The following is a 57124-nucleotide window of genomic DNA, read 5'->3' on the forward strand; positions in this document are numbered from 1 at the left end:
CCAGTATTACGGTGCGAGTCCTTGGAAGGATGCAAGTGCGGGCCGGGTTACTTTCTACGCTGCGCCGGGGTGGCGGGTTATGGAGAAAAATTGTGCCTGGTGCGGAAAGAGCCGGTTGGAAGCACTTGCATCTTTGGTGGAATTGATGTAAATTGGAATACACAACATTGCGATTGCGCGAATGTATGAAGCGAAAAGCAACGATCAAGGACATGGAACGTGCGACCGGTTGCGCCAGAGAGGGCGTCCGAGGCTGAAAGACCCCCAACCGCCGTATGCTTCACCCCACCTTGTAGCTGCAGCGGGGAACTAAGCTGGACGTATCCGCTGCCGGGCCTCCCCCGTTATCCGAATGAAGGACCGTGCGCGCCTGCAATCCGAGGCACATGCGGTTGAACCAAGGGTGGTACCACGACACGTTTTCGTCCCTGACGAAGACGTGTTTATTTTTTTATATCCGAACTTGGAGGGATTTCCATGCGACAACAAAATCTGCTCATGCCTACTCTGCGGGAAGTCCCGTCGGATGCCGAGGCGGCCAGCCACCGGCTGATGCTGCGGGCCGGCTTGATCCGGCCGCTTGCGGCGGGGGTGTACACGTATTTGCCGCTCGGCCGCCGTGCGCTTCGCAAGGCTGAGGCGATCGTCCGGGAGGAGATGGACCGGATCGGCGCACAGGAGGTGCTGCTGCCGGCCATGCAGCCTGCCGAGCTGTGGCGGGAGTCCGGCCGGTACGACGTATACGGACCGGAGCTCGTCCGGCTGCGCGACCGGCATGACCGGGAATTCGCGCTTGGACCGACGCACGAGGAGGTCGTTACGGCGCTCGTGCGGGACGAGATCAGCTCATACCGCAAGCTGCCGCTGACGGTATACCAGATTCAGACGAAGTTCCGCGACGAGCGGCGTCCGAGGTACGGTCTGCTGCGCGGGCGGGAATTTCTGATGAAGGACGCGTATTCGTTCGATACGGACTGGGAAGGGCTGGATGTGACCTACCGGGCGATGTACGAGGCGTATCACCGGATTTTCACCCGCTGCGGGCTGAATTACCGGGCGGTGGAAGCGGATGCGGGCGCGATCGGCGGCGAGGGCGAGACGCACGAATTCATGGCGCTGGCGGAGATCGGGGAGGACACGGTCGTCGCCTGCGGCGGCTGCGGCTACGCGGCCAATCTGGAGAAGGCGGAAGCGGCCGCCGTGCGAGCTGCGGTAGTTGAGGAAGCTGCGCCGCCGCTGGAGCGCTGGCATACGCCGGACATCCGCACGATTGCGCAGCTGACGGAGCAGCTCGGGCCGGAGGCCTCGCGGCTGATGAAGACGCTGTTGTATTTGGCGGACGGGAAGCCGGTGGCCGTTGTGGTCCGGGGCGCCGACGAAGTGAACGAATTAAAGGTACAGCGAGTTTTGGGTGCGATTCAGCTTGAGCTGGCCGATGCGGATACGGTGCAGTCCGTTACCGGCGCGCCGGTCGGTTTTGCCGGACCGGTCGGGCTGAACGTGCCTCTGTTGGTCGACCGTGAGGTCGCCGCCTTGAGCGAAGGCATCACCGGCGCGAACGAGCGGGACTACCACTACCGCCATGTCCGGCCGGGCCGGGATTTCCCGCTGGCGCACACGGGAGATTTCCGCGAGGTACGGCTCGGCGACCGTTGCGTCCGCTGCGGCGAGCCGTTGACGCTGCACCGGGGAATCGAGGTCGGGCACGTGTTCAAGCTCGGCATGAAATACAGCACAGCGCTGGGTGCGAGGGTGACAGGCGTCTCCGGCACGGAGCAGGACATCATTATGGGCTGCTACGGCATCGGCGTCTCCCGCCTGTTGTCCGCGGTGCTGGAGCAGCACCACGACGAGCAGGGCATCGTCTGGCCGCTGTCCCTGGCGCCGTTTCACGTGCATATCATTCCGGTAGCCGTGGCGGACGACGCCCAGCGGGAGCTGGCGGAGGAGCTGTACGAGCGGTTGCACGTGCTGGGTGTGGAGGTGCTGCTGGACGACCGCGAGGAGCGGCCGGGCGTCAAGTTCAAGGACGCCGATCTGATCGGCCTCCCGGTCCGCCTCGTCGTCGGCAAGCGAGCAGGCGAGCGGGTGATCGAGTACAAGGAGCGCCGAGCCCCGGAGGCGGAGCAGCTTACCGTGGAGGAAGCGGTACGTCGGGTGCTGGAGCTGGTGAAGCCTGTGGCTTCCGAAGGCGCGTAGCAGAAGTAATGGGTCGCTTGAAATAGCTGTACGCAAATCAGGAATGCCGAGGAGGAATTCCAATGCAAACCGTTTCGGACTATTTGTTTATCGCCTCATTGCTGACGCTTATTTTGAGTTTTGTGTTCGTGGGCGGAGGGGGGCGCGGATTTACTAACGGCGTCTCCGCGTACACCACGGATTTGCAGATGCAGCAGGACCCTGGTAAAGAATTCGAACGACAGGATAACGTGATAAAAAGATTCTTCAAATCGAAGCTGTTCTGGATCGCTGCGGCAGGCATCGTCATTTCGGTGATATTGTCGGAAATGGGGTAAGCCATACGGCGCAGCAAGGCAAGGCGGCACACGTTCATGATCCGAATCGGCGTGTTTAGTCCACGCGGCTTTTCGAATCACGACCCCAGAAATTGAAACAGCGACAGCCGTGGACGAGAAAATAAAGTCCTGGTCTGTCGCTGTTTCATTAAACTTTAATAGAAGAGCAGCCTATTTGCTTTTTTATGGGAATATCTGTAAATCTATTTTATTCGGCGGCCATTGCGTCTGCTTTCGTTTGATGAACCGTACCAAATGGATGCTGAGGCGGAGCATAGATACTATAAAGTTTAAGCGGGGTATTGCCCGTATTTATTATATTGTGCCATTTACCAGCAGGGACCATGATTGCATAACCAGCATAAACCCTTTTTTCAAAGTTGATGTTATTTTTAGTATCCCCCATGCGAACTACACCTTGCCCCTGTTCAATACGCAAGAACTGGTCAACGGTAGGATGAACTTCCAAACCGATGTCTTCCCCAACATGGATACTCATCAAAGTGACTTGTAAGTGCTCTCCTGTCCATATGGCAGTGCGAAACGTATTGTTTCGCTTTGCAGCCTCGTTAATATCTACAACAAATGGTGTTCTTCCATAATCTTTTAACTCAATTTTGCCATGCATGCTTGATAATTGCTGATGACCCAATCGGTTGGAATGGTCTATTTCTTGTGGACTTGCCCAGTACACAGGCTGTCTTACATAGTTGTATATGGGTGCGTTAACGTAGTATGGATATGGAAACCTATACCTAGCGTAATACATTTTATTTAATCATTCCCTTCGGAGAGTATAAAGTATGTTATTCGCTACGGCCCGGGAATGATTCTGTAGTGTGAAATCAGTTCTTATAGCAACATTGGTATCCTCCAAGTAACTACCTCACGGCAAAGTGCCTACTTCCTAAAATGAAATGAAGGCTCTACAATGGGCTGTGTTGAACAACAACAATCATTTTGAAGGAGAGATCATCCTATGGAACTTCAATTGGCACTGGATCTTGTAGACATTCCCGGAGCAAAACAAGTGGTTGCGGAAGTGGCGGAGCATATAGATATCGTGGAAATCGGCACGCCGGTTGTCATTAACGAAGGGTTGAGAGCGGTAAAGGAAATCAAAGAGGCATTTCCGTCACTGCGCGTTTTGGCTGACCTGAAAATTATGGACGCGGGCGGATACGAGGTCATGAAGGCATCCGAAGCGGGAGCGGATATTATTACCGTTCTGGGTGCATCGGACGATTCGACAATTCGCGGCGCCGTTGAGGAAGCCAGAAAACAAAACAAAAAAATTATGGTCGACATGATCAACGTGAAGGACATTGAAGGCAGGGCCAAAGAAATCGACGCGCTTGGTGTTGATTACATCTGCGTCCACTCCGGTTACGACCATCAGGCGGCAGGCAAAAACTCCTTTGAGGAGCTTACGGCCATCAAACGTGTCGTCAAGCATGCAAAAACGGCGATCGCAGGCGGCATCAAGCTGAATACGCTGCCGGAAGTCATCAAGGCCAAACCGGACCTGGTTATTGTCGGCGGCGGCATTACCAGTCAGGAGGACAAGAAGGCAACGGCGGCTGAAATGAAAAGATTGGTGAATCAGGCCTAACCTCATGGAAACGATAAAATATGCCGCTGAGATCGTCAAAGAGCTCCATCGTTCGGTGGAACAGATCGCTGATACAGAAGCCGAAACATTGGCAGATATCATTTCACGCTCTAACAAGGTGTTTGTAGCTGGCGCAGGAAGATCGGGTCTGATGGGGCGGGCTTTCGCCATGCGGCTGATGCATATCGGGATAAACGCCTATGTGGTCGGGGAAACGGTAACTCCCGGCATCGACAAGGACGACGTCCTGATCATCGGGACGGGCTCGGGGGAAACAAGAAGCTTGATCCCGATGGCCCAAAAAGCGAAAAGTTTGGGGGCGTCCGTTGTAGCGGTCACGATTACTCCCGAGTCGACGATCGGAAGTTTGGCGGATGCTCTGGTAAAGCTGCCGGGATCGCCTAAGGATCAAGCGACGATCCAGCCGATGGCTTCTATGTTCGAACAGACATTATTGGTATTTTACGACGCTGTCATTCTCCGGCTGATGGATAAAACGGGACTGGACTCCGACCGGATGTACGGCAGACATGCCAACCTGGAGTAAGTCGATCGCAAGCAATTTACCTGAACGTCCTCGCTGCTCTTGGCTGATGGAGTTGACGGAACGCGTTTTTTCGAAGGATGCAAGATTGGATGAGATCAAGGGGGTCATGCACTCTTCCGGGGAAGGGAAGTGGACGGCGGAGGAAGCTATGGAGCTGCAGTTGACGCATTCGAATCATGTATACACTCGTCAATTCCTTAAGTTTCCAAATCGAATGTATATCCTTTTACCTATTGTAGATGCTTATGGTATACTACCGGGAGGAGGGGATGGATGATGGCGAACGAAGTAAAAGATCGCATCGATTTGATGACGATTAACTGCGAGAAGGAATTGACGCTGGCCGTGATCGGAGGTAAATGGAAATTAATCATTTTGTGGCATCTCGGTTTGGAAGGAACGAAACGGTTTAGCGAGCTGAAAAAGCTGATCCCCCACATTACTCAAAAAATGTTAACCAACCAGCTGCGCGAATTGGAAGAGGATCAGTTGATCTTCCGTAAAGTGTATCCCGTAGTCCCGCCCCGGGTAGAGTATTCTTTGACGGAACACGGCGAAAGTCTCATGCCTGTCTTGAAAATGATGTACAATTGGGGGAAAAATTACGGGGAACAAGTCATATGGAAAGACGGGCGGACTTGCCAGGAGACCGCATTATAGTCGACCCTCGACACGTTGGCCTACTTGAAATTTATAGGATCAAGTTCTTGTCATTTCACAAGCGACAAGGGCTTGATTCTTTTGTTTTTCATGTGGATTTAAAAAACGTTGTTGACATGACACCAAATGGTGACCTATAGTTAAAGAGACACTAAATGGTGTCCTATTAGAAGTCAGTCATTTGGATAGTTTGGAGCCTGAATAAGTTTCACTTGAATCAACAAAATATTTAGGAGAAGGTATTGTGAGCGAGAACAACCAGTTGCGGGATGTGTATGACGCGATTGCAGATCCAACTAGGCGCCGACTGATTCGTCTGTTGGCAGAGGCGGAGGAGATACCGCTTCATGAATTAACCGCACAGTTTCAAATGGGCCGTACAGCGGTATCCAAGCATTTGACAATTCTTAAAGAGGTCGGACTTGTCCTTGATCGAAAAGTCGGCAGAGAAACGCGATTTAGGCTAAACGCCTCTCCACTCCAAGAAATTCAAGACTGGGTGGCTTTCTACAGCAAGTTCTGGAGTACGAACATGTTGCGCTTGAACCAACTATTAGAGGAGGAAGAGGAATGAGTTTAACATTAACCTTGGATTTTCAGTACACGACATCGATCGAGAAGCTTTGGTCTGCCTTAACCGATTCAAGCAAGCTTGCCAAGTGGGTGGTCAACATCCACACCGGTCAGGCAATGGAAAATAATTTTAAGCCCGTCGTAGGACACCATTTTCAGTTCCGCACTCAGCCGACCGAATGGTGGGATGGAATTGTTGACGGCGAAGTGCTTATCGTGGACGCACCAAACCGGTTGTCCTATACTTGGGCCAGCGGAGGAGAGAAGCACACGGTCACCTGGACGCTGCAGGATTTAGGGGACGGAAAGGTTAACCTTCATCTCAAACAAACCGGAATCTCCAATGATCCAGCACTCAATGGAGCTAAGTATGGCTGGAGTAAATGGTGCGGCGAGCTTGAAAAGGTATTGGAACAATGATCGCATTTCATGAGAAGGGCTGGGATCCCCAGCTCCTTACTCTATTATTATCCATAGCACGAATTTAAATCATCTATTCAATAAAGCAATCATTCGCGTTACTTCATCGCATAAGGATCAAAAATACGAGTAAAGGAAGGTATTATGTCCCAAGAATATATAGAAATCCGCGGTGCCCGGGAAAATAACCTTAAAGATGTATCTTTGCGCATTCCCAAGCGCAAAATCACCATTTTTACCGGCGTATCCGGTTCCGGCAAATCGTCGATCGTTTTTGATACCATCGCCGCCGAATCCCAGCGTCTGCTTAACGAAAACTTCAGCATGTTCGTCCGCACCTTTCTGCCGCGTTTTCCGCAACCGGATGCAGACGCGATCGAAAATCTTAGCATGGCGGTCATCGTCGACCAGAAACGATTGGGTGGCGGCGCTCATTCGACCGTAGGCACGATTACCGATATTGCACCGATACTGCGGCTGTTGTACTCACGTGTAGGTCAGCCTTACGCCGGTAAAGCCAATGCCTTTTCCTTCAACGACCAACAAGGCATGTGCCCGGAATGCAACGGCGTCGGCCGCAAGCTTGGAGTTGACTTGGAGAGAGCATTGGATCTATCCAAATCACTCAATGAAGGTGCCCTCTTGCTTCCGGAGTGTGGTGTTGATGGTTGGGATTGGAATATTTTAACCCAGTCGGGTTTGTTTGATAACGACAAAAAGCTTGCCGATTATACCGAGGCAGAAATGGAACAGCTTCTGTACGGCAAACCGCATAAGGTTGAAATGCAAGTTGGAGGGAAACCTGTAAAATTCACCTTAGAGGGAATTATTGAGAAGTTCAGCGGCAAGTACATCAAGCGAGATGTCAAAACGAAGTCGGAACGCACCCAGAAAATGGTGGAGCCGTTTATAACCGATGGCCCATGCCACCTTTGCCGCGGCGCTCGTCTGAGCCAAGCGGCTCTCAGCTGTAAAATTAACGGCAACCATATTGCCGAACTATCTTCCATGGAGGTAGGTCGGCTGATCGAGGTCATCAAGGAAATAAAAGATCCGATAGCGGCACCAATGATTAAAGCATTAACGGAAAGATTGCAGCATCTGGTTGATATTGGCCTGGAATATCTCAGTCTCGACCGCGAAACCGACACTTTATCCGGCGGAGAATCACAGCGTGTCAAAATGGTCAAACACCTGAGCGGCAGTCTCGTGGATGTGGTATACATTTTTGATGAGCCGAGCGTTGGTTTGCATCCCCGCGATGTGCACCGGCTCAATGACTTACTGCAAAAACTGCGCGATAAAGGCAATACGGTCATTGTCGTCGAACACGACCCCGATGTGATTCAAGTAGCCGATCATATAGTCGATGTCGGACCTTTTGCCGGCAGCCGCGGCGGTACCATTGTTTACGAAGGCAGCTTCCCCGGTCTGCTGCAGGCAGATACTCTGACGGGCAATCATATGAAACAGTCGATGCCGCTTAAGGACCATTTTCGTTCTGCCACGGGCAAACTATCTGTCGTGGACGCCAGTCTGCACAACTTGAACAATGTGAGTGTCGATCTTCCAACGGGTGTATTAACCGTAGTGACAGGCGTTGCCGGCTCCGGCAAAAGCACATTGATCAACGAGGTGTTTTTGCAGCAGCATCCCGATGCGATAGTGATCGACCAGACGGCTGTCGGTGTCTCCACCCGTTCGAATCCGGCCACCTACACGGGCATCATGGACGACGTGCGCAAGGCCTTTGCATCAGCCAACAAAGTGAACGCCGGTTTGTTCAGCTTTAATTCCAAGGGTGCCTGTGAAAACTGCCAAGGCCTTGGTGTTGTTTATACCGACGTGGCATTTTTGGACAACGTTAAAACAACCTGCGAAATATGCGGCGGCAAACGTTTCAAAGAAGAGGTACTGGCCTACAAGCTGGGCGATAAATCGATCGCCGATGTTCTGGAGATGACCGTTGAACAAGCTTTCTCTTTCTTTGATATCAAAGAAGTTGTGCGCAGGCTGCAGGCCATGAGTGACGTGGGACTGGATTATCTGACACTCGGCCAGCCGCTCAGCACACTGTCAGGCGGTGAGTGCCAACGCATCAAGCTGGCCAGCGAACTGCATAAAAAGGGAAGTATTTACGTCATGGACGAGCCGACGACCGGACTGCACATGTCGGATATCGCCCATCTGCTGGCTATCATGAATCGTCTTGTAGATGCCGGAAATACTGTCATTGTGATCGAACATAACCTAGATGTCATTAGAAACGCCGATTGGATCATAGATATGGGTCCCGAAGGCGGCAGCAATGGCGGTAAAGTCATATTCGAAGGCACCCCGAAACAGCTTTTAAACGCAAAGCATTCACTTACAAGCAAGTATTTGAGCAGGTGATTGTTCGCCCCCTTTTTTTGGACCTGCATGGGACAATCCAGAAGTCTAATGTCAAGAATAATCCGCTCATCGAATTCTCATTAACTTCTAATATTCGTGGATATTCCTAGGAGCTGCTTGTTCCAGGAACCCATATGGTAAATTCCTCCAACTTAAATCTATGGTACAGTAGCTCTGGTGGCCGAGCTGGCTAACCAATGGATCCATAAGGAGGATGTCCGAACATGTCACAAGTGAAGAAAAATCGCCTTAGTAAATCGTTATTGGGCATAGCTCTAAGTCTTTCCGTATTCGGTTCGGCGAGCCTGCTGCTGCCTACACCGTCGGCGCAGGCCGCAACAGCGAGCGCCTCAAAGGCAGATCAAATCGTGAATACGGCTCTATCTTACCAAGGTAAAGTAAAATACAGCTTTGGTACAAAAGATCCGCAACATCTGATTTTCGACTGCTCCTCGTTCACCCAATTTGTATTCAGTAAAAACGGCATTTCGATCCCATGGGGCTCCAGTGCCCAGACTCGCGTCGGATCGCCGGTAAAGGACAAAGCGCATCTGCAGAAGGGCGATCTTGTCATGTTCAGCGTCAATACACCGGGCAAAATCAACCACGTCGGTATTTATCTGGGTAACGGCAAATTCGTCGGCAACTCTCCAAGCCGGGGTGTTGCCATCTATGATATGAACTCGGGCTATTGGAAGAACCGTTATATCACCGGACGTCATCTGTAAACTTGTGAATACCATCAATACTTAAATCATTTTGACTCCAGGTTCCCTACGACCATCCGGTTGTAGGGATTCTTTTTTATATTAAAATATGAAACAGGTCTTCTATTTCTGTACCCATACAGATAGGGAAATGGTCGATATACATAAAATATTGTACCTAATATAATGCAAAATATCATACAAAAGTGTGTTTTTCATTTCTCCGCACCTTGTTATCTCAATGTGTCGGTGCATTTTTGTATAAAAGATACATTTGAGGTGATTGTAATGAACAAAACGACAAGCGGCTGGATCAATGGTTTCCTAGGCGTGCTCATCTTCAGCGGCTCGCTACCGGCAACACGGTTGGCTGTGATGGATTTTGATCCGTTGTTCCTCACCGTGTGCCGTGCCGCAATTGCCGGGGTGCTGGCGGGAGTGCTGCTCCTCGTCTTCAGGCAGCAACGGCCTGTCCGAAGCGACATCGTTCCGCTATTGTTAGTAGCGCTCTGCGTGGTAGTGGGGTTCCCACTGCTGACAGCCTTGGCGCTTCAGTATGTCACATCCGCGCATGCCATTATCTACATTGGGCTTCTGCCGCTTTCGACAGCGATCTTCGGCGTACTGCGGGGCGGTGAACGCCCGCGGCCAGCCTTTTGGATCTTATCGGCTCTTGGCAGCTCCCTTGTAGCAGGGTTCGCCCTAACACAAGGGGCTGCATCTTCGCCGGTAGGCGATGGGTTAATGCTGGCTTCTATTATCGTATGCGGTTACGGTTATGCAGAAGGGGCACGACTCTCACGGAGGCTAGGGGGCTGGCAGGTGATCTCTTGGGCGCTGGTTCTGTCGCTTCCCGTTATGTCACTGCTCTCGTTTTATTACATGCCGGTTTCGTGGGCTAGTATCCGTGGCGCGGCACTCTTAAGCCTTGCTTACGTCTCCCTGTTCAGCATGCTCATCGGCTTTGTGTTCTGGTATCGTGGTCTTGCCCTGGGAGGCATAGCAGCGGTCGGGCAGTTACAACTCCTCCAGCCTTTCTTTGGCCTGTTACTTTCAGCTCTCGTTCTGCACGAGTCAATGGGTTGGCCTATCTTTATTGTAAATATTGGTGTCGTGCTGTGCGTGGCGATCGCACGGCGATTTGCATCGAAATAGGTTTGAGATTACAGGTCTATACCGATAAAATGTAGTATAAGCTTTAAACTTGTTCAAAAGTGGTGGGTAAATGATATCAATCGGGCTTGCTGGATGGGGAGATCATGACGAGTTATATAAGACTGGAATCAGGCCGCAGGATAAGCTAAAAGAATACAATAGATATTTTAAATTGGTTGAAGTAGATAGTTCCTATTACGCGATTCATAAAGAGGATTTGTATAGCAGATGGGCATCAGACACTTCGAAGGATTTCTCATTCTTGGTGAAAGCTTACCAAGGTATGACAGGGCATACCCGGCAAAATTATTCTGAAGTGGATATGGAGGGGATGTTCCAAAGTTTTAGCGAGTCGATAAAACCTATTTTAGATGCGGGCAAGTTAAAGGCAGTTCTATTCCAATATCCACCGTGGTTTGATTGTAACCGTAATAATGTACACTTGCTACGAACAGCTAAGGAACGAATGAAGAATATTCCGGTGGCTCTTGAATTTCGTCATCAAAGCTGGTTTAGTACGGAAATGAGAGAAAAGACGTTATTATTTATGCGCGAGGAAGGCTGGATTCATAGTATTTGTGATGAGCCTCAAGTTTTTCCCGGTTCAGTTCCGATCGTCTTAAAACCAACCAACGACGCTTTAACCATTGTCAGGTTTCATGGGAGAAATACGGTTGGCTGGACTTCGGGTGGGGCTAAAGACTGGCGAGAAGTAAGGTATCTCTATCGTTACAATCATGAAGAGTTACTTGAATGGAAGGAAAACCTCTTGAAGTTGGAAAAAGAAACCCGGGAGGTTTGTGTGATATTCAACAATAATTCAGGCGGGGATGCTGCTTCTAACGCTTTGCAGCTTATAGAGCTTCTAGGCCAAGAGTCAACGCAACTTCCTCCCAAGCAGATGGACATGTTCGATTAAGGGAATAGGGTTCCGGTATAATGCGGACGAGCTCGCCGAATGCGATGCAGATGCTGGAGCTGCTGAAGCTGTTCGCCCCGCGGCAATTGGATTTATTTTAAAAACAGGCTCAAGCCCGGAAATTCCGGGCTCGGGGCCTGTTTTTTTTGTGTCCAACAGCTAGTTGACATAACGGGAGTAGGCGGTGCGGAATCGCCGCCCTAATTTGCGCCATGCATTCGGTTAACTGCCGGAGAATCCTTTGGGCTGCCCAGTCTTCGGGGAGCAGCTCCTCCGGCAGCATCGGATCGATCAAGTACAGCTCGTTGATCTGTTCGCCAAGCTCCAGATACAGGGTAAAGATAGTACAGCTAAAGCAATTCTACCAATATTAAATCTGTAATGAAAGGGGGCGGCACGCTTTAAAGATCAGAGTTAAACTAATGACCATTAATCGGGATATAAAAGCTGCATTTGTTGCTTATTTCATATTCAAAATGAAAAGCCAAAAAATTCTGTTCAAGGGATTGGAGGAAGCAAGTATGCAAGATGTCGTAGAAACCTATCAACAAGAGGAGATTCATTTATTAGGAATGATTCAAGTGTGTGAAACGTGCAGAGATATTATTTTGAACTTTGTGCGGCAGCAAAACGGTAAAATTAACGGGATCGTAATGGAAAATTTGCTGATATCCCTTTTTAGAGTAGAGATGGAACAGCGTGAGAATTTGCTTCATATGCAATTAGCCAAAGCAAGAATAAGCAGCGTCACGTAGACCAGCTATCATCTATCATTGCCCAAAATTTAGTATATAATGTTATTGTAAGAAATTATGGTATAAAAGAGAATTCCCCAGCAAAGGAGGCCGAAAATTCCATGCAATAAAATCTTTTCCCTACATACAAAGGTTCCACACAAGCTATCATTTATCGAGGAGGGTCCCTTCATGAAATTACGTTCCGTCTCTATTACCGTCTTGTTTACTATGATATTCTCCCTATTCGCTCTGGCAGGATTCAACCCTCAACCGTCCTATGCAACAAGCACGAATTTATTATTGGGTAAAGCTTATACCTCCAGTTCCGCGGCTGATGCCGGATATCCGGACACAAACAATAAAGAGCTGACCGATGGCATAGAGGCTTCCTATCTGCTCGCGGATACGGCTTGGCAGGGAAGATTTAATGACACAAGCTATAGTTTTACAGTTGATTTGGGTAAGCTCCAAACATTTAAAAATTTCAAAACGAACTTTTACAAATACACGGGAGCCGGCATTCAGACTCCAATCCAAGTTGAATTCAGCTCATCTACCGATAATTCCACTTGGATAACAGCCTGCTCGGTTTCCCAGCAAGGAGACGCTGTAGACATAGCTCCCGTTCCATATAGCTGCTCAGCGGCTTCTGATATAACTGCCAGATATGTGAAGATGACAGTTATAAGTGCACCCAGCACCTATTCTTTTGTTGACGAATGGGAGGTCACTCCTGCGCAAGTATCATCCTCAATCGCTTTAAGCGGGACGTTCCTCCAACCTTATTTGGCCAATCAATGGACCGACGCGGAGTGGAATACCGAATTTCAGAAAATGAAGGATGTTGGGATCAACAAGTTGATTCTGAATTGGACGGCCGACAGCAAAAATAAAACCACGGTATACCCGACAACCGCTCTTTCCGGCTATACGCAAAATACATCTGCCGATCTCATTGCAAAAGCTTTAAGCAAAGGCAATATTTACGGAGTTGATATTTATTTAGGTTTACAGATCAATCAGGACTGGTTCGTCAAGTACGCGAATGATGCAACCTGGCTATCTAACGAAGCGAATATTTCCAAGACACTGGCTGGAGATTTGTGGACAAAATATGGGACGAACCCTTCCTTAAAGGGCTTTTACCTTCCGTTCGAGGTCGATAACTGGAACTTACCTTCGACTACAGAATGGGATCGGTTAATTTCCTTTTATCAAACCGTAGGCAGCTATATCAAGCAGCAATCTTCCTCCATGACCGTGATGATTTCTCCCTTCTTCAATCCGAGCGGTCAAACAACTGCTCGTTGGCAAACGATGTGGGAGTATATTCTCTCGAAGAGTCCCTTGGATATTTTTGCCCTTCAAGACGGTGTCGGTGCCGGACATGCCGAGACAAGCCAGTTGGGTGCATGGTTCTCCGCAACAAAAACAGCCATCAATAACGCCCGGCCGTCCATGCAGTTCTGGGATAATGCGGAAACCTTCACTGCCGACTTCAAGACTTTGGATATCAAAACAGTAGTTGCCGATCTAAATGCCGTCCGTCCTTATGTTTCGGACTATATAAGCTTTAGCTTCAACCATTATATAAGCCCGCAGCAAGTCAATCCGTTATATTACGCAACGTATAAAGACTATGTTTTATCCGGTTCCCTCGATGCCGCTGCACCAACGACTCCAACCAATCTTTCAGGCCGCTCTGTCAACTCGGATACCAATTTGCTGAATTGGACTCCTTCGACAGATAATTTCGGCATAGTGGGTTACAAAATTTATCGTAACAATGAACTGGTCTGGACGGCTTATACGAATGCGACCAGCTTTACTGACAGCCAGCTTAACTCCAGCACTTCCTATAGGTACACAGTACAGGCATTTGATGCGGCAGGCAATTATTCTGCGCAGTCTTTACCCGTTACCGTTACAACTTATGCGGAAACAAATTATCCTACCAATCTCGCATCCGGCAAAAAGTATACCTCAACGCTACCTGCTCATCCTTCCTATCCGGATAGCGGAGGCGAGCTAACCGACGGAGCTTTCGGAACCACATCCTCCTGGGATGGAGCTTGGCAAGGCAGTAATGCCGCCAGCCCTTATTCGTTCACGATCGATTTAGGTTCTTCCAAGAGCATCAAAGAAGTGAACGCCAATTTCTTGCAAGCCATATCAGCCGGTGTGCTACTGCCCGAAACCGTTACGTTCTCCAGCTCCAGCGATAGTATCTCTTTTAAGCAAATCGGTGTTGTCCATAAACCAGCCGTCAGTTCCAGCGATCAAACGAAAACCTACAGGCTGACTGATTTATCCGGTATCACGGACCGCTATGTCAAAGTAACCATAGAGCCTGCAAGTATCGCGTGGACATTGATCGATGAAATACAGGTAAAACAATAACGAAGAATCTCTAAACGTCTTTCTTCCAGTATCCTCGGAAAAAATCTATCCTGCACAAAAAGCTCCTGAAGCCTGAATAATAAGGCGCCGGGAGCTTTTTGAAAGAGGGCGAAGGAGATACGCTGATTTTAGCTGCAAGTCCAAGTCATTTGGGTCAACACGAATTTTAAGCTTCGTCTAAGCGAACCTACCCTTAAGGACCGATTGGACGTCGAAGAACGTGAACGGATGCGACAAATTCAAAACGATGAAGCTTGTAACATGGTTCAATAAAAATGACCAATGGTCAATTAATGCCATTACATAAATTAGCGTGGAAGATGTTTTCGAGCCTTCATCGGGCGGCCCTTGATTTGCAAGCCGAATGGCTGTATATCCAGTTAGAAAAGGCACTGTGCCTCGTCAAAACACGAGACCGGGTTGGCCTGAGACCCAGGAGATACACAACTTTACCGGGAGGTTAAATGAAATAATGACAACGTTAACTTCAAAAATTTGTAACATTTGGATAAAAAGTTCGTATAAATTAATTGAAAAATATTCCAAATTAAGGGTTGTTATGGTATTAATTGATTGAGGGAACTGGCCAGACCTCAAAACTATTTTTTGCACGGTGTTATTCGGAGGAGGATAAAGAAATGAAAAAAATGACAACTGCTTTAACGATTGCCGTGGTTGGAGCAAGTCTTGTATCAAGCCCCGGCTTTGCAGCGGAGGGAAACCCGGTTCAGCAAGTGCCTCAACAGCAGATTATTGTCGCGCCGCCGGAAGGCGAGGTTACGTATCATTTGGAGCCTGGTGCCGTAGCGGCCGCCGGTCCTTATGTACTCCAGCCGAACGAAGGCATTCGCATCACCTCGATTATCGCCGACGAATACGATTGGTGGCTTGTGGATCTTAGGAATAACAACCAGGTGATCCGGAAAGAGCAAGCGGAAAACAATACGATCTATGTGAAACAGAGCAGCCAGTATATGCTTTTCATCAAAAACAAAAAGCAATGCACCAACTTGATGAAGGTAAATATTCGGGTGGTTCGCTAGCTTCATTCCAAGCAAAGTACAGTTCCTTCACGCATTTATTCTCGATCTGAGAAATATTATAGAGCAGTAAGGTCATAAAGACTCCCCACCGGGAGTCTTTTTTCCATTTACCCGGAATAGTTCCAATGTACGAAACGTGCAGAGAAATTCGTTTGAACTTTAGATAAACGTTAAAGGTTAATGATTTTAAAAGTAATCGTAAAAAAGCTCCCCGCCTTGAGCAAGCAGAGGAACTTTTTACGCTATTGATGATTCGGCATGTTAAATTTTAGTTCAAGTACGCTTCGGTGATTTTAATCCGTATCAGTTTTTTATGTTCGGGAGTTTAAATTCAAGAATATCAGCCATCCCATCGCTTCCCACTACAAAGAAATCTGGGCAGATTGAAGGTATACTCCATCCATAAGAAATAGCCTGTTGAGGGTTTCTCAACAGGCTGACCAGCCCCCAGTTAGGGGAACTAGCGTTCTTAGAAGTCAAAATTGTCAGGGTCGGGTCCAACCCGCAGGTTCTGGTTCAGAGCATCGATGCGGGCCATCTCTTCACTCGTCAGCTCGAAGTCGAATACCGAGGCGTTTTCGATAATCCGGTGAGCCTTCGTCGACTTGGGAATCGTTACGATGCCGTGCTGCAGATCCCAGCGCAGAATGACTTGGGCGACCGACTTGCCGTGACGGGCGCTGATTTCCTGCAGCACCGGGTTGTCCAGCAGCTGGCCCTGCATCAGAGGCGACCATGCTTCGATCTGAATGTCATGCCGGGCGCAGAAGTCGCGCAGCGCTTGCTGGCTAAGCCGCGGATGGAGCTCGACCTGGTTCACCATCGGCTTGATCTCGGCATCTTTCATCAGGTCCTCCAGGTGATGAATCTGGAAGTTGCTGACGCCGATCGCTTTGACGCGTCCGGCCTTGTACAGCGCTTCGAGCGCACGCCAAGCGTCCTTGTACTTGCCGGCCACCGGCCAGTGAATCAGGTACAGATCGAGATAATCCAGCCCCAGCTTCTCCAAGCTGGTCTCATAGGCGGCGAGCGTCGTTTCATAGCCAAGATCGGCGTTCCATACCTTGGAAGTGACAAACAGGTCTTCGCGGGAGAGTCCCGTTTCTTGGAGGGCTTCGCGGATAGCCTGGCCTACGCTGCGCTCGTTGTCATAGATGGCCGCCGTGTCGATGCTGCGGTAGCCATGGGCGACAGCCGCTTTGACCGCGTCCACGAGCTCGGGACCGTCCTCGACTTTGAATACGCCGATGCCGAACCAAGGCATAGCCTTTCCGTTATTTAGAGTCGTAGTTGCTTGCAGATGCGTTGTCATAGATAAAACCTCCAGTAGGGTAATTGGTATATTTGGATACATGATGTCTTGTTGGAGCTGGTAATGGCCCTAGCCATTTTGCGTGTGGCTGCTTGGATGATACCCAGATTTTCGGAAACAGAGCTCGACAGTCAAGACCGGGCCGGCCCCATCCGCACGGCACGAACCGGCTCGCCCTTGCGTTCCAGTGCTATGCTCCAGCCGGTCAGCAAAACCGCGGCCAAGACCATAACAGCGCCGATCCAGGTGGTATGAATCAATCCCATCGAATCGGTGACCACACCACCCAGATAGGCCCCAATGGCAATGCCCGCATTGAACGCGGCGATGTTGACGGCGGAAGCGACATCCTTAGCTCCCGGCGCGAAGCGCTCGGCCAGCATGACGACATAAATCTGCAGCCCGGGCACGTTCATGAAGGCCAGCAGGCCCATGAAGAAGATCGTGATCAACCCGGCTACCTTGAATGGCGCGGTCACCATCAACACCAGCAGCACGATCGCCTGCAGGATGAACATAAGGAACAGAGCCTTGAGCGGCCGGCGGTTGGCCACCTTTCCCCCGATGACATTGCCGATCGCAATCGCAACGCCGTAAAGCAGCAGGATGACCGCTACCGTGCTTTCGGCAAATCCGGTTATCTCATGCAGCAATGGGGATAAATAAGTAAATACGACAAAGGTGCCCCCATACCCGAGAGCCGTGATGGCGAACGCAAGCAGCAGCCTGCCATTCGTCACCAGCTTCACCTGCTCACGCACCGGGGTCGGAACGCCCTTACGCAGCGAGGCGGGGATCAAGATCAGGTTGGCGATCAGCGCGACCAGGCCGATGACGGCGATGGTGACGAAGGCCGCCCGCCAGCCCATCTGTTGGCCGATCCAGGTACCGAGCGGCACGCCGGTCACGATGGCGACCGTCAGGCCCGAGAACATCATGGAGATCGCACTCGCCCGTTTGTTCTCCGGCACAAGGTCGGCGGCAATGGTCGATGCGATCGACATAAATACGCCGTGCGACAAAGCGGATAGCACGCGGGCGATCAACAGGACGCCGATGCTTCCGGAAGCCGCCGCCAGACTGTTGCCGGCGATAAAAACGACCATGATGGCGATCAGCAGCAACTTGCGGGACATTCCCGTGGTGAGTGAGGTCAGCACGGGTGCCCCGAAGGTGACACCAAGCGCGTACAGCGTCACGGTCAGTCCTGCCGTTGTGACCGATATGTGAAGGTTTTCGGCGATTAGGGGCAGCAGCCCCACGCTGATAAACTCGGTAGTTCCGATCGCATAGGCGCTGATGGCCAGAGCCAGAAGCGCGAACATACTTCGTTTTTGATCCAATTGCAAGTTTTCTCACCTCGAATCGTGGTAATATCGTGGTAGTCATCGGCCGATATATGCTATTATGAGAGGAGCAAGCATTTTTGGCTAGTACGTACTTTAAAGTACGATAGGTACTAAAAAGTGCCTATAGAAATTGGAGGACTCCGCATGAGCACAGGAACCAATAAGAAGTATAATATTTCGGTGGAAGCGACCTTGGAAGTCATCGGAGGAAAATGGAAGTGTGTGATTCTCTGTCACTTGACGCGCGGAAAGAAGCGGACGAGTGATCTCAAGCGTATTATGCCCAGCATTACGCAAAAGATGCTGACCCAGCAACTGCGGGAACTGGAGGCGGACGGGATCGTCAACCGGATTACGTATCATCAAGTGCCGCCCAAGGTTGAATACGAGCTGAGCGAATACGGGTGGAGCCTCAAGCCGATTCTGGATGCGCTTTGCTCCTGGGGAGAGCGCCATATTATTAAAGAATACGGCGATAAGTTCACCGTATTGGAGGACAATATTTTAAATCATTGAGACGTGAACATGGATTTTTCCACGATTCCTTTGGACGATAAAAAAAAGGAATACTTAAGCTAAGGCTTCAAGTATTCCCGAGAGAGTACCGCGTTGAGGTACTCTCTTTCTTTTTCTCTTGACTTAACTTTTCTCCTCACGACTAACATCGTGGCTCTATTTCAGTAACAAGGTGGTTCTCACTCATTACTCAATTGTTCAAGCGTGGGGAAATGGATGAAAAAACAAATGCTTACTTATCGGCGGACCCTTTGGTTCCCTTGGGCACGCCGTCCAGGCCGTAATATTGGTCGTACGCGTCGAAAATTTTTGCGGGCGATCGGGGCGGCGCCCCATGCGCCGAATCCGCCCTCCGGGACGACGACGGCTACGGCGAGCGTCGGATGATCCAGAGGCGCGAAAGCGATGAAGACGGCGTTGTCGACCAGCTTTTTGCCGACGGATTGCGTAGAGGTGCCGGTTTTTCTGGCAAAAGGGTACGGGAAGCCGTCGAAGCCTTGTACCTTGACATTGGCCATGCCTTGCAGAACCGCGTTCCACTCAGCCGCGGCAAATTCCGTTTCGTCCAGTACGACCGGCTCGTCGAACCTTTGGATCAGCTGGCCTCTGTCGTAGCTTTCAATCTTGTCCACCAGCAAAGGCTTAAGCCGTTTTCCCCGTGTGGCGAGGGTGGTGGCGAATTGGGCTAATTGCAGCGTCGTGTAACGTTCGTTCTGACCCCAGGAAGCAAATACCATCCGCGACTGGAACGATTCGCCCTTGTTCGTTTTAAACTCGTTGGCGCCTTTATACTCTCGCGGCAGGCCGCTTTGCGTGGAAACCCCCAGCCCGAACTTGGCCAAATAATCCTGCCAGACGTCTACGGCTTTCTCGCCGTATTTCGAATGCAGCGGATTGCCGATTTTGGCCGACATAAACGTATTAGACGAATGTGTGATGGCCGTGGCCGGCGTCAGCCAACCGTAAGCGGCCCGGTCGGAGTTGGTTAAGCGCGAGTTGTCTTTGCCGTAGGTAAATTCGCCGGTATCGTAATAATCGGTTCCGGGATGGATGATGCCTTCCTTAAAGCCGATCAATACGGACAACGGCTTGATCGTTGAGCCCATATAGACGATTGAGGTGGGATGCTTGTTCCTTTCATCCTCCGGAAAATTGCCGTAGGCGGTCGTAATGGTGCCATTATTGACAAAAGGCTGGATGCTGTCGTAATTGCTTTTCGAGATTCCGCCGATCCATAGATTCGGATCGTAATCCGGCATGCTGGCCATGGCGGCCACTTTGTCCGTCTTCACCTCCATCGCAACCGCATACCCCGCCCGGGCATTCGGAGCGTATGCGAACCGATTGCTGGACGATTGCAGCGTCGCCAGATGGTCCATGATGGCTTGTTCGGTGATAAGCTGGACATCTTTATCGATCGTTAAATACAGGTGGTTGCCTTTCTTCGAAGCTTGCAGCGTCACCTCGGGGCCGACAATTTTATTGGCCGCATTGACCGGGAATGCTTTGTATCCGCTTTCGCCCCGCAGCTCCTTCTGGTACATCAGCTCGATGCCATCGAATCCGACATCCTCCGTATCGACGTAGCCCTCCGTATTTTCTTTCGTTTTATAAAAGGGAAGTCCGTTCTTCGGTTCCCGGGCGGCGGGGAACGGCTTCAGATAACCGACCAATTGAACGGCAACCGTATTGTCCCGGTCGTAGGTCCGCGTGCTTTCCTCGATGACTTGAACCCACTTCAGTTCATCGCGCCACTCCCCGATTTACGCGATTTCGTCGCGGGTCAGATCCGTCTTGATCCGGCGGGGGACGAAGTAGAAGGAGGGCTTCTTGGTTTCCTGTTTCGTTAGGTCGTAGCCGACATCCACCAGCCTGATGATGTCTTCGGCGGACAGCTTTTTGGGAGACGGGGCTCCGCGCTCCGAGAAAATTCGTTCCAGCTCGCGCGCGAGAGCGATGATCTCATCCTGCGTTTGCCCCTGCTCGATACGAAAATAAAGCGATTGGGTAGGCGTGGTATAGGCGACCGGAGCGCCTTTGCGATCGAAAATATTGCCCCGGGTGGGCGGTATGGGCGTGTTTTTATGGTTGGCTTCTTCATCCTTCAAATGTTGGCTTTCCACAAATTGAAGCATGGCAAGCCGAAGAATCAAGATCGAGAACAAACAAAACGTAATAAAGAAAAAGACATTGATTCTGGATGCAATGGGAAGTCCGCTACTTGGCGGACGCATCCGTTCGGCTAACTTTTTCAACATGGTGCCCCTGGCGGAAAAAAAGGAAGAAATTTCTGCTATTGTACAGACGATCCAATATGGAAAAAAGGTGCATCAGCCGAGTAAAAAAGGGACTTATTTTTTTGTAATGCTCAGAACTGTGAAAATTGCCACTTAACTGGGATTTAACCTAAAGCTTTCAAACCGATTCGCCGATAAAACAAGCTGTTATCTATTTGCTAGGTCTGAACCGAAAATTTAAACAGCTTGGAGGCTTGTATTTTGAAAAAGTTTAGCTCTTTTGTTGCGTTCGCACTGCTATGCACGATGTTTACCGCCTGCTCTAATCTGAAAATAAACCGGCCGGCTGCGGAACCAAGTGGCACGACGGCCGACAAACCGTCCGGAGGCGAAGCCTCGGGGGAGTCGGGTACGAAAAAAAGCGACGGGGCGAACATCGCGGCCCTGGAAGAGGCGATGGAAATCGGGAAATATAACGCGTATGTGCAGCTCAATAATTATATGACAGGCCGCTTGGATCAAGCGTTAACCCGGTACGTCGATAAGCTCGGGGACGGCGAGCAGCCGATCATCGAAAAGCATTTCAGCTTCACGATGCTGTCGATTTCGGACAACGACAAGAGCAACTTGAACAAGCAGTTCGGCTTCGCCGAGAAAACGCCTGCCTTTCCGGCTGTGGACCCTGCGGTTGTGAAGCTGAAGCCGGTGATGGACGACCTGATCGCCGTCCTGTCCGAGGCTCACGATTACTACGAAACCAAAGGATATGTCGACGACAACTTTGCCAAGTGCAAGGAGCTGCATCCGAAGATCATTAAGGCGAGGGACGCTTATTACGCCGCCGCGGACGAGTTCTTGAAGGCAATGGCCGGCATGGGAGCCGAGCGCAGGCAGCAAAGTCTGAAGAAATTTCAGGACAATGACGAGCAGGTCCAGTACAGCGCCCTGAAGTTTTTAGCGGATGCCGAGGCGTTGTCCGTCGAGATGGAGGAGCAGGGGATAACGGCCAAAAACATTCTGGATCTGGATATGGGCAAGTTTAAGGCGAAGTACGACGTGCTGGTCGAGGATCTTAAAAATCTGACACAACAATCGCAAGACGACGCTCGGGTGCAGAAAGAAAGGCTCCGAAGCGATTACCTGAAGAGCTACGTGAACGAAGCCAAGGAGGTTAAGGCGGCTGCTTCCGGAATTATCGAGCGTATGAACAAGAAGAGCAAGGTCGACGATTTTGACTTGAAAAATCGCTTTTTTCTTGAGAATCGAGACGGCACGCCGGAAAAGTTCAACAAGAAGCTGCAAGGCGCTATCGGAAAATATAACGACATGAAGTAGGATTCGGACTCTCTCACACCCGAGGCGGCATTTCGCCGCCTGTCGGGAACATCGTGCCACGGTCTGTCAGTCCACCATATTCATGTTCACATAGACAAGCAGGATGACATATCCCAGGATAACAAGAGGAACGAGTGCGTTGCCGTAAGGGAGGTTGAGCGCGCCGGCCAGGATGAAGAGCACGCTGACGATCAGATTGTAGGTCCCGACGATTTTCGCCAGCTTCTCTTTATTGCGGACCCGGCTTTCGTTGAAACCGGATAAAAAACGGGTATATTTTTTCGCGCCGATCAGATAAGCTAAGAGATAGGTGATGAATCCCAGCAGAATGAGATGATAGTTCATAGGCAAAAACCTCCTCGTATCATCGTATATTCATAGCCTTTGATTTCATTATACCAAGGATTTGTCGCCCCGGCATGAAAACATGAAGGGCAGGGGAGATTGGATATGAACGACAGAATCGCGAAGCTGCAAGCTTATATGGAGAGCCATGAATTGGACGCGGTGTTAATTACGCTGCCGAAGCATGTATTTTATTTGACGGGCTTCGCCTCGGACCCACACGAACGCTTCCTTGGACTGCTGCTCGCCCGGGGAGAGGAACCGACGTTGGTCGTCCCTGCGCTTGACGAGGAACCCGCGAGGGGCGCGGCCAAGGGAATCGGCGCGTTCGCTACCCATACGGATACGGACGATCCGTACGCCGTGCTCAAGGGGCTGCTGCCGGGAGGAATCCGGCGGTTCGGCCTGGAGAAGACGCATCTGACCGTCAACCGGTTCGAACAGTTGAACGAGGCGATCGGCGCTTCGGAATACGTCGATGTGGATGAGCCGCTCCGCGAGATGCGGGTCGTGAAGTCGGAAGACGAAATCGTACGGTTGAAGCGGGCCGTGTCACTGGTGGAAGAGGTGCTGCGGCGAGGGCTGGAGAAGGTTACGCCGGGAGTCACGGAAATCGAGATTGTCGCCGAGCTGGAGTACCAGATGAAGAAGCTCGGCTCGGAAGGCCCGTCGTTCTCCACGCTAGTCTTGGCGGGGGAAAAGTCTGCCATGCCGCACGGAACGCCGGGGCTGCGGAAAATCCAAAGCGGCGAGCTGCTGCTGATCGACATGGGCGTCTTCGCAGACGGGTACGCCTCCGACATTACGCGGACCTTCGCCGTCGGAGATGTCGACGACGAGCTGAAGCGCATCTACGATACGGTGTTGCAGGCGAATTTGCGGGCGATTGAGGCGACTAGGCCCGGAGTGACGTACGCCAGCATCGACAAGGCGGCCAGAGATGTGATCGAGGCGGCCGGGTACGGTCCGCAGTTCGTGCATCGGCTCGGGCACGGGCTCGGCATCGATATCCACGAGTTCCCGTCGATTCATGCCGGAACCGCCGATCTACTTGTTGCGGGCGCGGTCTTTACGGTCGAGCCGGGCATTTATGTTACGGGGCTTGGCGGTGTGCGCATCGAAGACGACGTCCGGGTAACCGACAGCGGCGTCGAGGTGCTGACGTCGTTCCCGAAGGAACTGACGGTGATCGGGTAAACTTGTATGAAGAAAGGTCTGCTTGCTGTCCTTCGGACGGCGGGCAGACCTTTTTCGTATTGCATCAAAGCGCCTATGGCTGAATATCGAGATTAATCGAGTCGTATTTGATGCCTCCTCCGTTCACGCCAATGGAGTACGGATTAAAATAGTTAAAGCCTCTTGATAAATTCGATACGGAGAATACTTCGTACCAGCCGGTAACTTCCCGATTGGCATTCACGATATTTTGCCGGTGCACCACATTAGGGCTTGTTCCGTTATAGTACAGGTTGCCATAGCCAACCGTTTTGGTCACGATGTATACGGTATTGCTGGGCACTTTGACCTGGGAAGCATAGCTTTTGTCATAATACTGAAGTCCGTTGTTCCATAGGGCAGGCCAAGAGAAGCCAACGATTTGAAAGCTTGTTAAAGGCGGAGCCGGGCCGGCGTTTGCAGCTAAAGCCGGTATCAGGCTTAACATGAGAATAACCATAAATAAAATCTTGGATGTTTTTTTCAACGTAAATCATCTCCCCATTTGAATTTTTAATGACAGCCCATGATGCTTTTCCAATTTCCTCCTTTCTTTATATAGAATTAAGTCCAATGTATCATATGTAAAATTATTCCACAATAGGATAAATTATAAAAAATAAAATAATTGATGACAAATAAAGCGCGGAGCAGGCGTATATTTTTTTATCTTATAGGCTGAGACCCGGTGCCCCTCCCTTGAGAGCCGGAGCGTAGCGGTGTGAGGACGATAAACCCGGCGTTACTACAAGGGAGAGTAAACCTGAATCTAAAACCTTAAGCTCCGCCAAAACGCAGCACGATTTCCGTTCCCTCGCCCGGCTCGCTGCGTACGGTAATCTCGCCGCCATGCGCCAGCGTCAACTGCTTGGCGATCGTCATGCCGAGGCCCGAGCCGCTTGTCGTTTCCTCCGTATTCGTGCCGCGGTAGTAGCGATCGAACAGCCGGTCGAGCGTCTTCGGGTCCATCCCCGCGCCGTTGTCGCGGATCGTGACCGAGAAGCCGCGTCCGGGCTCGTCCTTTACCGCAATGTCGATCGCCGTCTGCGCCGGGTTGTGCTTGATCGCGTTGGAGATCATATTGTCGACGATGCGAGTGAACCATTTGCGGTCGATCGGGTAAGTGATCGGGCTGCTCGAAGGGGAGAACGTGATGGCGTAGGAGGCCGCTTGCGGATCGTTCATAAAGGCGACGACCGCCCGGCGCACGACTTCGTTCACATCCGAAGGCTTCCGATCGAGCGGCAGCGCGTTGTTTTTCAAGCGGTACGTCAGGCTCAAATCCTCGATCAGCTCCGACATGAAATCGGACTTCTCGCGCAGGGTGCGGCCAATCGTCTGCAGTTCCTCCCCGGACCAGGAGTACGGGGCCGATTCGAGCACATGCGCGTAGCCGCTGATCGACGATAACGGCGTCTTCAAGTCGTGGGATACGCCGGTAATCCATTCCTCGCGCGTCTGCTCAAGCCGGTTCCGCAGCTGCTCGCTGCGGGCAAGCTCCAACCTCAAGCCTTCGAGCGATTCGTTCACCTCCCGGAACAGCCGGAAGGTCCCCTTCGGCTTCCTGAGCCGATTCCTGCTGTCGCCGGACTTCTCCTTGCCCGTCCGGGGCGGCTGCGCATAGTTCCCCGAAGCCAATTGCTCGATGAATTCCAGCATCACCCGGAACGGACGGCCGAAGCGGACGCCGTAGACGTAGGAGAGAAGCAGAATGAACGCGGCCAGACCGATAAAATAGGTGAGGAACGCATTCGAGATCATCCGATCAAACCCTTCCCCGGCTTCGGCGGCCATCCCGTCCGAGGTGCGGACGATCCACGTCTGCCGGGTCGCAGGGTCAAAATACACCGCTTCCTCCGCCTCCGTCTTTCTGGCATTTGCGGCGTTTCCCAGCATGTCGCCGAGCGAAGCCTCCGGGCGTAGCGCATGGCTCTCTCCGAATGCGTGGAGCAGCCGGCCGTCGGCGTCGTAAATGTACAGCGAAGCCTGCTGCTGCCGCAGCGCCTGCTCGCCTGCCGGCGATAACGCCCGTCCGCCGAAGGCGGGCAGCGCTTGCTGCAGAGCCTGTTCGGCTTTGCGCTTCTCGCCGTAGACGACGACGTACGTCTTGTCATCCTTCTCCACCCGATTGACGGTCAGTGCGTATGGAAAAGGAAGCTTTTTCTTCCAGTAGGCGAACAGCTCTCCCGGCGCGTATTGCCCGGGAACATCGGCGGGAGCCGCAGATGAGGCGAGCACGCGCCCCTCCGGGCTCACGACCTGGAGCCAGCCGCCGCGCTCCGGTAAGGCGGACGCCCACGCGGCGTCGACGACGGCTTGACCGCCCTTCACGGTAAACGAAGAGCGGAACGCTCCTAACCCCCGGATGCCTTCGGAATCCGGTCCGGCATGCTTTTCCGTCTGCAGGCCGACGTAGACGAGCAGTACGAGCGCCCCCAGCGCCATGACCACAATGAACAAGACCAGCTGCGCAACGAATTGAAAGGTGAGCCTGCGGCTGATCCGGTTCATGGCAGCTCCTTCGGCGGGACGAGCTTATAGCCCAGCCCGCGGACCGTCACCAGGTAATCCGGCTGTCCCGGGTCCCGCTCGATGCGCTCGCGGATGCGCCGGATATGGACGATGACCGTATGATCATCGCCCATGCTGTCGATGCCCCAGACCGCTTCGTACAGCTGGTCCTTCGTGAAGATGCGGTTCGGATGCTTGCAGAGGAAGAGCAGCAGCTGGAACACTTGGGCGGGGCAGGCGATCGGCTTTCCCTCCACGCGTAATTCCCCGGCCAGCTCGTCGACCTGAAAACGCCCGTAATCGTAGACAAGCGCATTTGTACGGGCGGCCTTGCCCGGTTCCTCCGCCTGCGGCTTGGAGCGGCGCAGCTGCGCCTTCATCCGCGCGACGACCTCCAGCGGATTGAACGGCTTCGTAATATAATCGTCGCCGCCCATCGCGAAGCCGGTCAGCTTGTCCAGATCCGAGCCCTTCGCGGTCACGAACAGGATCGGGGCATCCGTCGTTTCCCGGATAAACGGGCAAATCTCGAAGCCGCTTTTATCCGGAAGCATCACATCGAGCAAAATGATGTCGTAGCGCTTCCGTTTGCACCGAGCGAGTGCCGCGGCGGCCGATTCGGCATGGTCGATGCGGCGGAAGCCTTCTTTTTTCAATACCATATCCAGCATCAGCAGGAGAGCCGGCTCGTCGTCCACCAGCAAAACAGCCGTTTCTTCCATATCTATCGTTCCTCTCTATAGTCCAAAGATAATCTGTCATTAAGTATAACGCTTCCGGATTAACAGAACCTAAACGGCGCGGCACATGATTTATCTTGTCTTTATCCGGTGCTTCGCCGCCGTTTAGCTCCGCGGTGTATGCTGTTGGAGTGAAGGGGGAGAAGCAAGATGTTAGCCATCTGGAAAAAAGAATTCGTGCAGTCCTTTAAAAGCGTGTTTTCGATCGTGACGATTGCGATTTTTACGGCGGTCTCTTATTATTTGTCGGACTTCATAGCGAAGAACGGCGCGATGCTCGGCAAGGAGGTAGCCGAAGAAGGCTATGTCAGCGGCTTGGTGCTGCTGATTTATCTCTTTGGATTTTTGTTTATGTTTTCCCTTTTCCACGATACCATGAATCGCGAGCTGGAAAGCCGGACCATCCGTTTTCTGGTGACCAAAACGTCGCGGCTGTCGATCGTACTGGGCAAGTTTCTCGGTATTTTCACGTACTGGTTCGTCTGCTTGCTGGTATCGTTCGGCATCATTACGGTGTTCGCGGAAAAGTTTTATTTCAAGTCGTTCGGCCAACTGCTGGTGATGGTTCTCTACATGGTGTCCATGTGCCTGCTGCTGTCCAGTCTGATTCCAAGACGCTCGATGTCGATGTTTAGCGGGCTGCTCGTCGGCTTGGCCATCCCCCTGTTCGGGCTGTGGAGCCAGTTTTCCGACAAGCCATGGCTGAAAATATTCAAGTACGCGACCCCGTATTATTATTTTATCGATGGCGGATCTTTGGGCTGGGCGGTCGTTCTGCTGATGGCGGCCGTCATGTTGGGCGGCTCCATTCTGCTGCTGCAAAGGAGGGATCTGTAATGCTTGCGATCCAGACGAAGGAGCTGAGAAAATCGTACGGCCCGCACGAGGTGGTGCGCGGCATATCGCTGCAGGTGAACCAAGGGGAAATTTTCGGCTTCCTCGGCCGCAACGGTGCGGGGAAAACGACGTTCATCAACATGCTGACCGGCATCGTCCGGCCCTCGGGCGGGGAGTTTTCCATTCTGGGCACGCCTCATGGGCAGTTGGACCGCGTCAAGCGGCATATCGGCGTGCTGCCGGATTACACGGAGTTTTACGGGAACGATACGGCGCTTGAGCACCTGCGGTATTTCTCGGGTGTGAAGGGGCTGAAGGTCTCCAAGCGGGAATGTCTGGACGTGCTGGACAAGGTTGGCTTAAGCCAGGCGGCGCATGTGAAGACGAAGAAATTTTCGTTCGGGATGAAAAAGAAGCTGGGGGTCGCGCAGGCGATTCTCGGACAGCCCGGACTGATTTTTCTGGACGAGCCGACCTCCGGGATGGACCCCGAGTCGGCCTTGGAGATGCAGCAGCTCATCCGCACACTCGCGGACAAGCGGCAGACGATCTTCATGACCTCCCATAATCTCCATGAAGTGGAGAAGCTCTGCACGCGCATTGCGATCATGAAGCGGGGGAACATCACGGGCTTGGGCACGATCGAAGAGCTGCAGCGGACGTTCCAGCCGGGCATGCAGGTGACGGTCAAGCTGGCGGCGCGGAGCGAAGAGCTGTATGGGAAGGCGCGCGAAGCTTTGCAGCAGCAGGGCGTTTGCCGCATCCAAAGCTGGGACGAGCGGCACCTCACGGCGGAGATTGTGGAGGAAGCGGACATTGCCGCCGTCATCCGAGTGCTGTGCTTGCATGAAGTGGACATGTTCAGCGTACAAACGGCACGTTTGTCGCTGGAGGACATTTTTATGCTGGATTAGCTCTTGCGGGATCTCTCCTCATGGTTGACAATGGAAAATGGAAAAAGCCCATCTATGAAGATCCGTTCACGCCAAAGTAAATCACTCATTGGAGGAGAAGGCCGCGATGGAATTGAACCTGATGACGTTTAATCTGCGCGTAAATACGCCCGTAGACGGAGGCAACGCTTGGCCTTACCGCATCCGGCATGCAGCCGCCGCCATCAAGAAGACGGCTCCCCTTGTCGTAGGGACGCAGGAAGGGACGAATGCGATGCTGCTCGACTTGGACCGGGAACTTCCGGCGTACAGCCGGCTGGGCGAAGGACGGAGCGGTTCGACGAACGAGGAAGACAGGCTCCACGACGAATGCTGCGCGATTTACTATCGGCATGACGCGCTTGCTCCGGTGGCGAGCGGGCAGTTCTGGCTGTCGGAGACGCCGTACGTGCCGGGCAGCAAGAGCTGGGACAGCAGCCTGCCTAGAATTTGCACGTGGGCTTGCTTTGAGGTGAAGGCGTCGGGACGCCGCTTCTATGCGTTCAACACGCACTTCGATCATCTGGGGCAGCGGGCCAGAGAAGAGAGCGCGCGCCTCGTGCTGGAACGGATCCGGCGCTGCTGGGAGGAAGAGGGGATACCGGCCGTGCTCACAGGGGATTTCAATGCCTTCCCCGACAATCCTGCGATTATCGCGCTGAAGAAGCGGTTGGCCGATGCCTTCGACATTTTGCAGGAGGAGGTCGGCCGGACGTTCCATGCCTACGAAGGCGGTACGGAAGGTCAGCCGATCGACTACTTGTTCGCCACAGAAAGCGCCGAATTTACGAGAACGATCGTACACCGCGAGCGCTGGGAAGGCGTGTATCCGTCGGACCATTATCCCGTCGAGGCGCACGTGCGGCTGCTCTAGGAGGCGATCCAGGGACGGCCGGTACGCTCGACGACCGCTGATCCGGACGCACACCTAAGGTCTGCTTCTTGCCCTCAACCGGGCAAAGGAGCAGACCTTATTTTGTCGGGAAAACGTTCCCCGCGTATCATCCCTTCAGCGCCCCTGCGGTCAACCCGCCGGTAATTTGCCGTTGAAATAAGCTGTAAGCGATGATGACCGGAATCATCGAGATGGCGAGTCCCGCGAACAAGGGGCCCCACTCCGTACGGTACTGCATTTCCCCCTGCATGATGGCGATCCCGACCGGAACCGTATATTTCGTCGGATCGTTGATTAGGACGGTTGCCATAATGTACTCGTTCCAGACGGTCAGCGCGTTCATAATGGCGACGGTGACCAGCCCCGGCTTGGACAACGGCAGCATGATGCGGAAGAACGTTCCGAAATACGAGCAGCCGTCGATCGTAGCCGCTTCCTCCAGCTCCTTCGGCAGCGATTTGTAGAAGCCGACGAGGAAGAAGACGCCGAAGGGCAATATGCCGACCGCCCCCACCGAGTAGACCAACGTCAAGCCCAGCAGCGAATTGGACAACTGCAGCGTATTGAGCAAAAAGACGAGCGGAATCAAGCCGAGAATCGTCGGAATCATCATGGAGGCGACGTAGATGAAATAGAGCGCGCCTCGTCCCTTGAATTCGTAGCGGGCGAGCACGTAGGCGGTCGTGGCGGCCATCGCCAGCGAGAGCAGCGTGCTGCCTGTCGTGACCAGCGCCGAGTTGACGAAATAATCGCCGAAGTGCGCGCGGCTCCAGACGTTGGCGTAATTTTCGAAGATTAACGGGGACGGCAGATCCCACGGTTTTCCCTGAAGCACCTGCGGGTTATCCTTCAGCGAGGTGAAGAAGGTCCACAGGACCGGATAAATGACAAGAATGCTCCAGACCAGAGGAAACAAACGGACGAGCGCTTTCGCTAAGCCATGTGCGGGTTTGCCTGCGGCGGAAGTCCCGGCCATACCCATCCCTCCTTACAATTCGATAGTTTCCCGCTTCAAGAACCGGCCCAAGATCAGCGTGGTCAGCAAAGACAGGATTAAAATCAGGACGCCGATGGTCGCGCCGTAGCTTAAGTGATACTGCTTGAAGCCCATCTGGTACAAATAGTAGCCCATCACCTGCGTCGCGTTGTCGGGGCCGCCGTCGGTCATGAGCCGGACGATAATGAACGACCCGTTCAGCGTGGTGATGACAATGTGCAGCACCGAGGTTTTGAACTGCTCCCAGATGAGCGGCAGCGTCACGTTCCAGAACTGATGCCACTGCCCGGCGCCGTCGATCTCCGCAGCCTCGTAGAGCGAGCTTGGAATCGCCAGGATGGAAGCGATGATCAGAATCATGTAGAAGCCGATCCCGGCCCATACGCTCGGAGGCAGCAGCGACCACATGGCGAGCTTCGCGTCGCCCAGCCAGTTCGTCTCGACCGGCTTGTCGGTGAAGAGCGACAGGAACGCATTGAGAAAGCCGAGCTGCGGATTATAGATGAAGCTCCACAGCACGCCGATGACCGCGACCGAAATAATGTTCGGGAAGAAGAAAACGACGCGGTAGAAACCGTACTCCCGCAGCTTCAGCCGGGTCAGAGCTACGGCGAAGAAAGTGGCGATCAGCATGATCAAAACCACTTTCCAGAAGACGAGAAAATAGTCGTTTTTGATCGCTTGACCGATAATCTCGTCGGACAGCAGCTCCCGGTAATTGCCGAGCCCGATGAAATTCATCGTTTCCGAGCCGCCGGACCAGTCGAAGAAGCTTAGATACAAGCCGCGGAATAACGGATAGATCGTGAACACCAGAAACACCGCGAAGGTCGGCAGCAGGAAGGTCGTAATAAAAAGCGCGCGATTCCATTTCATAAGACATCCTCCACTGCTTGGGATTGGAAGAAACAAATCGGCAGGAAGGGTCCTGCCGATCGTTCCCGGGTCGAGACGCTATTTGCTTCCTCTGGCTTTAGCGGCGGCTTTCTCCATGCGGTCCATCCATTCGTCCGGCGTAATTTTCTTTTGCAGCAGGGCAATCGTAGCGTCGCTCTCGGCCTGCTCCAAGTCGGCGTTCAGCTTGAATACGGGGGCGACGATGGTGTTGCTGCTGTTGAAGTATTTCATGGCCGCTTTCACGACGCCGCTGGCGTTTGTCGCTTCCAGATCGGCCTTCACGTTCATGATGGCTCCGGTCTGCTCTGCCCAGCGAGTGGCCGCTTTCTTCGTGAAAATGAACTGCACGAACGCCTTGGCCGCTTCCGGGTTTTTCGCTTTCTTCGCAATGGCGATGTTATTCGTGTAAGGAATGACAATGTTTTTGCCGCCCGGCTTCTGCATGACGGAAGGAATGAAGCCGAATTTGAAGTCGGCCGGAACGTCCTTCTTCATTTCGTTCTCCAGCCACAGCCCGTTCGGAAGCATGGCGTCTTTGCGCTGAAGGAACAGCATTTGCGAATCGGTGTGGTTGATGCCGAAGGAGGCGTTGTCAAAATACCCCTTATCCCGCATATCGACCAGCTTTTGCAGCGTTTTGGCGACGGCGTCGTTCTTGAACGCTTTTTCCTTCGCCGCTTCCTGATCCTTCAAAATTTGCGGGTTGTCGCCGTTCTCGGACACGAAGCCTGAGTTGACCAGTCCGCCGACGATGTAGTACGGGTATTTGCCGGTATGGATGTAAGGATTGATGCCGGAGGCTTTGATCTTCTCGCTGGTGGCGAGGAAGCTGTCCCAATCGGTCGGCACGGTCCAGCCGTTCTTCTTGAACAGCGCTTCGTCGTAGAACGTTCCCCAGGAGCCGAAGACGAGCGGGATCGTATAATTTTTACCGTTGAAATCTTGAGGAGGGGCGATCAATTGGTCCGTCAGCTTGTCGCCGTCGACGTTCTTCGCGGTTTTCACCCAGTCGGAGATGTCCATGAGCTGGTCGTCCTTGACCATCTGGGCTTCGTTCGATCCGGCTCCGTCGATATAGACGACGTCGGGCGGATTGCCTTGAATCCAGCGCGGCTTCATTTGGTCGTTGATTTGCGAGCCGGCGGATTGCTTGATTTTCAGGTCCGGGTACTTCTTCTGGAACTCGCCGATCACTTCTTTCCACCAGCTGTCGCCGTAGCCGCCGACGAAGTATTGGATCTCGAAGTCGCCTGCGATTTTGGCGCCGTCCGCCGGTTTGGCGCCGTCCGCAGGCTTCGCTCCGTCGGCGGGCTTGGCGGCTTCGCCTGGCTTGGCCGTGTCGGCCGGTTTAGCCGCCGGAGCGGCCCCGCAGCCCGCCAGCGAAAGCGCGCAAAGCAGGGAGGCCATGCCCAAGGCCGCGCCTTTGGTTAGTGCTTTTCTCATCTTTCGAACCCTCCTAAAAGTTGATCTCTAAGGCACATCTTGATTGCGTAACCTTATCTTAGGAGGTTTGGTGCGAAAGCTCCATTGAATATCTTCCAAGAGTTCTTTATTTTTTTACTCACGTTACTCGCGGCTTTTCGTGAGGGCGATCTGCTGAAGCTGATCGAGGGCGGCTTGGGGCGACATGTGGTCGATCAGGACGGCTTGGCCCATCTTTCGCGTTCCGTCCATGACCTTCTGCCAGGCAGGGTGGTTGACCGGATAAAATTGGGCCGTCTGCAGCGCTTCGAGGCTGTCTTTTACGTTCTTGTCCTTGGCCGCAAGCTTGTCCCCTACGGATTTGGTCACCGGCAGGAAGCCTTCGCGCAGAATCAGGTTCTCGTAGCGCGCATCATCGTACAGAAAGCTGATGAATTTGGAGAGCGCCTCTTTGTTCGTATGATCTGTCTTGAAGGACACCAGCACATCCTGCACGCCGAAGGAGATGGGCGGGGTTCCGTCCTTGACGGGCATCGGTCCGATCCCCCATTTCAGACCGGGGAATTCTCTGGGAACGACGGATGGGAAGTAATTGCCCGAAATCATCGTCCCGAGCTTTCCGTTTCCGAGAATGCGGTGCTTCTCGTCGCGCGTTGTGACAGTCGGTTCGGCATCAGTCAGCCCTTGGTCGTAGAGCGACTTTAGAAAGGTCAGCCCTTCGACGTTTTCCGGCGAATTGATCGTCCACTGCCCGTCCTTCATCCAGCCTCCGCCCGCTCCGAAGAAGAAATAGGACAAGTAAGCTTGGCTTTCGTTGTCCGTCAAGTCCACGCCGAAGCCTTCGGCTTTGCCCGTCTGCTTGATTTTCCGCGCCGTCTCGACCAGCTCAGACCACGTTTTTGGCGCCTCGGTCAGCCCGATTTCGTCAAAAATGTCCTTGTTGTAATACAGGTTGCGGACGGTGGTGAGATAAGGGATCGCGTATTGGGCGCCGTTCCAATAATCCATTTGCAGAAACTTTGGAAGAAGGTTCGCCTTCAGCTCCGGGGATAGGATATCGTTCCAGTCGTTGAGCAGGCCGTCCTTGGCAAAATGAGCGTACACATTCGTATTCAGCAGGTCCGGCGGCTGATTCTTGCTGATCATGGTCGTATAGACGCCGTCGAGGATGTCCCAATTCGCCACCTGCAGCTCGACGTCAATGTTCGGATACTTCGCTTCGAAATCTTTCACGATGCTCTCCAGCAGCGGCCGCGTATCCGTGCTGTACTCTGCGGCCAGGAACTGGATCAACGCCTTCTGCTCCGCCATTGCAGGAGAAGGGGAAGAGTCGATCCCGCAGCCGGACAGCGGCATCATCAGCAGCAGCGTGGCCGACAAGGCTGCTGCGGCGGGCTTCCGTCGGTTCATTCGGTCCACCTCGATTCTTGGATTGATCGCCCGAGCCGGGGCAGGGCTTCCTTACCTTTCCACAAAAGGGAAGAGCAGCTTTTGATTTTCCGGATCGTACATGTTCTCCTTGGTGACGACCGTCGAATCGATGTTGTCGCGCGGGTTCGCTTTTGTTCCGTCGATGAGCTCCACGGCTGCCTTCACGCCCAAATATCCGATGTTAAAAGGCTTCTGGACCAGCGTCGCATGCAGCGTGCCTTCCTCCAGCAACTTGATCTCATAGATCGAAGCGCCGAAGCCGACGAGCTTGACCGAGGCGCTTTTGTTCAGTTCCTTGATCGCTTTGGCAGCTCCCAAGGTAGCCGTCTCGTTCAAGCAGATCATGCCGTTAATCTCCGGGTGGTCGGCCAACAGCAGCTTGGTCGCTTGGTAGGCCAGCTCCTCCTGATTCGCAGCATACCGCGTGCCGACGACAACCGCCGGCGGGTCGGTGGCGAGCGCCTCCCGAATGCCGGTTTCCCGGTCTGTGGCGGTGGGTGAGCCGCCCTTGTCGCTAAGGACCGCCACGGCGGGCCGGCCATTGGTCATGGAGGCCAGCGCCCGTCCGGCTTTTCTGCCCGCATCCAGATTGTTGCTGGCGATAAAGCTGTCGCCGGGATTGCCGTCCAACGGCGAATCGATCACGACCAGCTTGATTCCGGCTTGGCGGACCTTCTCCGCCACAGGAACGAGCAGGTCGTTGTCGGCGGGGGCCAGCACGATTGCTTGCGGCTTCTCCGCAATCGCTTGCTCCACGAGGCCGATCTGCTCGTGCACGTCGGTTTCCTGCAAGGGGCCGCGAATGTCCGCCTTCGCTTGAAACTCTTTGGCGGCCGTCTTCGCCCCGGCCCGGACCGTCTGCCAAAATTCCGTGCGGATATCGTTGCTTTTCATAATGACGATAATGCTCTTGTCCTTGCCGCTTTCGGTTCGGACGGACTGGAGCAGGATGGCGGTATAGGTGCCCAAGGCCAAGAGGGGCACCAGCATCCACACGATTTTTTTATGCGTCTGCATCGGCTGCTCCTTTCCTACTCGCTTCTCGGGATCGTCAGCGTGACCCGGGTGCCCTTTTCCGGTTCGCTGTCGAAGCTCACGCCGTAGCTCGTCCCGAAATAAAGCTGAATCCGTTCGTGAACGTTGGCAATGCCTACGCCCGTGCCGCGTTCCGTTCCCGTCTTCGGCACCAGAATGTGCCGCAGCTGTTCCGGCGTCATGCCGAGGCCGTTGTCCTCGATGGTGAACACGATTTTGCCGTCTTTCTCTTCGCTGGCGATGGTGATGAGCCCGCACCCCGGTTTGTTTTTGATCCCGTGATAGATGGCGTTTTCGACGAAGGGCTGGAGCAAAATTTTGATCGTTTTGCAGGCCATAATGTCTTGGGAGACGTCGATCCGGTAATCCAGCTTTTCTTTGTACCTCATTTTCTGGATCAGCAGATAGCTGCGGATATGCTCGATTTCGATGAAGATGGGTACGAGCTCGTCGCTTTTGTTGATGCTGGCGCGGAACAGCTTGGCGAGTGCGGAGGTCATAAGCACGACTTCCTCGTGCTTCTTGCCTTCCGCCATCCAGATGATCGAATCGAGCGTATTGTACAGAAAATGCGGGTTGATCTGCGCCTGGAGCACCTTGAGCTCGCTTTTGCGCTTCGTTTCTTCGTTGCGGATGATTTCGCTCATCAGCTCCTTCGTGTGGCCAACCATCAGGTTGAACGTACGCCCGAGCTGGCCGATCTCGTTCTCCTGCTCGATCTCCGCGCGAATGTCGAAGTTGCCTTTTTCCACCTGCTTCATCTTATCCTGAAGGTTCTTGATCGGCTTGGAAAACCGGTGCGAGAGCACGAACGACAGCAGCAGGGTGATCGCCAGCCCGAAGACAGCCAGCAGCAGGAACGAGCTTTGAATCGTGTGCTTGTTGGTGACGAGCTCGTCCGTGTAGGCGACACCGACGATTTTCCAGCCGAATTTCGTATCGTGGACCGAATAGATCCGCGATTCGTCACCGTCGTACGCGACGAAGCTGTCCGTATGCATCACCTTGTCGATCAGCTCGCTTTTCAGGTTGCTGTAAATAAGCTGCTGCTGCGGGTGGTAGACGATGTTGCCGCCGTTGTCGACAATGAACACGTAGCCCCGCTTGCCGAGGTTGACCTGGCTGCAGATTTCGCTGATGACGCTCAAGTTGAGATCGACGAGAAAAATGCCTTCTCCCGCGATCCCGTCGGTGCTTTTCAACTCCCGGCTGAGGGAGACGACCCAGCGGTATTCGTTCTGGATCACATGCTGAACGTGGGAGGAGGAGACGACCGGCTTGCCGCCTTCCTGCTTCGCCTGCTTGTACCAGAGCTGCTCTTCCGGCTTTGCGTTCGGATTGAGGCTGGTGCTGCGCCGGTCCGACACGAATTTGCCGTTGTAGCCGAACACCATGATGGAGGCGATGTCTTTGCGGGTGTACAGAATCGATTGGAACATGTCCGAAATGCGCTTCTCGTATACCCGGCGGTCGGCCTCGCTGATGAACACCGTGTTGGAGATAAAATATTTGACGTCTTTGTTCGTTAGGGCCAGAGTGGAAATGTTCTCCATATTCGTGAAGTAGGACTGAATGTTGGCGCCGACCTGCTTCATGACTTCCGAGAGGTAGGCCTGTGAATTTTTTTCCACGGCGTCGGCGGATAGCCGGTAGGAAATGAAGCTGGTGATGCCGACGGAGACGAGAATCAAGCAGGAAAAAGCCGCGGCGATGCTGGAGCGGATGCTCTTGAATTGGAACAAGGGCGACGGCAGGCGGAGCACAGGCTTCATCGGCGGGTCTCCTTGGCCGCCGCGTTGTCCCGGTATTCCGTCGGCGTGAGGCCAGAGTGCTTCTTGAAGATCAGGCTGAAATAGTTCGGATCGGCATAGCCGACCTGCGCCGCAATCTCATAGGACTTGAGCGGGGTGTGCAGCAGCAGCTCCTTCGCCTTGTCGATGCGCACCCGCGTCAAATATTCGACGAACGTTTCGCCGAGCTGCTGCTTGAACATGGTGCTAAAATAGCTGGTGCTCATGAGCGTATGCCGGCACAGCTCCTGCAGGGAGAGCTTCTCGTTCGCGTAGTGCTCGCGGATATACTCGGTGGCCCGCAGCACCTGCATATGCGTCAGGCGATTCCGCTGCTCGGAGATTTGATCCAGCGCCAGGCTTAAAATGTGCTTCAGCCAGTCCTGGATTTCGTCCAGCGTCTTGAACCGGTACACGTCCGTCAGCCAATTGCGCTCACCTACGGCTGCGCGCGGTTCGTCCGCTCCGAGCTCCCGGACCGTATTCATCAGCGTGACGATCACCGACTGGATCTGCCAATAGCACGCTTCGATCGGCATCCGGGACGTTTTCAAGTGGGCAACCAGCTGCTCGATCAAGCGGTGAACGTCTGCGGTTGTGCCGGTTTTCACGGCGGAGGCAAGCAGCCGGTTCCATTCCGCGCCGTTGTCCGGAGCTGCGGGCGGTTGTCCCTCCATATCGACAATACCGATCACTTGGTTTTTGCCGAGCAGCAGCCGGTATTCGAGCGCGGACAGGGCGCTTTTGTAAGCGTGGGGAAGCTGCTCCAGCGAGCCGCATACGCGTCCGACGCCCAAGCTTACGGTCAAATTCAAATATTTCTCAACGAACTGCCGGATCGTTTCGGCGAGCTGGTATGCGAGCTCGTACAGAGGCATTGCCGCTAGCCCGGATATGATAGCCACGACGCGCTCCTCGCGGGTGCGAAAGGCGATTCCGTTCTCCTGGCCCACGATTTCCTGCACCATATTGTACACGGCGAAGCGAAGCAGCTCCTGATCCCGATCGGAGGGCAGGTGTCCGCTGCCGCCGAAATCGTCGATATCGACGACCATCGCCACATAGTCGGGCAGGGGCTCGTGAAGTCCGAAATAGTGAAGCCGCTCCCGGATTTCCGCATCCCCCATGGCGGTTGTTGCCCATCGTTCAAGAAAGCGTTCCTTCAGCAGGGGCAGACTTTGATTCAATTGTATATGCAGCCGCGTCAAATCTTCCCGCTGGCGGGTTTCCTCGTCGAGCTCGCCTTTCACTTTCGTCAGCAGCGCGCGAAGATCGGCCGCTGTAATCGGTTTCAAAATAAAGTCGTAAGCTTTGAGCCGCAGCGCTTGCTGCGCATAATCGAAATCGTCGAAGCCGGTCAGGATGATCACCTTCACGAAAGGGTACCGGGTCCGGATCAGCCGCGTCAGCTCCAGCCCGTCCATAAAGGGCATGCAAATATCCGACAGCACGAGGTCCGGTCTGACCTGCTCTATCGCTTCCCACGCTTCCCGGCCGCTCGCATAATCGCCGACGAGCTCAAAACCCAGCCCGTTCCAATCGATATGCTCCTTGATGCCCTCGCGTACGATCGCTTCGTCGTCCACAATCATGATTTTGTACATGCGCACCCCCGGATTTCCAGCGTAACTTTGTGTTGAGTGTACTGTAAAAAGGGAATTTCAGGCAAGAGGATTGTGCGAGCTTCTGCATTTTTTTGTAGAAACTTAACAGTTCACCGCCCGGAATTGACGGCAATCGACGGCAAATCGAAAAAAATTCCCTTGGGCCGACAGGAAAGCTCCGATGGGTCGAAGGGGATTGCCGGATTCGCCTCATTTCGCGCGATGCACGGTCAGGTTCACCTTGTTCGTCTCGCACATGAACGTGGAACACGAAACCGTGTGAATTTTCCACGCGGTCGGTTTCACGGTTTCGTCAAAACCGCACGATCCTCTTAAACCGGCATCGAAATGGTCATACTGACATCATGGAGCGAGATAGCGTGTAAAAAATCTCATGGATAGGATTGACAGGGTGTATGTGATGATGCATAATAATATATGAACATATATTCATATATAAAATGTACGGTCGAAACGCCGCAGCGGATCGCCCGTATCTTGGGAGGGACGACCTATGCACAGTCATAACCATAGCGCTCATGCGCATAGCGGAGCAGCAGCTCATAAGCACGACCACGGCGATGGTCACGGTCACCATCATCACGGCCACGGGCATCACCATCACGATCATGCCCGGGAAGGGAACAAAAAGGGCCTGATCATCGCTTTATCCATTACGGCGGGTATTTTGCTGCTGGAGTTTTTCGGGGGGCTCGCCACGAACAGCTTGGCGCTGCTATCGGATTCCGGGCATATGCTTAGCGATGCCAGTTCTCTCGCGCTCAGCTTGATCGCGCTCAGCTTCGCTGCAAGACCGGCTTCCCCGGCCAAAACGTACGGCTTTTACCGCTTTGAGATTTTGGCGGCGTTATTCAACGGCATTTCGCTGTTTCTCATCGCCGGCTTTATTATATGGGAAGCGTACGGCCGCTTCTTCAACCCGCCGGAAGTCGCCAGCGGCTCGATGATGCTGATCGCCTCCGTAGGACTGCTCGCCAACCTGATCAGCGCGTGGGCACTCATGCGGAAGGGCGACGTGAAGAATAACGTCAACCTGCGCAGCGCTTATCTCCACGTGCTCGGGGACGCGCTCGGCTCCGTCGGCGCCATTATCGCGGGGCTGGTGATGCTGGCCTTTGGCTGGTATATCGCCGATCCGATTATCAGCGTGCTCGTTGCGCTGCTGATTCTTAAGGGCGCTTGGGGCGTGATCTCCCATACCGTTCACGTGCTGATGGAAGGAACGCCGGCCGGCGTGAGCCAGGAGGAAGTGAAGGGGGAGCTGGAGAGCATCGACGGCGTGGTGGACGTGCACGACCTTCACATCTGGACGATTACGTCGGGCCTCGATTCGTTCAGCTGTCACATCCAGATCGAGGACGATCGGGACAGCCAAGAGGTGCTGCAGCAGGCAATCCGACTGATGGCGGAGCGCTTTAATATCCATCATGCGACGATCCAGGTTGAGAAATCGGCTATACGCCACGAGGAATTGCGGGTATAATCCGGGACATGGACCGCAACGCCGCTTTGGCGAAGCGGTCTTGGATCATTGAGACGGGAGGTCCGGGATGACTGACTCGATTGCCGTAATTTCGGATATTCACAGCAATATTTACGCCCTTGATGCCGTATTGGAGGATATAGAGGCGCGGAAGCTTCACCGGATCGTCAATTTGGGCGACAGCTTGTTCGGCCCGGTCGATCCGGTGCAGACGGCGCAGCGGCTTATGAATCTGGAAAATGCCGTCCATATCATGGGCAACTGCGACCGGATTCTGCTGGAGTCGGAGGCCGATTCGCTGACGTTCCGGCATGTGAAGCCGCTGCTGACGGAGGAGATCGAACGGTGGATCGGAACGTTCTCCGCCACGTGGACGTTAGAGGACATGCTGTTCTGCCATGGAACTCCTTTTTCGGACGAGCATTATTTGATCGAGGAAGTTACCGAGCACGGGGTCAAGGACAAAGACGCGGAGCGTTTAAGCCTGGAGCTTCAACCGGTTGCCGCCTCATGGATCTACTGCGGGCATACCCATGTGAGCAGAATGGTCCGGCTGTCCGACGGCAAAACGATCGTGAACCCGGGCAGCGTCGGCCTTCCGGCTTACGAGGAAGAGGCCCCGTATCCGCATGTCATGGAAGCCGGGTCTCCCCATGCGAGGTATGCGGCCATCCGGCGCATGAACGGTTCGTGGGTCGTGGAGCACGTGCAAGTCGCTTACGATTGGCACCGGGCCGCTGCGGCTGCGCGGCAGAACGGCCGCGACGATTATGCTACCGCCATTCGGACCGGAAGAATGCTTGGCTAGCCTGCCCCGGAAATATCGGCGGCTCCCGCCCATCCCGAACGAATAAAAACGGCGGTTTCTTCCCACATTAACAGCAACCCTGTATGTGGAAAGGATGACCAAAAATGACCCGTTACGAATACGATTCCAGCCTGCAATCGCAAAACCCGGTCTCGCAAGCGCAAAATTCGGTGGAAAAGGCGCATAACGCCGTAACCCAAGCGCAGAGCCATCCGTCCGCCCAAATGATCGAGCAGGCCGAAACGGCCGTGGAAAAAGCCGAGCGTTCGATCGCCCAAGCCGGGCATGACAAGAATAAGCCTGCTGTAGAACAAGCGGACGCGCAGCTTGCCGAAGACCAATCGGCTCTGCAAAGCTTGCGGCCGATGGAAGAAGAATAACGCTCAAAGCAAGTGTCAAGACTCGTTAGTCCCTCCACTATGGAGGGGATCGACGGGTCTTTTTTTCGGCTCGATGCAGCGTGAATCCTGCCTGCGGCACCGTTGCCAAGCCTGGCGGCCGCATCGCTTTTGGCTTTTCCTTTGTGCTACAATGGAAGCATATGGTACGTGCTTTAGGCACGCGAGGAAGAGGAGGGCTGCAATTGGAACCGTGGCAGCTAACGGCGGAATTGATTTTGGACGGGAAGGCGGCGCTGGGCGAAGGGCCGGTATGGGATCACCGCAGTGGCCGACTGCTGTGGGTCGATATCGAGGGAATGCGGATTCATCACTATGATCCGGTACAAGGAACGAACCGTTCGATTCAGCTTGACCAGCGGATCGGGGCTGCGGTGCCGAGAGCGGAGGGCGACGGTCTGGTGCTCGCGTTGGAGCATGGATTCCATCTGCTCGATATCGCAACCGAGCGGCTGACGAAGCTCGCCGACCCGGAAGTGGGGCTGCCGGAAAACCGGTTTAACGACGGTAAGTGCGACGAAGCCGGACGTTTCTGGGCGGGGACGATGAACCGCAAGAGCAGCGGCCCGACGGGCGCGCTGTATTGCCTGGAGCCTGACGGGTCGCTGCGGAAAGCGATTGATGGCGTGATCTGCTCCAACGGGCTCGGCTGGAGCCCCGACGGGCGCACGATGTATTACATCGACTCGCCTACCAAGCAGGTCGTCGCCTACGACTACGACCCTGTAGCAGGAGCGATCTCGAATCGGCGCACGGTCGTCACGATTCCGGAAGGCGAGGGCATTCCCGACGGCATGACCGTCGATCGTGAAGGGATGCTGTGGGTTGCCCAGTGGGGCGGCTGGCGGGTGTCCCGCTGGAATCCGCAGACCGGCGAAAGGCTCGGCTTCGTCCGCGTCCTGGCTGCGCAGACGACCTCCTGCGCGTTCGGCGGTCCGGACTGGGACGAGCTGTACATTACGACGGCCCGGACCGGGCTGAGCGAGGAACAGCTGGCGCAGCAGCCGCATGCCGGCGGTTTGTTCCGCGTTAAGCCGGGCGTGAAGGGCAGACCGGCTGACTTTTATGGCGGATAACCATTGGACGACGGTAGGCGAGGACGCTTGGGATGAGCGCTACCCGTTCATCGCGCAGATCGAGCGCCGCCTGCTGCCGGAGCTGCACATCAAGAGCGAGCAGCCGCACGATCCGATTGCCGTATACCGTGTGCCGGTCCCTTGGCGGTTGATGGGTGCGGGCAACTATGCGGCGGTTGTCGCGCACCCGGATTTCCCGGAGGTTGTGGTGAAGGTGTATGCGCCGGGCCGGCCGGGGCTGGAAGAGGAGGCCGAAGTGTATCGCCGTCTGGGGCGGCATCCGGCCTATTCGGAGTGCCTGTACTATGGCGACGGTTACCTGATGCTCCGGCGGTTGAACGGCATCACGCTGTACGATTGCATCCGGAAGGGCATCCCGATCTCCCGGCAGGTGATCGACGATATTGACGAAGCGCTTGCCTATGCGGTAAGCAAAGGGCTTCGCCCGCATGACGTTCATGGCAAAAACGTCATGATGCGGGACGGCCGCGGCGTCGTGGTCGACGTGTCGGACTTTTTGAAGCCGGAGCCGTGCGGGATGTGGGACGATCTGAAGAAAGCGTACGACCGGTTTTACCTTCCGCCCTTGCGGTGCGTCCCGGTTCCCGGCTTCGTGCTGAATGCGGTGCGGAAAGGCTACCGTTTGCTTAAAAGATAAAGATTTAATCAAGCTTCGCCGGCATGGCGTTCCAGGCGAAACCGCCCGGCACTGCGCCGCGTATTGAACCCGCAGAGCTACAGACAAACTTTGGCGTACTAGAGGCAGGAGGCAAAAGACGATGTCCATTTTTAAGAAAGTGCTTGCAAGTGTAGGAATCGGTTCGGCGAAGGTGGATACGAGGCTGGATCATCCGCGGGTTTCACCGGGAGAGACGATTAGCGGAGTCATACATATTCAAGGCGGTCAATTGGATCAGCAGATCGAAAGCATCTATATGTATTTGAAGACGGAGTACTTGAAGGAAGAAAACGATAAGAAAATGACCCATACCGCGGAGATCGCCAAATACCACATCACCGACGGCTTCCTGCTGCGGCAAGGCGAGGGGCGGGAGGTCGCATTTACGCTGGAGATCCCGGAAAACGCCCCGCTGTCGCTGCAAAACACGCCGGTCTGGCTGGAAACGGGACTCGATATCGACATGGCGATCGATCCGAGGGACCGGGACCAGATCGACATCGTTGCCGGCCCGAACGTGGCTACCGTGATGGAGGCGCTGAATGAGCTCGGCTTCCGTCTGCGTGAAATTTCCAACGACTACTCGCCAAACTTGGGCGGGCAGCTGCCGTTCGTACAGGAGTTCGAGTACGTACCGACGACGAATTTCCACGGCGCGCTCGAAGAGCTGGAAGTACTCTACTTCCCGAGAGGAGACGATCTGGAGCTGTTTCTACAGATCGACCGCCGCGCCCGGGGCTTTAAGGGAAAACTCGAAGAACAACTGGGGCTGGACGAAAGCCTCGTCCGCTTGACCATCCCGGGCAGCGAGCTGCGCCGGGGCTCGACAATCGTTGCCGGGCAGCTGCATGACCTCATCTCGCGTTATATTTAAGCGAATACTTGGCCAAGAAGTCCGTTTCTTCGGGAAACGGGGAACTTGTTGAGAAAGTTGGCTTTTATAAAATAGAAAAACATACGGAAGTAGATACCCCACCCCCTCGTACACCTCTATAGGCCCATTTGCCCACTTTTTCAACACTCTGTCCGTTCCCTCGGGAAACGGGCTTCTTTTTTTCATTGCGGCAAGCAGGAGAAGAATGTCCGGTTAGCGAAAAATGTAAGGATATAGGATAATAACCGGACCCTAGGAGAGTATACATATGGCTGAACCGCAAGTAAATATACTGATTGTCGACGATCGGCCGGAACATTTGCTCGCTATGTCTTCCATACTGCAATCTCCCGATTATCGCATCGCCACCGCCAATTCCGGAGAGGAAGCGCTGCGGCAAGTGATGCAGGAATCTTTCGCCTTGATTCTGATGGATATTGAAATGCCGGGAATGAACGGCTTTGAAACCGTTCGCATGCTGAAATCCCAAGAGCGGTACAGGTCGATTCCCGTCATCTTCGTTACGGCGCTCAGTCAAGCGACGGAGCATATGGTACGAGGCTATGAAATCGGAGCGATCGATTTTATATTCAAGCCGGTGCAGCCGGTTATATTAAAAGTAAAGGTCAAGCAGTTCGCAGGCATCTACCGGGATCGGGAGCAGCTTAAGGCGCAAAAGGAGCTGATCACCCGGCGCACGATCGACCTGGAGCAGGCGCATGCCCGGCTTCTGGACAATACGGACAAGCTTCGACGGATGGAAGCGATGGCTCGGGCCATCAGCGAAACGTCGACCGATGCTTTCTTGACTGTCGATGAGGAGGGAACGATTCTGTCGGCCAATCCCGCCGTCCGGGCGCTGTTCAGGTACGGTCCGGAGGAGCTGATCGGGAAGCCCGTGTGGTTGGTCGTGCCGTACACCGAGCGGCTGTTCGGCTCGGGGGAAGGCGGCTCCCTGCTGCCGGACTGCGGCACGAGGGAAGCGACGGACGTTACGGCCGTGCGCCGCAGCGGCGGGACGTTCCCTGCCGAGCTGCAGATCGGAAGCGCCTGTATCGGCGACCGGCCGATTTACGTCTGCTCGGTTCGCGACGTGACCGAGCGCAAAATGCAGTATATTCGCATGGAGCAAGCCGTAGAGCAGCGCACGTATGCGCTGCGCGAAGCCAACGGAAGGCTTCAGGCGGAAATCCGGCGCCGGCATCAGGTAACCGAGCAGCTGCTGCGGTCGTACGATCGGATCAACGATATTTTGGAAAGCATCACGGACGCGTTTTACGCGCTCGACCATGACGGGGCGATCGTCTACATGAACCGTTCGGCCGAGCAGCGCCTCCGCATCGTGAAGGAGCAGGCGCTGGGCCGGCCATTCTGGGATTATGCGCCGGTGGAACGCTCGAAGTGCTATGATTTGTTTCTGCGCGCAGCCTTGGAGCAAGCGCCGCAGCGGGCGGAATTTTATTCGAACCTGACGGAAAGCTGGGTCGAGGTGAGGGCTTTCCCGTCGTCGCTCGGCATCAGCTTATATATTCAGGATACGAACGAGCGGCGGCGCATGGAGCAGGATGCCCGGGAATCGCAGGAGCGGTTTTATACGATTTTTCAGGCAACGCCTTGCTTGATGGCGATTCAATCGTTAAGCGACCGGACGTATCTCGACGTCAACGAGAGCTGGATGAAGCATACGGGATACACGTATGAAGAAATGACGTCGGGGACTGCCAATCTGCAGATGACGCTCGTCTCGGACGAAGGGCTGGTCGAGACGGCCCCCGTGGATTTCGCCGATACGGTGACGGATGTGAAGGTGCAGTATGTGACCAAGGCGGGCGAACGGCGGACGGGGCTGTTGTCCACGGAGATCATTGAGACGCCGGATGTGCCGTGCGTGCTGGCGGTCATTACGGATATTACGGACCGGGTGGCGCTGGAGCGGGAGATTGCGCGGCTGGACCGGCTGCATATGATCGGGGAGATGGCTGCAGGCATCGCGCATGAAATCCGCAATCCGATGACAACCGTCCGCGGCTTTCTCCAGCTCATGCGCGCGAAGAAAACCCTTCCGCCCAAGGACATTATCGACGTTATGGTGGAGGAGCTGAACCGCGCCAACGGGATTATCAGCGAGTTTCTGGCGCTGGCCAAAAACAAGACCACCGACCGCCGCCCGCAAAATCTGGCTCAGGTGATCGAGGCTATCGGTCCGCTCATTCAAGCGGAGGCGACGCTGGCCGATAAGCAGCTTCATCTGCGGCTCGAATCGTGTCCCGAGCTGGAGCTCGACGAGAAGGAGATCCGGCAGATGGTATTGAATCTCGCGCTGAACGGGCTCGAAGCGATGGACGCCGGAGGACGGCTCGAAATCGCCACCTATACGGAAGAGTCGGAGGTCGTGCTGGAGGTCAGCGACCAGGGCCACGGCATGGACAAGGACGTGCTGGCCAAGGTCGGGACGCCGTTCTTTACGACGAAGGAGCGGGGGACGGGGCTCGGTCTGGCGGTCTGCTTCAGTATCGCCGCCCGGCACGGAGCCAAGCTGACGTGGCAGACCGGCCCGGAGGGCACGGCCTTCTATGTCCGGTTTGGGGTACCGCCTGAGCCCGTCGCCGAGAACGGCCCCTAGCCGATTCCATCGGTGCGATGTATAAAAGCGGCTTCAGTTTTTCATATTAACTAGGGATAAGCTGGAAAAAAACGCGATCCAAGGAGGAACGACCCATGTCCAAAAGCTTAACAGAAGTGCTGAATACCCAGATAGCGAACTGGAGCCTGCTGTTCATCAAGCTTCATAACTACCATTGGTATGTGAAGGGGCCGCAATTTTTCACCCTGCATGCGAAATTCGAAGAGCTGTATAACGAGGCGGCCCTTCACGTGGACAATTTGGCCGAGCGGCTGCTAGCGCTCAAGGGACAGCCAGTTGCCACCATGAAGGAAATTTTGGAGAAAACGACCCTGCACGAAGCTTCCGGCAGCGAGAATGCCGAGCAGATGGTCCGCTCCATCGCCAACGACTTCGGAACGCTGATCGGGGAGCTGAAGGAAGGGATGGCGATTGCCGAAGCGGCGGACGACGAGACGACCGGCGACATGCTGCTTGCGATCCACAGCGAGCTGGAGAAGCACGTTTGGATGCTGGAATCGTTTTTGGGAAAATAGCGTCTCGGACCGGGGGCATGGCGACTTGCGGATAGCGCAGGAAGCCATGCCTTTTTTTGTCAGTACCGCCTGATTGCACACCGCCGTTGTGTAATCGTCGCTTCGGCGGGGAGGCTTGTCGCATATACTGTAGAGCGGAACCCAGTCGGCAGACCGCTCGCGGGCTGCCCAGCAAAGGAGTGACAAAAACAATGAATGCGAATCCGTATAAAGACGGGGAACGGTTGATGAAGGTTGAAACCCGGCTCGAGAATATCGAAGACGCCGTCACGCGCATGGAAGAAAAGCTGGACAAGTGGCATGGGAACTATATATCCCGTGTTGAAATGAACGAGCTGCTTCGTGCCCGTGACGAACGCATTGAACGAATCGAACAAGAGCGGTTGGCCAACAAGCAGCTCTACCCCGGCTGGATCAATATCCTCATTGCTTTTGCCGCATTGCTTGTCGCGTGGTTCCACAATAAATAAAGCAGCAGGAATGAAAAATGGCTCGGACATGTCGCTTTTCCTTGCGTCGTTTGGGTATAATGGGATGAAAAGGGATGGAGGCTCCGGCCCATATGAAACGAGCGATTTCGCGTACCGCAGCGGGACTGCTCCTTGCGCTGCTGCTTGCCGGCTGCGAGGAGGAACGGTAGGCGGCCCCTGCCTCGGGCACGGCACCTTCCGCCCCGTCTGCGGGCGAAGCGTCCCAGGCCGCCTTTCCTTACAAGCAGGAAATCGCAGCTGCAGGATTGGCCGTGCCGTGGGAAATCGATTTTGCGGCGGATGGCAGTTTGTACAAGCAGGGGGAAGCGGGGCTGCTTAGCTTCGCGCTCGATCCGCAATTTGCACGCAACGGCTATAGGTATGCCTATCATACGTACGTCCAAGGCGACCGGCCGCGGGCAGCCGCAGAAGGACGACGACAAGATCATCCGGTTTGTACCGGAATTTCAAATCATGAACTAACGGATTGGAGAACGTGAAGCGGGATGCAAGAGCAGGAATTGACGGAATTAACGGGCCGATTGTTTCAGGAAGGGACGCTGATCCAAGCGACGCTGAGCCAGGTGCGGCGCAGTGATCCGGACGGGTGCACGAAGGTGACGGTGAAGCCCGTGCAGCTTAAAGGGGCTTTGCACTATCAATTCAGCTCCTTCTGCGGCCCGAAGGTGCTGCATGACAATTTGGTGCCGGAAGCGGCGGAGGAGAAGCTGAACGTGCTGTTAGCCGAGCAGTTCCGACAGGGGCTGCTGCAAACGGGCGAAGCGGACTATCAGGTGCTGATCAGCAAGAAAGGCAAGATCGGCATCCTTCGCAAGCCGCCGATCAAGCAAGCGGTAGGCGGAGCGCCTGCCCACAACCGGAAAAAGAACTACATGCTGGAGGAAGGCGTGCCCGTTCCTTTTCTGATTGAGCTTGGAATTATGAACGCCCAGGGGAAGGTGCTGGCCCCGAAATACGACAAGTTCCGCCAAATCAACCGGTTTGTCGAAATGATCGCCGATATTTTGCCGCATTTGCCGAAGGACCGGACGCTGACCATCGTCGATTTTGGCTGCGGCAAATCGTATTTGACGTTTGCGATGTATTATTTTCTGAAGGAGATGCAGGGCTTCGACCTGCGCGTCGTCGGCCTCGATCTCAAGGAGGATGTGATCCGGCACTGCAGCGCGCTTGCGGAGAAGCTCGACTATGGCGGGTTGCGGTTCCTTGTCGGCGACATCGCCAAGTATGACGAGCTGCAGCAGGTCGATATGGTCGTGACGCTGCACGCTTGCGATACGGCGACCGATGCGGCGCTGGAGAAAGCGGTTCGCTGGGGCGCTTCGGTCATCTTGTCCGTGCCTTGCTGCCAGCATGAGCTGTTCCGGCAGGTGCACAGCGACGTGCTCGGCCCACTGCTGCAGCACGGCATTTTGAAGGAGCGGTTTTCCGCGCTGGCTACGGATGCGATCCGGGCGAAGCTGCTCGAGCTGGTCGGCTACAAGACGCAGCTGCTCGAATTCATCGACCTGGAGCATACGCCGAAAAATATTTTAATCCGGGCGGTTCGCAGCGTCCAGCCGCCGAAACCCGCTGAACGGGCCAAGCTGGCGGAGGAGTACCAAGGATTCCGGAACTTCCTGCAGGCGGAGCCTTATTTGGAACGGGCGCTGCAGGACAAGCTGAACCCGTGGCTGAAATCATAATTTTAAAAAGAGAGGGAGTTCCATGACATAAGTGGATTTGCTCTCTTTTTTTGTCCTTTTTCATTCATTTGTCCTAAAATTCGACAAAACTTCTTCGGTTTTTGTGAAACTTTTCACCTATGTTCCGTAGTACAATGGATGTTAATGTTCAATTGGAACATTCATCCATCCACGAATTGGACAAAATTAGAACCCGAGGTGCTAGTATCATGAGAAATCCACTTCATTCGTTAACGGGCCGATTTATGGTGTACAGCAGCCTGGTGCTCCTGCTCTTAATGGGTGTGGTGTTCGCTTATCAAAGCAGCATCATTCGCAGTCACGCGGAAGCTTCGTTATTCGACAAGGGGCGAACGATGGCCATATCGTTATCCAAAAGCTTGCAGAGCCTAACCGAGTCGGATCTGCGTACCGGAGTAACGCTGCAAGACGGCACGAAGCTGTCCGGCGAGGAGCTGCGGACCCGGTTGTTCGACGACCGGCTGGAGCCGATCGCCGCGAGCCGCGAGGAAGCGGAGAAGCGGTCGAAGGATAAGGAATACGCTTCGGCGAAGCAGAAACGATTCGACGGTCAAGACATCCCGCTCGCGCAATACGAACTGAAATATACCAGCGCTTACGGCGCTTATACGGACGAGCGGTGGCAGGCGCTGGTCGACGGATTTTTGACCGACCCGCAGATCGTGTTCGCCGTTCCGATCGCCTATTCGGCGAATCCAGACGCGGTCGGCTTCATCGCGACGCACAACGGCAGCTACAGCCCGCAAGGCGAGTCTTCGAAGGATCGCTGGGGAGCGGAGGGGCGGCTTAGCCAGAAATACCGGGGCAATCGCGTATTCAACGACCCGACGGGCTATGCGGCCGCGACGTACAAGGACACTTCCGATGTGCTGCTGCAAAAATACCCGCGAAGCGTGGAAGGACGGGTCGTCGAGACGTGGGATATGTCTTACCCGCTATTCTTCGAGGGCAAGCATTGGGGGGCGGTTCGCGTTGCGCTCAATAAGGAAAAATCGGACGCCCTGATCGCGCAGCAGCAGCTCACGGTCGCCGCAGAGCTTCTGATCGTGCTGCTTGTTGTGCTTGGCCTGTTATTCGTGCTGTCGAAGTTTTCCGTCGCCCGTAAGCTTCAGGCGGTGTTGAATGCGACGGCCAATCTCAACTCGCAGGAAGCGGACTTGACTTACCGCCTTGCCGTAAGAGGCAAGGACGAGATGGGTCGGCTTTCCGGGGAGATCAACCGGTTTATTGCCCATTTGCAGCAGATGATGATCGGGATGCATGCCCTCTCCCTTCGGGTAACGGACGGCTCGCACCAGCTCGCGGCGCATGCCGTACAGTCCCGCGAAGCTTCGGAGGCGATTGCGCATACGCTGGACGAACTGGCGGCGGGCGCCGAAAGCCAGGCCGTCAGCGCCGAGGAAAGCGCCAAGGCGATGGAGGAGATGGCAGCCGGCATTCAGCGCATCGCCGAGGCGTCGGCCCACGTCACGGAGGCGTCGCTCGCGATGGTGCAGGAAGCCGAAGCGGGCAACCGCACCTCGGTTGGAGCCATGGAGCAGATGGCAACGATGAGCCAGTCGGCGCAGCAGGTCGGCCAAGCGATCAGGGAGCTGGAAGGCCGCATGCAGTCAGTGCAGGAGATGGCCGGGGCCATATCCGGCATTGCGTCCCAGACGGGTCTGCTCGCGTTGAACGCGGCTATCGAAGCGGCCCGGGCCGGAGAGCACGGCCGGGGCTTTGCGGTCGTCGCTGGCGAGGTACGCAAATTGGCCGAGCAGTCCGAGGCGTCGGCGCAGCGCATTCAGGACCAGATCGAAGATATACAAGCCTCTATGGCTTCGGCGGTAACCGCGATGGCGCAGGGCGGCCGCGAGGTGGAGAAAGGCGTCGGGGAAGTCGAGCAGGCCGGTGCGGCATTCGAGCGGATCTTGGCGATGGCGCAGGGCATCACGGCGCAAATCCAGGAGATATCGGCCGCTTCCGAGCAGCTGTCCGCCGGCACCGAGGAGGTAACGGCCGGCATCGAGGAGATGGCCCGCATCGCAGGCAGCGCCTCGGAGCAGACGCTGCGGGCGGCTACTGCCTCAGCCGGTCAGCTCGACCTTGCAGGTCAGGCGTCGGGGGAAGCCGAACAGCTTCGTCAGGCGGCGGACGAGCTTCAGCAAACCGCAGGACGGTTCAAAGTATAACCGCGTCCTGCGGTTTTTCTTTTGGCTTCGCTGTGTGTTTGTACGGGACGGTTGTGCTACAATGAGGCTGCTTGGATGTGAAACGAATCAAACGAGAGGCGATGCATCGATGGCGGCAGATAAGGAACGTCCCCGCTTGATCGGCTTGCCGCCGGTCGCGGATGAGCGCTGCCGGCTGCTGATTCTCGGATCGATGCCGGGGGAGGCGTCCCTGCGGGCGCAGCAGTATTACGGCCATCCGCGCAACGGCTTTTGGCCGCTTCTCTACGCGCTGCTGGACGGCGGGGAGCCGGCTGCGGCATACGAGGAGCGGCTCCGCTTTGCGTTATCCCGTGGCGTAGCGCTGTGGGACGTGCTTGCGGCGTGCGAGCGCGAAGGCAGTCTCGACACGGCGATCCGCCGTCCGGAGGCGAACGACTTTGCGGGGTTCTACGCGGCGTATCCGGGCATCCGCAATGTCTTCTTCAATGGCAGCACGGCGGCCGACCTGTACCGCCGGCAGGTCATGAAGGGGGCCGCAGACGACGGCAAGAGCTATAAGCTGCTGCCGTCGTCGAGTCCAGCGCGGGCTATGTCACAAGTGGCCAAGCTGGAAGCCTGGCAGCCTGTGCGGGAGGCTTGGCTTGCCGTAGACGGCTAGCGGCCCCGGGAGTCGGATTACTCCTTCTCCTTCTGGTCGGCTCCGATCTGATTGACCGTTGTTTTCACTTGATTGAGCGTATCGTTCACGAATTCCATATCTTGATTTTCGGCTTCCATCGAAGCCGTGCTTTCGTAATTGCCATCGTGCTTTTTATTTTCCGACATGCCATTTCCTCCTTTCGGGATAAGTTTAAATAACGTCAGTTCATGCTTAACGTGCGCAGCCAGCCCGGAAAATATTCTCTTTTTCCGAAAGGCATACTAAGCGAAATATCATTTCTGCAAGCGACGAGAGGAGGATGCCGGATGGCAAGACAGACGAGCCAAGTTCCGTTCGGGTACGAGCCGCCGAATGGGCGCGATACGAATCGCGGAAGCTTGTGGGTTTACGATGCGTTCGAGAACTACACGGAGCAGGAGCTTGCACGCGTTCTTGCGCTGGCGAGCGGGCGCGGCATCGCCAAGGCGGTGTTCTACCCGCTGCACGAGGAGACGGTCCGGCGCATGGAGAAACGTCGTTCCGTAGCTCCTTACCACCGAAGGGTTGAGGCGCTGGAGACGCTGCTTGCGGCTTCGGATACGAAGGTCGATTATGTCGTCGAATCGTTCGAGGGCAAGCGCAAAAAGTACACTCCGGCGGACACCGCCTTCCGATTTTTGGAAGAGAAATATGCCGCTCCCCATTTCGTTTGGGTGACCGGGACGACAGCCGAGCTCCTCGCAGGCTACGAATCGTTCGAGACGTGGATCAAAAAAATCCGCTGGTTCGTGAGCGAGGAGGGAAGCCCGGTCACGCATCCCCGGCTGCAAGCGTATGCCAACCGTTGGGACCCAGTCTGAAGGCCTAGTTCGATCCGCATCCCCTGAAAATGGCATAAAAGTCCGAACCCTATAACGAACTCTGTTCGGAAACTACGGGCGGAAGCTTTCGATGCCTGTCACAGGGAGAGAGAAACGATGGGGAAACTTAAAAAAACAGTCGTATGGGTGATTGCAGCCGCACTTTTGGGCGGGCTGATTTATGGCGTCACTTGGGTGGGCGATGCGCCCGTATCGGCTGAAATATCGACAGAAGCCAAAGGGCAGCTCGTCGGCTTGACGGACGGCAACAAACAAATCAAAGTGTCTTACGACGGAACGGAAAAAACTTACCCGCTGACTGCGGACGTGTGGGTATACCGCAATTTGCAAAAAGCGGCGATCACGGATTTGAAGCCGGGCGATTCGCTGGAAATTATATTGAACAGCAAAAATCAAGCCGCCTACATTAAGGCGGCGGCACCCGAACAAGCCGCTGCGCCGCAAAGCTCGGCCACGCCGGCCCCCGAGCCGAACTCGGCGGCGACGCAAGGCTTGGGCGCATCGCAAGGTCCAGCTGCGCCTGCGACTTCCGGCAGCACGGCCCCCGTGCCGCCGACTGGTCCGGCGCATACGCCTGCGGCTTCGACTTCGGCTCCGGCTGACCGTCAGGCTGCCGCGGAACCGGCTAAGCCGGCGGTAAACGGGAGCTGGCCTTGGGAGCGGCTGTCGTTGGAGCTGAAAAGCCGGGAGCTGGCTTTGAAGGTAAAGCAGGAGCAGACGGACAAGGGCGATGAGGCCGACGTTTATATCCAAACTAAGGATCGTGCGGTGGTTCATCTGAATGGAGCGCAGGCGGAGCAATTGCTTCTACTGCTAATGCAGGGGCTGCCTTCGGAGAAAGACGCTTGGGAGAAGGCGCTTAAGCAGCGCTTGGCGGCGCAATTCAAGCTAAAGGACGATTCGCCGGATTGGAAGATCGACGTGAAGTGGAAAGACGACGCCAAAGTTGTCCGAACGCCGCCCGTACAGGCCGGGAAGCCGGAGCCTAACGGCCATGGAGCGGACAAAGAGCATGGCAAAGGCAAGAATAAGGAGAAAGAAAAAGAGAAGGAAAAAGCGAAAAACCGCGATAAGCACAACGATGAGAATGACGACTGATCGGAGGGCTTCCGCTTTCACCGCCTACACAACGGCAGCCCGTCTGGAGATGATTAACGCTCCGGACGGGCTGTTTTTTGTCGCTGCTCTAGTCCTCGGGAGTCCGGTCCAAGTACAAACGGGAGACGAGAGTGGCGTCTCCGCGCCGTACTTCTTCCTCCGTCGCCTTTTCCTCCAAAGGATCGTGCGTATTCATGCCCGGGGCGATGGTCGGATCGTGGGGATACCGCGCCTCTTCTTCCTTGCCGGTCACAATTTCTTCTCTCCTTCCGTCTTAGAATAGGCAATCAGCGTAATCGGACCACCGGTCAATTCGGCCAGCCGCGCTTCCGTCTGTTGAATGATATCGATGACTTTTTCTTGCTCGTGAAGCGGGGCGATTTGGTAGTCGGTCGTTTCGATTTTCACGGGTGAGGCCTCCTGTATGGGATAATATCGATTTCCCGGTTAGAATTCCCTTTGGGAAACTCCCGCATGCGTGGAAGGCGATGGAAACGGGGCTGGAAAGAAACGCAAAAAACATGGCTCGGCATCGCGCCGCTGTGTTATATTGAAGCTACTGTTCGGGAACACGGTGAAATGACGAGGGAGGAAGAAATTGCATGAATTGGAACCGCTTGGCCGTGATGGCGAGCATCGTGCTCGCCGTGCTGATTTCGTCGATGGATACGACGATCATGAATACGACGATGCCGCGGATCGCGGAGGAGCTCGGGGATGTGAAGCTGTATGCATGGAGCTTCGCTTCTTACATGATTTTATGTACGATCGTAACGCCGCTTAGCGGCAGGCTTTCGGATTTGTACGGACGCAAAAAAGTGCTGTCGGTCGGCATTTTGGTCTTCTTGCTCGGGTCTGTGCTCTGCGGTACGTCCGCGACCATGCTGCAGCTCGTATTGTACCGGGGGCTCCAAGGGCTCGGTGCGGGCGCGATGATTGCGTTCCCGGCCATTATCGCCGGGGATTTGTTCCCAGTGGAAGCGCGGGGCAAAATCCAGGCGTTCTTCACGGGCATGTGGGGAATCTCGTCGGTGTTGGCGCCGCTGCTCGGCAGTTTGTTCATTGAGCATTTGAGCTGGCGGTGGATTTTTTATATCAATATTCCGATTTGTGTGGCATCGCTGCTGCTGCTTGTGCCCTATCGGGAATTGTACGAGGCTCGCAAAAGCCGGATTAACTACTGGGGAGCCCTCTGGTTCGGACTTGGCATCGGGCTGCTGCTGTTCAATACGGTGGTGAGCGAGGGCTTTCTGCTGTATACGGTGGGCGGTGTATTGTTTTTGCTGCTGTTCGTGTATAACGAACGGAGACATCCGTCGCCGATTATGCCGGTGGCGCTGCTTAAGAACGGCTCCGTCGCCTGGATGAACCTGAACGGCTTCTTGACGTGCGCGGCGCTGTTCGGTACGTCCAGCTACATACCGTTTTATTTGCAGCAGCACGGGTACTCGCTTTTCGTCAGCGGGCTTTCGCTGCTCGGGACGTCCGTCGGATGGATTCTTGTAGGCGTTCCGGCCGGCAAATGGGTGCTGCGCTACGGCTATCGGCCGCTGCTGTTTACCGGCAACGTCCTGCTGGTGCTGTCCGGGCTGCTGCTGCTGTTTTTGCCGGACGAAGGAGGCTTTTGGTACGTCAATGCGATCATGGTGGTGCAAGGACTGGCGTACGGGCTGCTCTATACCGTATCGGTCATCGGAGTGCAGCAGCTTGTTGCCGCCGATCAAAAAGGGATCTCCACGTCGCTGCAGGTCTTCTCGCGGAATATCGGCACGGCGGCCGGGGTTACGATTATGGGCGCGCTTCTGACAGCGGCGCCGGCTTTTATGACCGGTATCCACCGGCTGTTCCTGTACGGGTTTATCGTCAGCTTGGCTGCGCTGGTGTCCACGATTTTTCTTTTTACGCGCCGCACAGTGTCGATTTCCGGAAGCGGGGCTTGAGAACGGCGGCGCGAAAGCCGCAGAAAGAACAAAGGGCGTTCTGCTTAATGCAGAACGCCCTTTGTTGTCACGCGGCCTTTCTTCAGTCGATGTACCATTCGCCGGACCAAGGATCCTGTACCCAGCGGGCCTGGTGGTAATAATGATGCCCATGCATATGATGATGGTGGTGCGGATGGTATCCGTGCGGATGGTATCCATACGGATAGAAGCCGTATGGATAGACGTGATGATGCGGATGGTGATAATGATGCGGGTAATGATGAGCATGGTAATGATGGGGATAGTGCGGACGGCTGTAGTCGATCTCCCCGGCTTGTTGAGTTTCAATTATCGTCTCTTGAGACATATTTGATTTCTCCTCTCTGATTAGAACATACTCCACCATATGTCAGAGAGGAGGAATTGGGCACTTATCCATCTAAAAATGGGCTTAATCACCTTGTTTTTTTCTTAGCCAGCCGGGACGGGGCGTTTCCGGCTGGCCGCTGCGGTCCTGCGGCTTCCCGGTTTCCGGCGCGTGTCCGTCGCTCCCGAGCGGTGAGCGCAGCTGCGCCTCCTCCATGGCCCGGCGCACTTCTTCGGGTACCGGAAAATCGGTCACCGGAGTATCCTTCAGCGCCCGGGTCATCAT

At 54.6% G+C, this 57124-nt stretch carries 56 protein-coding genes and 2 pseudogenes (1 of these 58 running past the window's edge); 37 read left to right on the forward strand and 21 right to left on the reverse strand.

Annotated features, from left to right (window positions below; translation table 11 throughout):
- The first annotated feature begins 477 nt into the window (after positions 1 to 477).
- Complete coding sequence (locus ET33_RS24515; RefSeq protein WP_036688122.1) at positions 478 to 2199, forward strand: proline--tRNA ligase; 1722 nt, start codon at positions 478 to 480, stop codon at positions 2197 to 2199.
- Positions 2200 to 2261: 62 nt separating this feature from the next.
- Complete coding sequence (locus ET33_RS24520; protein ID WP_036688125.1) at positions 2262 to 2516, forward strand: hypothetical protein; 255 nt, start codon at positions 2262 to 2264, stop codon at positions 2514 to 2516.
- A gap of 208 nt (positions 2517 to 2724) precedes the next feature.
- Here the strand turns inward: ET33_RS24520 and ET33_RS24525 are convergent, their stop codons facing one another.
- Positions 2725 to 3285 carry a cupin domain-containing protein gene (locus ET33_RS24525; protein ID WP_036688130.1) on the reverse strand — a complete coding sequence of 187 codons (561 nt, stop codon included), beginning with the start codon at positions 3283 to 3285 and terminating at the stop codon, positions 2725 to 2727.
- A gap of 210 nt (positions 3286 to 3495) precedes the next feature.
- Between ET33_RS24525 and hxlA the strand changes: the two genes are divergently transcribed.
- The 10 genes and pseudogenes from hxlA to ET33_RS24575 all read left to right on the forward strand — a co-directional run bounded on the left by hxlA (position 3496) and on the right by ET33_RS24575 (position 11503).
- Positions 3496 to 4128, forward strand: a complete 633-nt coding sequence (gene hxlA, locus ET33_RS24530) for a 3-hexulose-6-phosphate synthase (protein ID WP_036688135.1) — start codon at positions 3496 to 3498, stop codon at positions 4126 to 4128.
- 4 nt (positions 4129 to 4132) lie between these two features.
- Positions 4133 to 4675: a 6-phospho-3-hexuloisomerase gene (gene hxlB, locus ET33_RS24535; protein ID WP_036688138.1), complete on the forward strand. Its 543-nt coding sequence runs from the start codon at positions 4133 to 4135 to the stop codon at positions 4673 to 4675.
- A 37-nt stretch (positions 4676 to 4712) separates the two neighbouring features.
- Positions 4713 to 4835, forward strand: a pseudogene (locus ET33_RS37720) (phosphogluconate dehydrogenase (NAD(+)-dependent, decarboxylating)); the annotation flags it as partial.
- 116 nt (positions 4836 to 4951) lie between these two features.
- Positions 4952 to 5335: a winged helix-turn-helix transcriptional regulator gene (locus tag ET33_RS24545; RefSeq protein WP_036688143.1), complete on the forward strand. Its 384-nt coding sequence runs from the start codon at positions 4952 to 4954 to the stop codon at positions 5333 to 5335.
- Between the two features lie 244 nt (positions 5336 to 5579).
- On the forward strand, positions 5580 to 5909 hold the full coding sequence (locus ET33_RS24550) for an ArsR/SmtB family transcription factor (RefSeq protein ID WP_036688145.1): 330 nt from the start codon (positions 5580 to 5582) through the stop codon (positions 5907 to 5909).
- A complete protein-coding gene (locus ET33_RS24555; RefSeq protein WP_036688148.1) occupies positions 5906 to 6328 on the forward strand; it encodes an SRPBCC family protein in 423 nt (140 codons plus the stop codon). The genes ET33_RS24550 and ET33_RS24555 overlap by 4 nt, the downstream gene beginning before the upstream one ends.
- A 144-nt stretch (positions 6329 to 6472) precedes the next feature.
- Positions 6473 to 8722: an ATP-binding cassette domain-containing protein gene (locus ET33_RS24560; RefSeq protein WP_036688150.1), complete on the forward strand. Its 2250-nt coding sequence runs from the start codon at positions 6473 to 6475 to the stop codon at positions 8720 to 8722.
- A gap of 224 nt (positions 8723 to 8946) precedes the next feature.
- A complete protein-coding gene (locus tag ET33_RS24565) occupies positions 8947 to 9450 on the forward strand; it encodes a C40 family peptidase (protein WP_036688153.1) in 504 nt (167 codons plus the stop codon).
- Positions 9451 to 9717: 267 nt separating this feature from the next.
- Positions 9718 to 10584, forward strand: coding sequence for a DMT family transporter (locus tag ET33_RS24570; RefSeq protein ID WP_036688155.1), 867 nt, complete (start codon positions 9718 to 9720; stop codon positions 10582 to 10584).
- Between the two features lie 70 nt (positions 10585 to 10654).
- Positions 10655 to 11503 carry a DUF72 domain-containing protein gene (locus ET33_RS24575; protein WP_036688157.1) on the forward strand — a complete coding sequence of 283 codons (849 nt, stop codon included), beginning with the start codon at positions 10655 to 10657 and terminating at the stop codon, positions 11501 to 11503.
- A gap of 109 nt (positions 11504 to 11612) precedes the next feature.
- On the opposite strand, the gene ET33_RS37725 is transcribed toward ET33_RS24575, so the two are convergent.
- Positions 11613 to 11786: a hypothetical protein gene (locus ET33_RS37725; protein WP_235206809.1), complete on the reverse strand. Its 174-nt coding sequence runs from the start codon at positions 11784 to 11786 to the stop codon at positions 11613 to 11615.
- Between the two features lie 139 nt (positions 11787 to 11925).
- On the opposite strand from ET33_RS37725, the gene ET33_RS24580 reads away from it, so the two are divergent.
- From ET33_RS24580 to ET33_RS24590, 3 genes are all read left to right on the forward strand, one after another.
- Entirely contained in the window at positions 11926 to 12258 is a 333-nt protein-coding gene (locus tag ET33_RS24580; RefSeq protein WP_036688158.1) for a hypothetical protein, read from the forward strand.
- A gap of 171 nt (positions 12259 to 12429) precedes the next feature.
- On the forward strand, positions 12430 to 14640 hold the full coding sequence (locus tag ET33_RS24585) for a DUF4434 domain-containing protein (protein WP_036688159.1): 2211 nt from the start codon (positions 12430 to 12432) through the stop codon (positions 14638 to 14640).
- Positions 14641 to 15278: 638 nt separating this feature from the next.
- Entirely contained in the window at positions 15279 to 15683 is a 405-nt protein-coding gene (locus tag ET33_RS24590) for a hypothetical protein (protein ID WP_036688162.1), read from the forward strand.
- A gap of 469 nt (positions 15684 to 16152) precedes the next feature.
- Here ET33_RS24590 and ET33_RS24595 read toward each other — a convergent pair whose 3' ends face one another.
- The gene (locus ET33_RS24595; protein WP_036688164.1) at positions 16153 to 16995 is read right to left on the reverse strand and encodes an aldo/keto reductase; all 843 of its coding nucleotides are present in this window, start codon (positions 16993 to 16995) and stop codon (positions 16153 to 16155) included.
- Positions 16996 to 17126: 131 nt separating this feature from the next.
- Positions 17127 to 18344, reverse strand: coding sequence for an MFS transporter (locus ET33_RS24600; protein WP_081890475.1), 1218 nt, complete (start codon positions 18342 to 18344; stop codon positions 17127 to 17129).
- A gap of 144 nt (positions 18345 to 18488) precedes the next feature.
- Between ET33_RS24600 and ET33_RS24605 the strand changes: the two genes are divergently transcribed.
- The gene (locus ET33_RS24605; protein ID WP_036688168.1) at positions 18489 to 18860 is read left to right on the forward strand and encodes a winged helix-turn-helix transcriptional regulator; all 372 of its coding nucleotides are present in this window, start codon (positions 18489 to 18491) and stop codon (positions 18858 to 18860) included.
- A 232-nt stretch (positions 18861 to 19092) separates the two neighbouring features.
- Here the strand turns inward: ET33_RS24605 and ET33_RS24610 are convergent.
- Positions 19093 to 21118: pseudogene (locus tag ET33_RS24610) on the reverse strand (peptidoglycan D,D-transpeptidase FtsI family protein).
- A 240-nt stretch (positions 21119 to 21358) separates the two neighbouring features.
- Here ET33_RS24610 and ET33_RS24615 point away from each other — a divergent pair.
- Positions 21359 to 22432: a YiiG family protein gene (locus ET33_RS24615; RefSeq protein WP_036688172.1), complete on the forward strand. Its 1074-nt coding sequence runs from the start codon at positions 21359 to 21361 to the stop codon at positions 22430 to 22432.
- 66 nt (positions 22433 to 22498) lie between these two features.
- On the opposite strand, the gene ET33_RS24620 is transcribed toward ET33_RS24615, so the two are convergent.
- Positions 22499 to 22777, reverse strand: a complete 279-nt coding sequence (locus ET33_RS24620; protein ID WP_036688176.1) for a DUF3784 domain-containing protein — start codon at positions 22775 to 22777, stop codon at positions 22499 to 22501.
- 105 nt (positions 22778 to 22882) lie between these two features.
- Between ET33_RS24620 and ET33_RS24625 the strand changes: the two genes are divergently transcribed.
- Complete coding sequence (locus ET33_RS24625) at positions 22883 to 23974, forward strand: M24 family metallopeptidase (protein WP_036688180.1); 1092 nt, start codon at positions 22883 to 22885, stop codon at positions 23972 to 23974.
- Between the two features lie 73 nt (positions 23975 to 24047).
- Here ET33_RS24625 and ET33_RS24630 read toward each other — a convergent pair whose 3' ends face one another.
- From ET33_RS24630 to ET33_RS24640, 3 genes are all read right to left on the reverse strand, one after another.
- Positions 24048 to 24479: a hypothetical protein gene (locus ET33_RS24630; RefSeq protein ID WP_036688184.1), complete on the reverse strand. Its 432-nt coding sequence runs from the start codon at positions 24477 to 24479 to the stop codon at positions 24048 to 24050.
- 290 nt (positions 24480 to 24769) lie between these two features.
- The gene (locus ET33_RS24635) at positions 24770 to 26503 is read right to left on the reverse strand and encodes a sensor histidine kinase (protein WP_036688187.1); all 1734 of its coding nucleotides are present in this window, start codon (positions 26501 to 26503) and stop codon (positions 24770 to 24772) included.
- Complete coding sequence (locus tag ET33_RS24640; protein WP_036688190.1) at positions 26500 to 27225, reverse strand: response regulator transcription factor; 726 nt, start codon at positions 27223 to 27225, stop codon at positions 26500 to 26502. Before ET33_RS24640 ends, ET33_RS24635 begins: the two co-directional genes overlap by 4 nt.
- Before the next feature lie 168 nt (positions 27226 to 27393).
- Here ET33_RS24640 and ET33_RS24645 point away from each other — a divergent pair, with 168 nt between their 5' ends.
- From ET33_RS24645 to ET33_RS24655, 3 genes are all read left to right on the forward strand, one after another.
- On the forward strand, positions 27394 to 28080 hold the full coding sequence (locus ET33_RS24645) for an ABC transporter permease (RefSeq protein WP_036688195.1): 687 nt from the start codon (positions 27394 to 27396) through the stop codon (positions 28078 to 28080).
- Positions 28080 to 28994 (forward strand): ABC transporter ATP-binding protein, encoded by a 915-nt coding sequence (locus tag ET33_RS24650; RefSeq protein ID WP_036688199.1) that lies wholly within the window; start codon positions 28080 to 28082, stop codon positions 28992 to 28994. Before ET33_RS24645 ends, ET33_RS24650 begins: the two co-directional genes overlap by 1 nt.
- Positions 28995 to 29100: 106 nt before the next feature.
- Positions 29101 to 29886, forward strand: coding sequence for an endonuclease/exonuclease/phosphatase family protein (locus ET33_RS24655; protein WP_036688201.1), 786 nt, complete (start codon positions 29101 to 29103; stop codon positions 29884 to 29886).
- Positions 29887 to 30013: 127 nt separating this feature from the next.
- On the opposite strand, the gene ET33_RS24660 is transcribed toward ET33_RS24655, so the two are convergent.
- The 7 genes from ET33_RS24660 to ET33_RS24690 form a co-directional block, all read right to left on the reverse strand.
- Entirely contained in the window at positions 30014 to 30883 is an 870-nt protein-coding gene (locus ET33_RS24660) for a carbohydrate ABC transporter permease (RefSeq protein WP_010500151.1), read from the reverse strand.
- A gap of 12 nt (positions 30884 to 30895) precedes the next feature.
- Positions 30896 to 31780, reverse strand: a complete 885-nt coding sequence (locus tag ET33_RS24665; RefSeq protein ID WP_010500152.1) for a carbohydrate ABC transporter permease — start codon at positions 31778 to 31780, stop codon at positions 30896 to 30898.
- Positions 31781 to 31858: 78 nt separating this feature from the next.
- A complete protein-coding gene (locus ET33_RS24670) occupies positions 31859 to 33244 on the reverse strand; it encodes an extracellular solute-binding protein (RefSeq protein ID WP_036688206.1) in 1386 nt (461 codons plus the stop codon).
- 123 nt (positions 33245 to 33367) lie between these two features.
- Positions 33368 to 34633 carry an extracellular solute-binding protein gene (locus tag ET33_RS24675; RefSeq protein WP_036688210.1) on the reverse strand — a complete coding sequence of 422 codons (1266 nt, stop codon included), beginning with the start codon at positions 34631 to 34633 and terminating at the stop codon, positions 33368 to 33370.
- 51 nt (positions 34634 to 34684) lie between these two features.
- Positions 34685 to 35671 carry a substrate-binding domain-containing protein gene (locus ET33_RS24680; RefSeq protein WP_036688215.1) on the reverse strand — a complete coding sequence of 329 codons (987 nt, stop codon included), beginning with the start codon at positions 35669 to 35671 and terminating at the stop codon, positions 34685 to 34687.
- Positions 35672 to 35685: 14 nt separating this feature from the next.
- Entirely contained in the window at positions 35686 to 37461 is a 1776-nt protein-coding gene (locus ET33_RS24685) for a cache domain-containing sensor histidine kinase (RefSeq protein ID WP_036688220.1), read from the reverse strand.
- Positions 37458 to 39083: a response regulator transcription factor gene (locus ET33_RS24690; RefSeq protein WP_036688223.1), complete on the reverse strand. Its 1626-nt coding sequence runs from the start codon at positions 39081 to 39083 to the stop codon at positions 37458 to 37460. The genes ET33_RS24685 and ET33_RS24690 overlap by 4 nt, the downstream gene beginning before the upstream one ends.
- 514 nt (positions 39084 to 39597) lie before the next feature.
- Here ET33_RS24690 and ET33_RS24695 point away from each other — a divergent pair.
- The 13 genes from ET33_RS24695 (at position 39598) to ET33_RS24760 (ending at position 52589) form a co-directional block, all read left to right on the forward strand.
- Positions 39598 to 40587, forward strand: coding sequence for a cation diffusion facilitator family transporter (locus ET33_RS24695; RefSeq protein WP_036688227.1), 990 nt, complete (start codon positions 39598 to 39600; stop codon positions 40585 to 40587).
- A gap of 67 nt (positions 40588 to 40654) precedes the next feature.
- Positions 40655 to 41395, forward strand: a complete 741-nt coding sequence (locus tag ET33_RS24700; RefSeq protein ID WP_036688230.1) for a metallophosphoesterase family protein — start codon at positions 40655 to 40657, stop codon at positions 41393 to 41395.
- Positions 41396 to 41499: 104 nt separating this feature from the next.
- Positions 41500 to 41775: a hypothetical protein gene (locus ET33_RS24705; protein ID WP_036688233.1), complete on the forward strand. Its 276-nt coding sequence runs from the start codon at positions 41500 to 41502 to the stop codon at positions 41773 to 41775.
- A 203-nt stretch (positions 41776 to 41978) separates the two neighbouring features.
- Positions 41979 to 42869: an SMP-30/gluconolactonase/LRE family protein gene (locus ET33_RS24710; protein ID WP_036688236.1), complete on the forward strand. Its 891-nt coding sequence runs from the start codon at positions 41979 to 41981 to the stop codon at positions 42867 to 42869.
- Positions 42859 to 43527 carry a serine/threonine-protein kinase gene (locus ET33_RS24715; protein WP_036688238.1) on the forward strand — a complete coding sequence of 223 codons (669 nt, stop codon included), beginning with the start codon at positions 42859 to 42861 and terminating at the stop codon, positions 43525 to 43527. Before ET33_RS24710 ends, ET33_RS24715 begins: the two co-directional genes overlap by 11 nt.
- A gap of 121 nt (positions 43528 to 43648) precedes the next feature.
- Positions 43649 to 44422, forward strand: a complete 774-nt coding sequence (locus ET33_RS24720; RefSeq protein WP_036688240.1) for a sporulation protein — start codon at positions 43649 to 43651, stop codon at positions 44420 to 44422.
- Between the two features lie 268 nt (positions 44423 to 44690).
- A complete protein-coding gene (locus ET33_RS36650; RefSeq protein ID WP_051775575.1) occupies positions 44691 to 47045 on the forward strand; it encodes a PAS domain S-box protein in 2355 nt (784 codons plus the stop codon).
- A 95-nt stretch (positions 47046 to 47140) separates the two neighbouring features.
- On the forward strand, positions 47141 to 47581 hold the full coding sequence (locus ET33_RS24735) for a Dps family protein (RefSeq protein ID WP_036688242.1): 441 nt from the start codon (positions 47141 to 47143) through the stop codon (positions 47579 to 47581).
- A gap of 191 nt (positions 47582 to 47772) precedes the next feature.
- Positions 47773 to 48051: a nucleotide exchange factor GrpE gene (locus ET33_RS24740; protein ID WP_036688244.1), complete on the forward strand. Its 279-nt coding sequence runs from the start codon at positions 47773 to 47775 to the stop codon at positions 48049 to 48051.
- Between the two features lie 272 nt (positions 48052 to 48323).
- Positions 48324 to 48551 (forward strand): hypothetical protein, encoded by a 228-nt coding sequence (locus ET33_RS24745; RefSeq protein ID WP_152570696.1) that lies wholly within the window; start codon positions 48324 to 48326, stop codon positions 48549 to 48551.
- A gap of 6 nt (positions 48552 to 48557) precedes the next feature.
- Positions 48558 to 49757, forward strand: a complete 1200-nt coding sequence (locus ET33_RS24750; RefSeq protein WP_036688248.1) for a class I SAM-dependent methyltransferase — start codon at positions 48558 to 48560, stop codon at positions 49755 to 49757.
- A 209-nt stretch (positions 49758 to 49966) separates the two neighbouring features.
- Complete coding sequence (locus ET33_RS24755) at positions 49967 to 51949, forward strand: methyl-accepting chemotaxis protein (protein WP_036688250.1); 1983 nt, start codon at positions 49967 to 49969, stop codon at positions 51947 to 51949.
- Positions 51950 to 52058: 109 nt separating this feature from the next.
- Complete coding sequence (locus tag ET33_RS24760) at positions 52059 to 52589, forward strand: DNA-deoxyinosine glycosylase (protein ID WP_036688252.1); 531 nt, start codon at positions 52059 to 52061, stop codon at positions 52587 to 52589.
- A 17-nt stretch (positions 52590 to 52606) separates the two neighbouring features.
- Here the strand turns inward: ET33_RS24760 and ET33_RS39335 are convergent, their stop codons facing one another.
- The gene (locus ET33_RS39335; protein WP_010500181.1) at positions 52607 to 52756 is read right to left on the reverse strand and encodes a hypothetical protein; all 150 of its coding nucleotides are present in this window, start codon (positions 52754 to 52756) and stop codon (positions 52607 to 52609) included.
- Positions 52757 to 52897: 141 nt separating this feature from the next.
- On the opposite strand from ET33_RS39335, the gene ET33_RS24765 reads away from it, so the two are divergent.
- Positions 52898 to 53431 carry a hypothetical protein gene (locus tag ET33_RS24765; protein WP_036688254.1) on the forward strand — a complete coding sequence of 178 codons (534 nt, stop codon included), beginning with the start codon at positions 52898 to 52900 and terminating at the stop codon, positions 53429 to 53431.
- Between the two features lie 117 nt (positions 53432 to 53548).
- Complete coding sequence (locus tag ET33_RS24770) at positions 53549 to 54550, forward strand: hypothetical protein (protein ID WP_036688256.1); 1002 nt, start codon at positions 53549 to 53551, stop codon at positions 54548 to 54550.
- Between the two features lie 88 nt (positions 54551 to 54638).
- Here ET33_RS24770 and ET33_RS39340 read toward each other — a convergent pair whose 3' ends face one another.
- Positions 54639 to 54803 (reverse strand): hypothetical protein, encoded by a 165-nt coding sequence (locus ET33_RS39340; protein WP_167336444.1) that lies wholly within the window; start codon positions 54801 to 54803, stop codon positions 54639 to 54641.
- A complete protein-coding gene (locus tag ET33_RS39345) occupies positions 54800 to 54958 on the reverse strand; it encodes a hypothetical protein (protein ID WP_167336447.1) in 159 nt (52 codons plus the stop codon). Before ET33_RS39345 ends, ET33_RS39340 begins: the two co-directional genes overlap by 4 nt.
- Positions 54959 to 55152: 194 nt before the next feature.
- Here ET33_RS39345 and ET33_RS24775 point away from each other — a divergent pair, with 194 nt between their 5' ends.
- Positions 55153 to 56490: an MFS transporter gene (locus ET33_RS24775; RefSeq protein ID WP_036688258.1), complete on the forward strand. Its 1338-nt coding sequence runs from the start codon at positions 55153 to 55155 to the stop codon at positions 56488 to 56490.
- An 82-nt stretch (positions 56491 to 56572) separates the two neighbouring features.
- On the opposite strand, the gene ET33_RS24780 is transcribed toward ET33_RS24775, so the two are convergent.
- Together ET33_RS24780 and ET33_RS24785 are read right to left on the reverse strand one after the other, a co-directional pair.
- Complete coding sequence (locus tag ET33_RS24780; protein WP_036688261.1) at positions 56573 to 56839, reverse strand: hypothetical protein; 267 nt, start codon at positions 56837 to 56839, stop codon at positions 56573 to 56575.
- Positions 56840 to 56923: 84 nt separating this feature from the next.
- Positions 56924 to 57124: the end of a transglycosylase domain-containing protein gene (locus ET33_RS24785; RefSeq protein ID WP_036688265.1), read on the reverse strand. 2178 nt of this gene lie beyond the right edge of the window; 201 of the gene's 2379 nt are visible here — the last part of the coding sequence; its start codon lies beyond the right edge, outside the window — the gene reads right to left on this strand; it ends in the stop codon at positions 56924 to 56926.

The sequence above is a fragment of the Paenibacillus tyrphae genome, assembly GCF_000722545.1.
Taxonomy (GTDB): domain Bacteria; phylum Bacillota; class Bacilli; order Paenibacillales; family NBRC-103111; genus Paenibacillus_G; species Paenibacillus_G tyrfis.

Bases quoted from the DNA above. Each gene is read 5' to 3' on its own strand.
- ET33_RS24515 (WP_036688122.1), top strand. From the start codon at position 478: ATGCGACAACAAAATCTGCTCATGCCTACTCTGCGGGAAGTCCCGTCG.
- ET33_RS24520 (WP_036688125.1), top strand. From the start codon at position 2,262: ATGCAAACCGTTTCGGACTATTTGTTTATCGCCTCATTGCTGACGCTT.
- ET33_RS24525 (WP_036688130.1), bottom strand. From the start codon at position 3,285: ATGTATTACGCTAGGTATAGGTTTCCATATCCATACTACGTTAACGCA.
- hxlA (WP_036688135.1), top strand. From the start codon at position 3,496: ATGGAACTTCAATTGGCACTGGATCTTGTAGACATTCCCGGAGCAAAA.
- hxlB (WP_036688138.1), top strand. From the start codon at position 4,133: ATGGAAACGATAAAATATGCCGCTGAGATCGTCAAAGAGCTCCATCGT.
- ET33_RS24545 (WP_036688143.1), top strand. From the start codon at position 4,952: ATGGCGAACGAAGTAAAAGATCGCATCGATTTGATGACGATTAACTGC.
- ET33_RS24555 (WP_036688148.1), top strand. From the start codon at position 5,906: ATGAGTTTAACATTAACCTTGGATTTTCAGTACACGACATCGATCGAG.
- ET33_RS24560 (WP_036688150.1), top strand. From the start codon at position 6,473: ATGTCCCAAGAATATATAGAAATCCGCGGTGCCCGGGAAAATAACCTT.
- ET33_RS24565 (WP_036688153.1), top strand. From the start codon at position 8,947: ATGTCACAAGTGAAGAAAAATCGCCTTAGTAAATCGTTATTGGGCATA.
- ET33_RS24570 (WP_036688155.1), top strand. From the start codon at position 9,718: ATGAACAAAACGACAAGCGGCTGGATCAATGGTTTCCTAGGCGTGCTC.
- ET33_RS24575 (WP_036688157.1), top strand. From the start codon at position 10,655: ATGATATCAATCGGGCTTGCTGGATGGGGAGATCATGACGAGTTATAT.
- ET33_RS37725 (WP_235206809.1), bottom strand. From the start codon at position 11,786: ATGCTGCCGGAGGAGCTGCTCCCCGAAGACTGGGCAGCCCAAAGGATT.
- ET33_RS24580 (WP_036688158.1), top strand. From the start codon at position 11,926: ATGACCATTAATCGGGATATAAAAGCTGCATTTGTTGCTTATTTCATA.
- ET33_RS24585 (WP_036688159.1), top strand. From the start codon at position 12,430: ATGAAATTACGTTCCGTCTCTATTACCGTCTTGTTTACTATGATATTC.
- ET33_RS24590 (WP_036688162.1), top strand. From the start codon at position 15,279: ATGAAAAAAATGACAACTGCTTTAACGATTGCCGTGGTTGGAGCAAGT.
- ET33_RS24595 (WP_036688164.1), bottom strand. From the start codon at position 16,995: ATGACAACGCATCTGCAAGCAACTACGACTCTAAATAACGGAAAGGCT.
- ET33_RS24605 (WP_036688168.1), top strand. From the start codon at position 18,489: ATGAGCACAGGAACCAATAAGAAGTATAATATTTCGGTGGAAGCGACC.
- ET33_RS24620 (WP_036688176.1), bottom strand. From the start codon at position 22,777: ATGAACTATCATCTCATTCTGCTGGGATTCATCACCTATCTCTTAGCT.
- ET33_RS24625 (WP_036688180.1), top strand. From the start codon at position 22,883: ATGAACGACAGAATCGCGAAGCTGCAAGCTTATATGGAGAGCCATGAA.
- ET33_RS24635 (WP_036688187.1), bottom strand. From the start codon at position 26,503: ATGAACCGGATCAGCCGCAGGCTCACCTTTCAATTCGTTGCGCAGCTG.
- ET33_RS24640 (WP_036688190.1), bottom strand. From the start codon at position 27,225: ATGGAAGAAACGGCTGTTTTGCTGGTGGACGACGAGCCGGCTCTCCTG.
- ET33_RS24645 (WP_036688195.1), top strand. From the start codon at position 27,394: ATGTTAGCCATCTGGAAAAAAGAATTCGTGCAGTCCTTTAAAAGCGTG.
- ET33_RS24650 (WP_036688199.1), top strand. From the start codon at position 28,080: ATGCTTGCGATCCAGACGAAGGAGCTGAGAAAATCGTACGGCCCGCAC.
- ET33_RS24655 (WP_036688201.1), top strand. From the start codon at position 29,101: ATGGAATTGAACCTGATGACGTTTAATCTGCGCGTAAATACGCCCGTA.
- ET33_RS24660 (WP_010500151.1), bottom strand. From the start codon at position 30,883: ATGGCCGGGACTTCCGCCGCAGGCAAACCCGCACATGGCTTAGCGAAA.
- ET33_RS24665 (WP_010500152.1), bottom strand. From the start codon at position 31,780: ATGAAATGGAATCGCGCGCTTTTTATTACGACCTTCCTGCTGCCGACC.
- ET33_RS24670 (WP_036688206.1), bottom strand. From the start codon at position 33,244: ATGAGAAAAGCACTAACCAAAGGCGCGGCCTTGGGCATGGCCTCCCTG.
- ET33_RS24675 (WP_036688210.1), bottom strand. From the start codon at position 34,633: ATGAACCGACGGAAGCCCGCCGCAGCAGCCTTGTCGGCCACGCTGCTG.
- ET33_RS24680 (WP_036688215.1), bottom strand. From the start codon at position 35,671: ATGCAGACGCATAAAAAAATCGTGTGGATGCTGGTGCCCCTCTTGGCC.
- ET33_RS24685 (WP_036688220.1), bottom strand. From the start codon at position 37,461: ATGAAGCCTGTGCTCCGCCTGCCGTCGCCCTTGTTCCAATTCAAGAGC.
- ET33_RS24690 (WP_036688223.1), bottom strand. From the start codon at position 39,083: ATGTACAAAATCATGATTGTGGACGACGAAGCGATCGTACGCGAGGGC.
- ET33_RS24695 (WP_036688227.1), top strand. From the start codon at position 39,598: ATGCACAGTCATAACCATAGCGCTCATGCGCATAGCGGAGCAGCAGCT.
- ET33_RS24700 (WP_036688230.1), top strand. From the start codon at position 40,655: ATGACTGACTCGATTGCCGTAATTTCGGATATTCACAGCAATATTTAC.
- ET33_RS24705 (WP_036688233.1), top strand. From the start codon at position 41,500: ATGACCCGTTACGAATACGATTCCAGCCTGCAATCGCAAAACCCGGTC.
- ET33_RS24715 (WP_036688238.1), top strand. From the start codon at position 42,859: ATGGCGGATAACCATTGGACGACGGTAGGCGAGGACGCTTGGGATGAG.
- ET33_RS24720 (WP_036688240.1), top strand. From the start codon at position 43,649: ATGTCCATTTTTAAGAAAGTGCTTGCAAGTGTAGGAATCGGTTCGGCG.
- ET33_RS36650 (WP_051775575.1), top strand. From the start codon at position 44,691: ATGGCTGAACCGCAAGTAAATATACTGATTGTCGACGATCGGCCGGAA.
- ET33_RS24735 (WP_036688242.1), top strand. From the start codon at position 47,141: ATGTCCAAAAGCTTAACAGAAGTGCTGAATACCCAGATAGCGAACTGG.
- ET33_RS24740 (WP_036688244.1), top strand. From the start codon at position 47,773: ATGAATGCGAATCCGTATAAAGACGGGGAACGGTTGATGAAGGTTGAA.
- ET33_RS24750 (WP_036688248.1), top strand. From the start codon at position 48,558: ATGCAAGAGCAGGAATTGACGGAATTAACGGGCCGATTGTTTCAGGAA.
- ET33_RS24755 (WP_036688250.1), top strand. From the start codon at position 49,967: ATGAGAAATCCACTTCATTCGTTAACGGGCCGATTTATGGTGTACAGC.
- ET33_RS24760 (WP_036688252.1), top strand. From the start codon at position 52,059: ATGGCGGCAGATAAGGAACGTCCCCGCTTGATCGGCTTGCCGCCGGTC.
- ET33_RS39335 (WP_010500181.1), bottom strand. From the start codon at position 52,756: ATGTCGGAAAATAAAAAGCACGATGGCAATTACGAAAGCACGGCTTCG.
- ET33_RS24765 (WP_036688254.1), top strand. From the start codon at position 52,898: ATGGCAAGACAGACGAGCCAAGTTCCGTTCGGGTACGAGCCGCCGAAT.
- ET33_RS24770 (WP_036688256.1), top strand. From the start codon at position 53,549: ATGGGGAAACTTAAAAAAACAGTCGTATGGGTGATTGCAGCCGCACTT.
- ET33_RS24775 (WP_036688258.1), top strand. From the start codon at position 55,153: ATGAATTGGAACCGCTTGGCCGTGATGGCGAGCATCGTGCTCGCCGTG.
- ET33_RS24780 (WP_036688261.1), bottom strand. From the start codon at position 56,839: ATGTCTCAAGAGACGATAATTGAAACTCAACAAGCCGGGGAGATCGAC.